This window comes from Alteromonas abrolhosensis, from assembly GCF_001953635.1.
Lineage (GTDB): Bacteria > Pseudomonadota > Gammaproteobacteria > Enterobacterales > Alteromonadaceae > Alteromonas > Alteromonas abrolhosensis.
Genome location: NZ_MEJH01000014.1, coordinates 57,672 through 115,342 on the forward strand (window position 1 = coordinate 57,672; position 57,671 = coordinate 115,342).

At 43.1% G+C, this 57,671-nt stretch carries 66 protein-coding genes (1 of these 66 only partly in view); 51 read left to right on the top strand and 15 right to left on the bottom strand.

Annotation, left to right across the window (positions count from 1 at the left end; genetic code table 11):
- The 6 genes from BGK61_RS16950 to dapA form a co-directional block, all read right to left on the bottom strand.
- A protein-coding gene (locus BGK61_RS16950) for a sensor domain-containing phosphodiesterase (protein ID WP_076012461.1) crosses the window boundary here: on the bottom strand, positions 1-945 show its start. 1,389 nt of this gene lie to the left of the window's left edge; only the first 945 of its 2,334 coding nucleotides appear in the window; its start codon is at positions 943-945; its stop codon lies off the left edge, out of view.
- On the bottom strand, positions 920-1,183 hold the full coding sequence (locus BGK61_RS19755) for a GGDEF domain-containing protein (RefSeq protein ID WP_324611850.1): 264 nt from the start codon (positions 1,181-1,183) through the stop codon (positions 920-922). Before BGK61_RS19755 ends, BGK61_RS16950 begins: the two co-directional genes overlap by 26 nt.
- Before the next feature lie 51 nt (positions 1,184-1,234).
- Positions 1,235-2,113, bottom strand: a complete 879-nt coding sequence (locus BGK61_RS16960; protein ID WP_014998511.1) for a DMT family transporter — start codon at positions 2,111-2,113, stop codon at positions 1,235-1,237.
- A gap of 187 nt (positions 2,114-2,300) precedes the next feature.
- A complete protein-coding gene (gene purC, locus BGK61_RS16965) occupies positions 2,301-3,014 on the bottom strand; it encodes a phosphoribosylaminoimidazolesuccinocarboxamide synthase (protein ID WP_076012462.1) in 714 nt (237 codons plus the stop codon).
- 12 nt (positions 3,015-3,026) lie between these two features.
- Positions 3,027-4,130, bottom strand: a complete 1,104-nt coding sequence (bamC, locus tag BGK61_RS16970) for an outer membrane protein assembly factor BamC (RefSeq protein ID WP_014998513.1) — start codon at positions 4,128-4,130, stop codon at positions 3,027-3,029.
- Positions 4,131-4,142: 12 nt separating this feature from the next.
- Positions 4,143-5,027, bottom strand: coding sequence for a 4-hydroxy-tetrahydrodipicolinate synthase (gene dapA / locus BGK61_RS16975; RefSeq protein WP_014998514.1), 885 nt, complete (start codon positions 5,025-5,027; stop codon positions 4,143-4,145).
- 178 nt (positions 5,028-5,205) lie between these two features.
- Here dapA and BGK61_RS16980 point away from each other — a divergent pair, with 178 nt between their 5' ends.
- Both BGK61_RS16980 and bcp read left to right on the top strand, forming a co-directional pair.
- The gene (locus BGK61_RS16980; protein WP_014998515.1) at positions 5,206-5,769 is read left to right on the top strand and encodes a glycine cleavage system transcriptional repressor; all 564 of its coding nucleotides are present in this window, start codon (positions 5,206-5,208) and stop codon (positions 5,767-5,769) included.
- A complete protein-coding gene (gene bcp, locus BGK61_RS16985; RefSeq protein ID WP_076012463.1) occupies positions 5,747-6,211 on the top strand; it encodes a thioredoxin-dependent thiol peroxidase in 465 nt (154 codons plus the stop codon). The genes BGK61_RS16980 and bcp overlap by 23 nt, the downstream gene beginning before the upstream one ends.
- A gap of 157 nt (positions 6,212-6,368) precedes the next feature.
- Here bcp and BGK61_RS16990 read toward each other — a convergent pair whose 3' ends face one another.
- Entirely contained in the window at positions 6,369-7,442 is a 1,074-nt protein-coding gene (locus tag BGK61_RS16990; protein ID WP_014998517.1) for an AI-2E family transporter, read from the bottom strand.
- Positions 7,443-7,787: 345 nt separating this feature from the next.
- On the opposite strand from BGK61_RS16990, the gene bepA reads away from it, so the two are divergent.
- Entirely contained in the window at positions 7,788-9,251 is a 1,464-nt protein-coding gene (gene bepA / locus BGK61_RS16995) for a beta-barrel assembly-enhancing protease (RefSeq protein WP_076026117.1), read from the top strand.
- A gap of 17 nt (positions 9,252-9,268) precedes the next feature.
- On the opposite strand, the gene BGK61_RS17000 is transcribed toward bepA, so the two are convergent.
- Positions 9,269-9,781, bottom strand: coding sequence for a TlpA family protein disulfide reductase (locus BGK61_RS17000; protein ID WP_083648694.1), 513 nt, complete (start codon positions 9,779-9,781; stop codon positions 9,269-9,271).
- Between the two features lie 214 nt (positions 9,782-9,995).
- Here BGK61_RS17000 and arsC point away from each other — a divergent pair, with 214 nt between their 5' ends.
- The 4 genes from arsC (at position 9,996) to BGK61_RS17020 (ending at position 13,461) form a co-directional block, all read left to right on the top strand.
- Positions 9,996-10,349, top strand: a complete 354-nt coding sequence (gene arsC / locus BGK61_RS17005; protein ID WP_076011957.1) for an arsenate reductase (glutaredoxin) — start codon at positions 9,996-9,998, stop codon at positions 10,347-10,349.
- Positions 10,349-10,951, top strand: a complete 603-nt coding sequence (wrbA, locus tag BGK61_RS17010; RefSeq protein ID WP_076011958.1) for an NAD(P)H:quinone oxidoreductase — start codon at positions 10,349-10,351, stop codon at positions 10,949-10,951. Before arsC ends, wrbA begins: the two co-directional genes overlap by 1 nt.
- A 76-nt stretch (positions 10,952-11,027) precedes the next feature.
- On the top strand, positions 11,028-11,447 hold the full coding sequence (locus tag BGK61_RS17015) for a DUF2069 domain-containing protein (RefSeq protein ID WP_014998522.1): 420 nt from the start codon (positions 11,028-11,030) through the stop codon (positions 11,445-11,447).
- Between the two features lie 46 nt (positions 11,448-11,493).
- On the top strand, positions 11,494-13,461 hold the full coding sequence (locus BGK61_RS17020) for a hypothetical protein (protein ID WP_076011959.1): 1,968 nt from the start codon (positions 11,494-11,496) through the stop codon (positions 13,459-13,461).
- A 52-nt stretch (positions 13,462-13,513) separates the two neighbouring features.
- Here the strand turns inward: BGK61_RS17020 and hda are convergent, their stop codons facing one another.
- A complete protein-coding gene (gene hda / locus BGK61_RS17025) occupies positions 13,514-14,251 on the bottom strand; it encodes a DnaA regulatory inactivator Hda (RefSeq protein ID WP_014998524.1) in 738 nt (245 codons plus the stop codon).
- Positions 14,252-14,257: 6 nt separating this feature from the next.
- Positions 14,258-15,661: a DUF2066 domain-containing protein gene (locus BGK61_RS17030; protein ID WP_076011960.1), complete on the bottom strand. Its 1,404-nt coding sequence runs from the start codon at positions 15,659-15,661 to the stop codon at positions 14,258-14,260.
- Positions 15,662-15,966: 305 nt separating this feature from the next.
- Here BGK61_RS17030 and purM point away from each other — a divergent pair, with 305 nt between their 5' ends.
- The 5 genes from purM (at position 15,967) to BGK61_RS17055 (ending at position 21,921) form a co-directional block, all read left to right on the top strand.
- Positions 15,967-17,007 carry a phosphoribosylformylglycinamidine cyclo-ligase gene (gene purM / locus BGK61_RS17035; RefSeq protein ID WP_014998526.1) on the top strand — a complete coding sequence of 347 codons (1,041 nt, stop codon included), beginning with the start codon at positions 15,967-15,969 and terminating at the stop codon, positions 17,005-17,007.
- Positions 17,004-17,654 (top strand): phosphoribosylglycinamide formyltransferase, encoded by a 651-nt coding sequence (gene purN, locus BGK61_RS17040; RefSeq protein ID WP_076011961.1) that lies wholly within the window; start codon positions 17,004-17,006, stop codon positions 17,652-17,654. Before purM ends, purN begins: the two co-directional genes overlap by 4 nt.
- Positions 17,614-18,375 (top strand): DUF3108 domain-containing protein, encoded by a 762-nt coding sequence (locus tag BGK61_RS17045; RefSeq protein ID WP_234349485.1) that lies wholly within the window; start codon positions 17,614-17,616, stop codon positions 18,373-18,375. Before purN ends, BGK61_RS17045 begins: the two co-directional genes overlap by 41 nt.
- Before the next feature lie 386 nt (positions 18,376-18,761).
- Positions 18,762-21,224 carry an acyl-CoA dehydrogenase FadE gene (fadE, locus tag BGK61_RS17050; RefSeq protein WP_014998529.1) on the top strand — a complete coding sequence of 821 codons (2,463 nt, stop codon included), beginning with the start codon at positions 18,762-18,764 and terminating at the stop codon, positions 21,222-21,224.
- Entirely contained in the window at positions 21,208-21,921 is a 714-nt protein-coding gene (locus BGK61_RS17055) for a CAP domain-containing protein (protein ID WP_076011963.1), read from the top strand. Before fadE ends, BGK61_RS17055 begins: the two co-directional genes overlap by 17 nt.
- Positions 21,922-21,957: 36 nt before the next feature.
- On the opposite strand, the gene BGK61_RS17060 is transcribed toward BGK61_RS17055, so the two are convergent.
- Positions 21,958-22,593 (bottom strand): response regulator transcription factor, encoded by a 636-nt coding sequence (locus tag BGK61_RS17060; RefSeq protein ID WP_014998531.1) that lies wholly within the window; start codon positions 22,591-22,593, stop codon positions 21,958-21,960.
- 173 nt (positions 22,594-22,766) lie between these two features.
- Here BGK61_RS17060 and cmoA point away from each other — a divergent pair, with 173 nt between their 5' ends.
- From cmoA to BGK61_RS17110, 10 genes are all read left to right on the top strand, one after another.
- The gene (gene cmoA, locus BGK61_RS17065) at positions 22,767-23,498 is read left to right on the top strand and encodes a carboxy-S-adenosyl-L-methionine synthase CmoA (protein WP_076011964.1); all 732 of its coding nucleotides are present in this window, start codon (positions 22,767-22,769) and stop codon (positions 23,496-23,498) included.
- A 52-nt stretch (positions 23,499-23,550) separates the two neighbouring features.
- Entirely contained in the window at positions 23,551-24,549 is a 999-nt protein-coding gene (cmoB, locus tag BGK61_RS17070; RefSeq protein WP_076011965.1) for a tRNA 5-methoxyuridine(34)/uridine 5-oxyacetic acid(34) synthase CmoB, read from the top strand.
- Between the two features lie 94 nt (positions 24,550-24,643).
- Positions 24,644-25,516, top strand: a complete 873-nt coding sequence (locus BGK61_RS17075; RefSeq protein WP_076011966.1) for a kinase — start codon at positions 24,644-24,646, stop codon at positions 25,514-25,516.
- Positions 25,513-26,322, top strand: a complete 810-nt coding sequence (locus BGK61_RS17080) for an HAD-IIB family hydrolase (RefSeq protein WP_076011967.1) — start codon at positions 25,513-25,515, stop codon at positions 26,320-26,322. The genes BGK61_RS17075 and BGK61_RS17080 overlap by 4 nt, the downstream gene beginning before the upstream one ends.
- A gap of 12 nt (positions 26,323-26,334) precedes the next feature.
- A complete protein-coding gene (locus tag BGK61_RS17085) occupies positions 26,335-27,558 on the top strand; it encodes a glycosyltransferase family protein (RefSeq protein ID WP_014998536.1) in 1,224 nt (407 codons plus the stop codon).
- A gap of 5 nt (positions 27,559-27,563) precedes the next feature.
- Positions 27,564-29,318 (top strand): sugar phosphorylase, encoded by a 1,755-nt coding sequence (locus BGK61_RS17090; protein WP_014998537.1) that lies wholly within the window; start codon positions 27,564-27,566, stop codon positions 29,316-29,318.
- 90 nt (positions 29,319-29,408) lie between these two features.
- Positions 29,409-30,080, top strand: a complete 672-nt coding sequence (locus BGK61_RS17095; protein ID WP_076011968.1) for a phosphoglycolate phosphatase — start codon at positions 29,409-29,411, stop codon at positions 30,078-30,080.
- Between the two features lie 227 nt (positions 30,081-30,307).
- Positions 30,308-30,814 (top strand): outer membrane beta-barrel protein, encoded by a 507-nt coding sequence (locus tag BGK61_RS17100; protein ID WP_076011969.1) that lies wholly within the window; start codon positions 30,308-30,310, stop codon positions 30,812-30,814.
- Positions 30,815-31,023: 209 nt separating this feature from the next.
- Positions 31,024-32,238, top strand: a complete 1,215-nt coding sequence (gene moeA / locus BGK61_RS17105; RefSeq protein WP_076011970.1) for a molybdopterin molybdotransferase MoeA — start codon at positions 31,024-31,026, stop codon at positions 32,236-32,238.
- A 25-nt stretch (positions 32,239-32,263) separates the two neighbouring features.
- A complete protein-coding gene (locus tag BGK61_RS17110; protein WP_076011971.1) occupies positions 32,264-33,637 on the top strand; it encodes an MATE family efflux transporter in 1,374 nt (457 codons plus the stop codon).
- Between the two features lie 31 nt (positions 33,638-33,668).
- Here BGK61_RS17110 and BGK61_RS17115 read toward each other — a convergent pair whose 3' ends face one another.
- The 3 genes from BGK61_RS17115 to BGK61_RS17125 are packed head-to-tail and all read right to left on the bottom strand — an operon-like array spanning position 33,669 to position 36,417.
- A complete protein-coding gene (locus BGK61_RS17115) occupies positions 33,669-34,358 on the bottom strand; it encodes a nucleotidyltransferase family protein (RefSeq protein ID WP_076011972.1) in 690 nt (229 codons plus the stop codon).
- A 41-nt stretch (positions 34,359-34,399) separates the two neighbouring features.
- A complete protein-coding gene (locus BGK61_RS17120) occupies positions 34,400-35,581 on the bottom strand; it encodes a vWA domain-containing protein (RefSeq protein WP_014998542.1) in 1,182 nt (393 codons plus the stop codon).
- The gene (locus tag BGK61_RS17125; RefSeq protein ID WP_012518654.1) at positions 35,581-36,417 is read right to left on the bottom strand and encodes an AAA family ATPase; all 837 of its coding nucleotides are present in this window, start codon (positions 36,415-36,417) and stop codon (positions 35,581-35,583) included. Before BGK61_RS17125 ends, BGK61_RS17120 begins: the two co-directional genes overlap by 1 nt.
- A gap of 271 nt (positions 36,418-36,688) precedes the next feature.
- Here BGK61_RS17125 and cysK point away from each other — a divergent pair, with 271 nt between their 5' ends.
- The 4 genes from cysK to BGK61_RS17170 all read left to right on the top strand — a co-directional run bounded on the left by cysK (position 36,689) and on the right by BGK61_RS17170 (position 41,690).
- Positions 36,689-37,654 carry a cysteine synthase A gene (gene cysK, locus BGK61_RS17130; RefSeq protein ID WP_014998543.1) on the top strand — a complete coding sequence of 322 codons (966 nt, stop codon included), beginning with the start codon at positions 36,689-36,691 and terminating at the stop codon, positions 37,652-37,654.
- Between the two features lie 244 nt (positions 37,655-37,898).
- A complete protein-coding gene (locus tag BGK61_RS17140) occupies positions 37,899-38,357 on the top strand; it encodes a nuclear transport factor 2 family protein (protein WP_014998544.1) in 459 nt (152 codons plus the stop codon).
- A 1,650-nt stretch (positions 38,358-40,007) separates the two neighbouring features.
- Positions 40,008-40,454, top strand: a complete 447-nt coding sequence (locus BGK61_RS17160; protein WP_076011975.1) for a hypothetical protein — start codon at positions 40,008-40,010, stop codon at positions 40,452-40,454.
- A 960-nt stretch (positions 40,455-41,414) separates the two neighbouring features.
- The gene (locus BGK61_RS17170; protein ID WP_083648700.1) at positions 41,415-41,690 is read left to right on the top strand and encodes a hypothetical protein; all 276 of its coding nucleotides are present in this window, start codon (positions 41,415-41,417) and stop codon (positions 41,688-41,690) included.
- 466 nt (positions 41,691-42,156) lie between these two features.
- On the opposite strand, the gene BGK61_RS17175 is transcribed toward BGK61_RS17170, so the two are convergent.
- Positions 42,157-43,206 carry an IS110 family RNA-guided transposase gene (locus BGK61_RS17175; RefSeq protein WP_076012160.1) on the bottom strand — a complete coding sequence of 350 codons (1,050 nt, stop codon included), beginning with the start codon at positions 43,204-43,206 and terminating at the stop codon, positions 42,157-42,159.
- A 200-nt stretch (positions 43,207-43,406) separates the two neighbouring features.
- Between BGK61_RS17175 and BGK61_RS17180 the strand changes: the two genes are divergently transcribed.
- From BGK61_RS17180 to BGK61_RS17315, 25 genes are all read left to right on the top strand, one after another.
- Entirely contained in the window at positions 43,407-43,685 is a 279-nt protein-coding gene (locus BGK61_RS17180; protein WP_076012161.1) for a hypothetical protein, read from the top strand.
- A gap of 128 nt (positions 43,686-43,813) precedes the next feature.
- Positions 43,814-44,098 (top strand): hypothetical protein, encoded by a 285-nt coding sequence (locus tag BGK61_RS17185; RefSeq protein WP_076012162.1) that lies wholly within the window; start codon positions 43,814-43,816, stop codon positions 44,096-44,098.
- 137 nt (positions 44,099-44,235) lie between these two features.
- Positions 44,236-44,610 (top strand): hypothetical protein, encoded by a 375-nt coding sequence (locus tag BGK61_RS17190; protein ID WP_076012163.1) that lies wholly within the window; start codon positions 44,236-44,238, stop codon positions 44,608-44,610.
- Positions 44,611-44,711: 101 nt separating this feature from the next.
- Complete coding sequence (locus BGK61_RS17195; RefSeq protein WP_199820728.1) at positions 44,712-45,086, top strand: hypothetical protein; 375 nt, start codon at positions 44,712-44,714, stop codon at positions 45,084-45,086.
- Between the two features lie 141 nt (positions 45,087-45,227).
- Positions 45,228-45,593: a DUF7674 family protein gene (locus BGK61_RS17200; RefSeq protein ID WP_076012164.1), complete on the top strand. Its 366-nt coding sequence runs from the start codon at positions 45,228-45,230 to the stop codon at positions 45,591-45,593.
- A 140-nt stretch (positions 45,594-45,733) separates the two neighbouring features.
- Positions 45,734-46,228: a hypothetical protein gene (locus tag BGK61_RS17205; RefSeq protein WP_076012165.1), complete on the top strand. Its 495-nt coding sequence runs from the start codon at positions 45,734-45,736 to the stop codon at positions 46,226-46,228.
- Positions 46,229-46,247: 19 nt separating this feature from the next.
- Positions 46,248-46,553: a hypothetical protein gene (locus tag BGK61_RS17210; RefSeq protein WP_076012166.1), complete on the top strand. Its 306-nt coding sequence runs from the start codon at positions 46,248-46,250 to the stop codon at positions 46,551-46,553.
- 122 nt (positions 46,554-46,675) lie between these two features.
- Complete coding sequence (locus BGK61_RS17215) at positions 46,676-47,269, top strand: hypothetical protein (protein ID WP_076012167.1); 594 nt, start codon at positions 46,676-46,678, stop codon at positions 47,267-47,269.
- Between the two features lie 107 nt (positions 47,270-47,376).
- Positions 47,377-47,673: a hypothetical protein gene (locus BGK61_RS17220; protein ID WP_076012168.1), complete on the top strand. Its 297-nt coding sequence runs from the start codon at positions 47,377-47,379 to the stop codon at positions 47,671-47,673.
- Positions 47,674-47,821: 148 nt separating this feature from the next.
- Positions 47,822-48,205, top strand: coding sequence for a hypothetical protein (locus tag BGK61_RS17225; protein ID WP_076012169.1), 384 nt, complete (start codon positions 47,822-47,824; stop codon positions 48,203-48,205).
- 153 nt (positions 48,206-48,358) lie between these two features.
- On the top strand, positions 48,359-48,880 hold the full coding sequence (gene lspA / locus BGK61_RS17230) for a signal peptidase II (RefSeq protein WP_076012170.1): 522 nt from the start codon (positions 48,359-48,361) through the stop codon (positions 48,878-48,880).
- Positions 48,881-48,957: 77 nt separating this feature from the next.
- The gene (locus tag BGK61_RS17235; protein ID WP_076012171.1) at positions 48,958-49,320 is read left to right on the top strand and encodes a hypothetical protein; all 363 of its coding nucleotides are present in this window, start codon (positions 48,958-48,960) and stop codon (positions 49,318-49,320) included.
- A gap of 125 nt (positions 49,321-49,445) precedes the next feature.
- Positions 49,446-49,901: a hypothetical protein gene (locus BGK61_RS17240; protein WP_076012172.1), complete on the top strand. Its 456-nt coding sequence runs from the start codon at positions 49,446-49,448 to the stop codon at positions 49,899-49,901.
- 125 nt (positions 49,902-50,026) lie between these two features.
- On the top strand, positions 50,027-50,476 hold the full coding sequence (locus tag BGK61_RS17245) for a DUF7832 domain-containing protein (protein ID WP_076012173.1): 450 nt from the start codon (positions 50,027-50,029) through the stop codon (positions 50,474-50,476).
- A gap of 124 nt (positions 50,477-50,600) precedes the next feature.
- On the top strand, positions 50,601-50,918 hold the full coding sequence (locus tag BGK61_RS17250; protein WP_234349500.1) for a ribonuclease E inhibitor RraB: 318 nt from the start codon (positions 50,601-50,603) through the stop codon (positions 50,916-50,918).
- A 324-nt stretch (positions 50,919-51,242) separates the two neighbouring features.
- Positions 51,243-52,037, top strand: coding sequence for a hypothetical protein (locus tag BGK61_RS17255; protein WP_234349501.1), 795 nt, complete (start codon positions 51,243-51,245; stop codon positions 52,035-52,037).
- Between the two features lie 628 nt (positions 52,038-52,665).
- The gene (locus tag BGK61_RS17265; RefSeq protein WP_076012176.1) at positions 52,666-52,854 is read left to right on the top strand and encodes a hypothetical protein; all 189 of its coding nucleotides are present in this window, start codon (positions 52,666-52,668) and stop codon (positions 52,852-52,854) included.
- A 126-nt stretch (positions 52,855-52,980) separates the two neighbouring features.
- Entirely contained in the window at positions 52,981-53,388 is a 408-nt protein-coding gene (locus tag BGK61_RS17270) for a hypothetical protein (RefSeq protein WP_076012177.1), read from the top strand.
- A gap of 64 nt (positions 53,389-53,452) precedes the next feature.
- Positions 53,453-53,761 (top strand): hypothetical protein, encoded by a 309-nt coding sequence (locus BGK61_RS19640; protein ID WP_076012178.1) that lies wholly within the window; start codon positions 53,453-53,455, stop codon positions 53,759-53,761.
- A gap of 574 nt (positions 53,762-54,335) precedes the next feature.
- Positions 54,336-54,779: a hypothetical protein gene (locus BGK61_RS17285; RefSeq protein ID WP_076012180.1), complete on the top strand. Its 444-nt coding sequence runs from the start codon at positions 54,336-54,338 to the stop codon at positions 54,777-54,779.
- Between the two features lie 132 nt (positions 54,780-54,911).
- Entirely contained in the window at positions 54,912-55,214 is a 303-nt protein-coding gene (locus BGK61_RS17290) for a hypothetical protein (RefSeq protein WP_076012181.1), read from the top strand.
- A 118-nt stretch (positions 55,215-55,332) separates the two neighbouring features.
- Positions 55,333-55,695: a hypothetical protein gene (locus tag BGK61_RS17295; protein WP_076012182.1), complete on the top strand. Its 363-nt coding sequence runs from the start codon at positions 55,333-55,335 to the stop codon at positions 55,693-55,695.
- A gap of 427 nt (positions 55,696-56,122) precedes the next feature.
- Positions 56,123-56,413, top strand: a complete 291-nt coding sequence (locus BGK61_RS17300; RefSeq protein ID WP_076012184.1) for a hypothetical protein — start codon at positions 56,123-56,125, stop codon at positions 56,411-56,413.
- Between the two features lie 439 nt (positions 56,414-56,852).
- Entirely contained in the window at positions 56,853-57,041 is a 189-nt protein-coding gene (locus BGK61_RS17310) for a hypothetical protein (protein WP_014998573.1), read from the top strand.
- Positions 57,042-57,265: 224 nt separating this feature from the next.
- Complete coding sequence (locus BGK61_RS17315; RefSeq protein WP_076012185.1) at positions 57,266-57,616, top strand: hypothetical protein; 351 nt, start codon at positions 57,266-57,268, stop codon at positions 57,614-57,616.
- Positions 57,617-57,671: the final 55 nt, after the last annotated feature.

A 57,671-nucleotide genomic window follows, 5' to 3' on the forward strand; every position in this document is an offset into this window, starting at 1 on the left:
TTCTCTGTGATAGATGGCGAAGGTACCAATGACCTCACCGTTTGACCCCTGAATCGGTTGCGACCAACACGAGCGTACACCCGCGCTCAAGGCTAAATCTTTCCACTCAACCCAATAAGGATGTGTACTGATATCTTCGACAATAGTCGGTAAATTCGTTGCGGCGGTATTACCGCAGGATCCCCTGCCCACACCATACTCAGCGCCATCAATTGCATCATTGTAGAAATCAGGCAACGAGGGAGCGGCCCCCTTCTTTAGTTTTCCGTCGTCTAACAACAAAATGCTGCATATTTGGTCTGTATATTCAGCTTCAATAGCATTTACAATGTCATGAAGCACGGTATGTAGTGATTCTGCGTTCACCACTTTTTCTAAAATTGCGCTCCTCACACGTGTAATTTTTTGTGTCTGGGCTAGTCGATATTGGTATTCTTCCAATTGAAGAGAAAGGTCATTGTATTCTTGCCTCTTAAGTTCAGATTCAGCAAGTTGCGCGAGGTTTTCTAACTGTTGTATTTGGGCGTCATTAAGCGTTTTTGCAGCATCGTCAAATACACACAGTGTACCGACTGGGAATCCTTCAACCATCAGTCTAACACCGGCATAAAAGCGAATATGAGGATGGCCAACTACGTAGGGATTGTTGTCAAACCGAGGATCGTTAAGCGTATCGGGCACAACTAAAGTTTTGTCTTGCGCAATAGTGTGAGCGCAAAAAGCCACATCCCGCTTTGTTTCGGCCATATCAAGATTAACGGCAGACTTAAACCATTGCCTGTTTTCGTCAATAAGCGTTATCGATGCGAAATTACAATTAAAGACGCTGCTGGCGAGTCGCGTTATACGGTCAAAACGCTCTTCCGGCGGAGTGTCTAGCACACCCAGTCGCTTGAGTGCAGCAACGCGTTCATGTTCATTAGAAATTATCGGTGGTGCGCGCACAATTCGCTCCTAAATCACACTCGGTCGAATTACGCTCGGACTTCCGCGCGATTTCAATAGCGTTATCAGGCCAGTTGAACATTATTCCTGCCGTTCTTTTGGCTTTGTATAATGCGTCGTCGGCTTCTGAAAGTGCTGACTCAACAGTGTCGTGATGCTCTTTCACACAAGATACACCTGCACTGACTGTGATATCAATAAACTTTCTATTAACATCTAATGGGTTCGTGCGCTTAATTTGGAGGCTGGCTTAAACTCGACATGTGGTCAATAAGCAATGGCAACCATGCTATGCCTTCTTTATCACTAGGTAAATTCCCCCTAGCGTCATTACCGAAGCAAGCATTATTTGCGCTGTAAACTGTTCGCCTAGCGCCAACCATCCCATCAGTGAAGCGAGTACAGGTACGCTTAGTTGCACAGTTGCGGCGGTGGTCGACTTGATAAGAGGAAGCGCACGATACCAAATTGCGTATCCACAGCCCGAGGCAAATATTCCTGATGCAAGCGCGTAATACATCCCTACTTTATCTAATACAAATTGGTCTGCTCCCACTAACAAGACAACACCTATTAGGGGAACACACAAAAAAGACGCGTAAATGAAATTTCCAGTGGTAGACATAAGGGCTGAGCTACTTTTTTTACCTAACAGCGAATAGACACCCCATGCCATACCAGCTAAAACCATGAGTGAACCGGCAAGTAACGAAGGCGCTGATGCACTGGGCAATAATAAAATTACCAGACCTATAAACGCCAGAACAAAACCCAGCCACTGCCGACTGTTAAATCGTTCCCCGTTTATTAAGCCTACCGTAATCATGGTAAGTTGAACTGCGCCAAATAGTAATAACGCTCCAGTCCCTGTCGACATAGATATATAGGCAAATGAGAAGCAGATAGCGTAAACAAACAAAGCGATTCCACCAAGCACACTTGCGTTGGCTTTGAGCCCTTTAAACACGCTTTGAGAAGACGCGCTTTTCACGCCACGACGCAGAGAGTAAGAAGATAACAGTAATAGCGCTAACGCCCCGCTGGTTAAGCGTAAAAGTGTGAAACTAGCTGGATCTATGTCGGTATTGGCAAGTGCCATTCGACAAAGTAGGGAATTTGCAGCGAAAGCGCCCATCGCTACAGCGACCAAAAGAAACGTTTTCAACAACCTGAAACTCCCTATGTATAAATGCAATATCCAGCAACAGCACTAACATATCCTGTTTTAGTCCGTAAGGAAAACTATCACACGGATAATGTAATGATTTAACAGGTGAAAAGTGAAGAAAGAATGTATAAACAAAAAAGAGGACCATCACGGTCCTCTTTTAACAAGTATCTAAGAGATGAGATTATTAAAGCGACAAGCCCAAACGCTCAGCAACTTCAATGTATGTCTCGACAACTGAGCCAAGACCTTGTCTGAAACGGTCTTTGTCCATTTTTTTACGGGTTTCTTTATCCCATAAACGACAGCCGTCTGGTGTAAATTCATCGCCCAACACAATGTTGCCATCTTTATCAACGCCAAACTCAAGTTTATAGTCGACAAGCAGCATGCCTGCTTCGTCAAACAGCGCTTTTAATACACTGTTAACTTTAAACGTCAGCGCTTTCATTTCAGCAATTTGAGCTTCAGTCGCCCAACCAAATGATAAAATATGGTAGTCATTTACCATTGGGTCATGAAGGGCGTCGTTTTTAAGGAAAAACTCGAAAATAGGTGGGTTTAGCTCTTGGCCTTCTTCCACACCCAGTCTGCGAACTAAAGAGCCAGCAGATAAGTTTCTCACCACACACTCAACAGGAATCATGTCGAGCTTCTTAACCAAAGACTCAGTATCAGAAACCAGTGCTTCAACTTGCGTTGCAATGCCAGCTTCTTCAAGCTTTGTCATAATAAAGTGATTAAACTTGTTGTTTACTTCACCTTTGCGATCAAGCTGCTCAATTTTTTCACCGTCGAACGCCGAAGTGTCGTTTCTAAAGTGAAGAATTAATTTATCGCTATCATCAGTGTAATAAACAGTTTTTGCTTTACCGCGGTAAAGCTCGTCGCGTTTTTCCATTCTCAGTCTCAGTTATATATCAAGGTTATCTTCTGACATGACCTCAGCAAATGCACTGTAAAGGTCGGAAACCTGATTTGCTTCAAACGGTACACTTTCATTGTTCATGAAGGTAACTGACGTGCGATCTGCACCCGCTCTTGCAACTTTCAAACGATAATCTCCCTTTTTAAGAAGTTCTTTATCGCTTGAGAATAAACCATCCCACCAACTACCTTGTTCACCGTTGTAAGTGATAAATAGTAGGCCGTTAGATTTATCTAAATCTTTAACATCAAAACCAAGCTTGCGCAGTACCAACAGCATTCTTGGCCATGCTACATCATATTTAGCGTCTACGATATATGCAGCATCACCATCGGCATTAAAGCCCATTTCAGTATTGATACCCTGACGGATACGGGCAATTCTTCGCGTTTCTGCTAGTTGAATCTGATATTCATAATGACCAATAACCTGGTTTAAGACTTCTACCTCTTCACGGCGCTCTTCCATCGAAGAGACCTCTGCAATCACATCATTGCCCAAGGTTTGCATGTAGTCTTTAAGTTCCACGGTCAACGCAGCGCTACGGCCATGAGGCTTAACGTCTAAGCTAAACTCAAAACGTCGTCCAATTTCACTTTCTTCTTCTGAAAAGCTATACCAAGGCCCGTCGATTTCTTTAGTCATAACCATCCAGTCAGTGACCAGCACTTTTTCTTCCGGACTAAAGCTATCAACACCAATCCCTTGCTCATCAAGGAAGCTCAAAAGCGAATTCCAAATTGCTCGACTTAATGGCTGGCTGTCATCAACTTGGTCAAACCAAATGGTTGCTGAGCTTTTACCCTCTTCAATGTGAGAGCCAGTTACTAATGGTAAAACAAGCGCAGGCGAACGAATCATCAAAGATTTGCCCACTAGCTTCGGGTCGGCCTCTTGGCCTAGCTCAGGTAATGTAAAATCACGAGAAAAAGCAGGTGCATCTAAGTCAGAGGGTACTTTAAGCGTTTCTTGTTCTTTAGTTTTTAAGTATTCGTAGCTGCCAGACGCGGTTTTTCTATCTATTTGGCTTGAACAACCTGCAAGTGCAACCATCGCTACTGAACTTGCTATAGCCAGCGTTCTTTTCATCTGTGTTCCTTATTAACCAGAAATCAATGCGTATTTTTTTAGTAGTTCTTCGATACGTTTTTGGCTTGATAGTTCCGGTAAAACCATAGGTAATCGCATCACTGCGCTTTCCATCATGCCCATTTTGTACAATGCCCACTTAGGCATTACTGGATTTGGCTCAATAAATAGCTCGCTATGAAGCAACTTAATGGTTTCATCAATCTCACGACATTTATCAAAATTCTTATCTAGTGCAGCTTCACACATCTGCGCGATCGCTTTTGGCACTATGTTAGCGGTAACAGAGATAACGCCGTGGCCGCCTTCACACATAAACTCGCAGCTTGAGCCGTCGTCGCCACTTAGTAGTACAAAGTCATCTGGAACCAATGGCTGAGTAGCCTTAAGGCGTGCGATATTACCGGTTGCGTCTTTAAGACCAACGATATTTTTGTGGGTTGCTAGTTTTGCTACCGTCTCAGGAAGCATATCGGCAACAGTACGGCCAGGTACATTGTAAAGAATAACCGGTAAGTCGCTGGCGTCTGCAATTGCATTGAAGTGTGCGACCATGCCAGCTTGTTGAGGCTTGTTGTAATAAGGTACAACACTTAAGAAACCGTCAATACCTGTAGAGCCTAACTGCTCCGTAAGAAAAATAGCCTCTGCCGTAGAGTTTGCGCCACTACCCGCAATTACCGGAATTGCTCCCGATGCCATTGCAACGGTTTCTTTAACCACATCAATGTGCTCATCGAAAGGTAGCGTTGCTGACTCACCAGTAGTTCCGACCGACACTATTCCGTGGGTGCCCTGCTCTACATGAAACTTCACAAGTTTCTCTAAAGACTTGTAATCAATATCGCCGTTTTCGAACATCGGCGTGACGAGTGCTACGTAACTACCAGTAAACATAATCTCTCCGAAAAATGTGAGCGCACATGGTAAATATGTCGGTGCTTAAACACAAGTAATAGCGCAAGTAAAATGGCAAGAATTTGACAATATCTTATTCAAAGGCAAGAAAAAGGCGCTGACTTATAAAAAAACTCTGTGCTAACATCCCGACATTATTAACATTGAAGTGAAGTAGATGTCGAAACACCAACTTATCGTCACTATTCTGGGGACAGACAAAAGTGGCATTTTAAGCGAAATTGCAACGACGGTATCAGAAGCTCAGTGCAATATTCTAGATAGCAGACAGGCCATCTATGGCAAAGAGTTCTCATTAACTATGATCATAGAGGGAACCCAAAGCGCTATCACAAAAGCAGAGTGCATTTTGCCTGCACTTTTTCAGCGTCTTGATTTGCTGTCAATGATGAAGCGCACCAGCCACCACGAGAAGCAAAATCTGGCTCACCTGTTTAACGTTGAATTTAGCGGTGAAGATGCAGCTGGCCTGATTAAAGCGGTAACTGGTTTTTTTGCAGAACGTCATGCAATGATTAGTGCTTTCAGACAGCGCACATTCAAAGATAAGGCTTCAGGGAAAGACAATATGCGCTGTAAATTTGTTGTTTCACTCCCCTCTAACGAAAATGTAGACGCATTAGAATCTGATCTAATGGCCCTGTTCGCTTCGTTAAATGTGACAGGCAAAGTAGTAGATAAACAAAAAAAGGATCCCAATGAAAACGTTACAAGCTGGTGATAAAGCCCCACAATTCTCATTGCAAAACGAGAACGATGAAACTGTTTCATTAACTGATTACGCGGGTAAAAAAGTACTCGTTTATTTTTACCCTAAAGCGATGACGCCAGGCTGCACTGTACAGGCGCAGGGTTTACGCGATGTAAACGAAGAACTAACGGCGAAAAATGTGGTTGTTCTTGGAATTAGCCCGGATGCGGTTAAGCGCTTGCCGAAATTCATCGAAAAGGAAAACCTAAACTTTACGTTGCTTTCAGATGAGGACCACGCCGTAGCCGACGCCTTTGGCGTTTGGGGCCCTAAAAAGTTTATGGGTAAAGAATATGACGGAATTCATCGTCAAACATTCCTTGTAGACGAGAATGGCGTTATCGAACACGTCTTCAATAAGTTTAAAACAAAAGAACATCACACTGTGGTTCTTGATTACCTAAACAGCTAATGCTGATGTAACTCAAAAAAAAGCCCCGAAAACCTTGTGTTTTCGGGGCTTTTTTGTGTTCTGTAACTGCCGCTCATATCGCGTAACTAGTTAGGTTGGGTATCTAATCCCAAATTGATATAAAACCTTTATAGTTGTTTCTTTTCACTGAAAACGACTATTTAGCCTCTTCCGGTATTACTACTGGATTGCTCGACCACGCAGTAATTACTGCTTTTACAAGGGTAGCAAGAGGAATGGCAAAAAATACGCCCCAAAACCCCCAAAGCCCACCAAATACTAATACAGCAACAATGATGTAAAGCGGGTGCAGGCTTACTGCTTCAGAAAACAGCAATGGAACCAGTAGATTTCCGTCTAATGCCTGAATAATCCCGTAGGCAATCATTAAATACCAAAACTCAGGTGTAATCCCCCACTGAAACATAGCAACAACGGCCACTGGAATAGTTACAACTGCCGCGCCAATGTAGGGAATAAGCACAGAGAAGCCCACCAAAACGCCAAGTAATATGGCATAACGCAAGTCCATTAAGACAAAGGTTACGCAGCTTACTGCGCCCACTATGATTATCTCGATAACTTTGCCGCGAATATAGTTAGCAATTTGAGAATTCATCTCGTGGCCAACTTGTGTAATTAAGCGTCGTTCCTTAGGCAATAAGCGAGAGATACTGTCTAAAAAGAACAGTTTATCCTTTAGCATGAAAAACACCATAAGAGGCACAAGGATCATATAAACAAGTAGCGCAGCTAAATTGGCAATATTACTAAACGAAGCAGAGATAAGGGTCTCACCCACTTCAACCAGCTTGTCATTTAAACCTTCCATCATTTGATGGATTTGATAAACCTGGACATAGTCAGGGTATTTGTCGGGAAGCGTTAATATCCACTCTTGCGCTTTTTGCCAGATAAGCGGCGTTTCCTGAATCAGGTTTACACTTTGTTTGGATATGATAGGGACAAGTCCAATTAGCGTTAAGATTGTTATGGTAATAAAACCAAGCATAACCACGCCACACGCCAGAGTTCTGCTTACCCCTATATTCACCAAGCGACATACCGGCCAGTCAAGTAAATAAGCAATGACTGCAGCAACCAGTACAGGCATGATTAGCCCGCCCCACAACAGCAAGACTGCTGTAGTTAAAAGAATTAAAATGAGCAGCATAGCTGCATCAGGATCGGAAAATTTGCGTCGGTACCATCGACCAAAAACGCTAATCATATAAACGCCTAGAAATTACTAAGAATAGGACACGCATCATAGTTGATAGCGCTAGCAATTAGCAATAAGTAGCGCTTAAGAATCTTTCAAAATCAAACTGGTATGATGTTTTTACAGTATAAGCATTAGTGTGTAGAGTGGGTGTTGCGATAGTCATTGAATAAACTGGATGATTTTATTCGTATGATTGATAAAAAATCGTATTATATGCAAGAAGCTCAAGGCACAATCGGTTTGCATGTTCGCAACTAATGCATATAAGAAAAAAATAAAATTTGAAACTGTTTAGCAACTTAGCGCTCTAAGGGTTAAGCAGTATTAACCGTATACAATGATTGTAGGTTCATGAGAAAAAAGTTTTCAGCATCTTTGGTTGCCCTTTCCTTCGTGCTCACTTCGAGCCTAACGGCTGTTGCACAAGATGCCAATTACAGCAATAAAAATGCGCTACCTGAAATAGGTGTAGTAGCGTCGGACGCCATCTCACTTGATAAGGAAATGATTGTAGGCGATGCCGTCATGCGTCAAATGCGCGGACAAAGCCCTGTAATTTCAGACCCAGTTCTAGATGAATACTTACAGGATATAGGCAACCGCTTGGTTGTTCATGCAGACAATGCCAAGTTTCCTTTTGAGTTTTTCTGGGTAAACAACGATGCCATCAATGCATTTGCGTTTTTTGGTGGCCACATTGGGGTTCATACAGGTTTAATGCGCCGTGCTGAAAATGAAAGTGAATTGGCTTCGGTACTTGCTCACGAAATTTCACACGTTACTCAGCGCCACATAGCAAGACGTATGCAGGCGCAGCAGCGCTCATCTCCCCTAGCCTTAGCATCACTCATTGGTGGTGTATTAATTGCAATGGCAAACCCCGAGGCAGGAATCGCAGCAATGCAGGCAGGTACCGCCGCCTCTGCGCAGCTTCAAATTGACTACACCCGTTCGAATGAACAAGAAGCCGATAGAATTGGTATTGCTATGCTTGCCCGGGCGGGGTTTGACCCAAATGCAGCTGCGTCTTTCTTCTCTACCATGGCAGAAGAATACCGCATGGTTTCTCGGCCACCCGCAAGGCTGCTTACTCACCCTTTAACCGAAACACGTATTGCCGATGCAAGAAGCCGGGCTGGTGACTATCCCCGCCGCTATCTGCCAATTAACAAGCAGTTTGAGTTGGCAAAAGCACGCATAAAAGCGCGCTACTCGTTCAAGACTGATTATGCCGTCGAGTACTTTCAAGCGGCGGTGGCTCAAGATGTTCAGCGCAGCAAAGAAGCGTCGCTTTATGGTTTGGCGCTAGCTTATATGCGCGCAGAAAAAATTGAAAAAGCAAAAGAAATTATGGATCAGTTAATAGCTGGCGATAGAGGGAATCTTTTTTACCTCGATGCTATGACCGATATCTACATCTCTCAAGGTGAGCCGCTAAAAGCAGTAGAAATGCTAAAGCCTCACGTTACGCATAACCCAAGAAACCAAGTGTTAGCGCTTAACCAAGCCAACGCTTATATCAGTGCACAAAAATACGAAGAAGCCATCTCACTATTGAAAGATTTTCTCTTGGTTCAAAAGGACTACCAGCTAGCGCATCAGTTAATGACCGAAGCATATCAAAAGTCGAAACGGTTTTCGCAAATGCACCAGAGTAAAGCTGAGGTGTACGCCCTCTATGGCGCGTATAATCGAGCGGTTGATGAACTTCAATATGCGTACAACTTCGCAGGTGACGACCATCTTGAGAAACAAAGAATAAGAGCCAGAATAAAACAATTCAGAGATCAAGAAGAACGTTTACAGCGACTTTAGTCCAACGTACTTAACAGCTATAAGTCAGCGCCTTTCAACTCAGTTAGGCGCTGACGCAAGTGTACCGCGGTCACCTCTCCCATAATCGTATCTTTAATTTTTCCGTCAGGCCCTACTATAAATGTAGCTGGTAGATACGGTGGTTTTGTCATTGGCAGTTTGGTGTCAGGTGAACTCACAATAACAGGCACGGCAATAGCAAACTTCTCTGTCATTGCTTTGAGTTCTGGCTTGGTTTTCGGGTCGTAATTAATAGCAAAAAGACGAGTATTGTCGGGCAAGGAGTGGTTAAATGCTGCCAACTCGGGCATTTCCCTTAAGCATGGCGCACACCAGGGAGCGAAATAATTCACCACTATCCACTGGCCGTTAAGATCTTGCCACCGGTAGGTCTCACCTTCTAAGGTTTCAAAATCATATTGAAGACCTTGGTAAGTAAATGCCCCCGCTAACGCAGCAATAATTAACAGCACGACAAGGAATAATGACTTCATTTTACCTTGCATACTTAGTGGCGGTGATAACGTCATGTAACCCTCTGACTTCTTCTTTTTTTTCATAGTGCCAGATTCTTTGTTTAGGCACTAACATAAATTCCAGCACTTCCCATTCCGTATTGAGACAAACGCGCTAAAGAAAAGAATATTGCAAATATATCGCTCGTTATCGGTAAACTGCTTGATATTCTAGGGCAAAAACGCAATAGTTCGCGCCAAAAGATATAATCATATAAACGGGGCTTTTATGACAGACACCACTATTATTCACAATCCACGTTGTTCTAAGAGCAGACAAACCCTAGCGCTACTTGAAGAACAAGGTGTAGCGCCTACTGTCGTTGAATATTTAAAACACCCTCTTAGCACCAATGAGTTAAAAGAGATATTTAAAAAACTTAATCTTGGATCGGTAAGAGAGATGATGCGTACTAAAGAGGCAGAGTACAAAGACGCCAATTTAGGCGACAGTGCAGTGTCTGACAACGCGCTTTTTGAAGCCATGGCACAAACCCCAAAATTAATTGAGCGTCCAATAGTGATCAAAGGCGAAAACGCGCGAATTGGTCGCCCACCAGAATCAGTCTTGGAAATTTTATAGTGCAACCCGTTCTTGTACTTTATTACAGCCGCCATGGCAGCACTAAGCGTTTAGCGGATGCCATCGCTCAAGGAGTATCGTCATTAGACGTTCCTGTGATAGTACGCACAGTAAAAAGTATCAGCGATACTCGAGGTGATACTGAAACTAAAGACGCATCTAGCGCCGTTCCCGAAGTTACGCTTCAGGAACTTGAGCAATGTAGCGCTTTAGCGTTAGGTAGTCCCACCCGTTTTGGAAATATGGCAGCGCCTGTTAAGCACTTTTTGGATTCCACCAGTAGCCAGTGGTTAAAAGGTGCGTTAATTGATAAACCGGCTTGCGTGTTTACATCTTCGTCTTCTATGCATGGCGGACAAGAATCCACGCTGCTTTCAATGATGGTGCCGCTTATTCACCATGGCATGGTTATTTGCGGTCTGCCGTACAGTGAGCCAGAACTTCACAACACAACAATGGGCGGAAGCCCTTACGGTGTAACGCACGTTGCGCATCACAGTCTGAATGCACCAGAGCAACTAAGCGCAGATGAAAAAGCCCTGTGTATTGCACAAGGCAAGCGGCTAGCAATGTTTGCCAAAAAGCTAACAGACCAGGCTTAGTACCCGTGATTCTAAGCATGGGTACATCGACCTTAAAAAGAACATTATAAAAAACTGATTTATTCGGAGAATTAACATGGCACCAGATACGCGTTTTTATCGCTATCTCGCACTTATCAGCCACACTGGGTTAATCGTATGGATAACACTTTGGCAATTTACATTTACTAAAGAACATACTTACTCACCATTGTTTATTGCCTTGTTTTATATTTTGCCCTTATTGTTACCTTATTGGGGCGTATTAAAAGGCAAACCATATACGCACGCATGGGCCAATTTTGTCGTTTTGTTTTACCTAATTCACGGATGTACTGTGGCGTACGCCGTACCCGATGAGCGTTGGTATGCAGTGGTAGAAATTATTTTATGTACTGGAATGTTTGTGGGCTGTAGCGCATTTGCTCGGAAACGAGGCCGCGAGTTGGGTTTGGGTCTCAAAAAATTAAAAGATGAAATGCAAGAAGAAAAGGCACGCTTCGAACAGGGCCAGTAGTAACTATGTAATACACAGCGAAAGCACATTGTGCTGAGGGGTTGATATGACACGCCAATTACCTGAATTTTCGTTAGTACTCGCTTCATTGGTATTACTCGTAGCGTGTGGAGGTTCAGGCTCTAGTGACAGCCCAGCCCCGAGCCACCCTTCTACGCCTCCCTCAATTACTATCTCAGGTTCAACTAGTGGTTTTGTTGGCGATGCTGTCGATTTTGTCGTTACCGCTCCTAATGGTAACCCTATTGCTGATATCGAATGGCAAGTCTCAGGTATCTCACAACAGCCTTTAAATGCTCACACGCAGGCTATTGGCTTTGACGTGCCTTCATCAGGCAGTTTTGAAATCACAGCAGAGGTAAGCCTAGAAAATGGTACGCGCCTGTCGGACACCGTAACCTTAGAAGTAAATGAGAGTGCGGAGCCGTTAGCGGCCTTAAGGCTTGGTCATGAAGCATCCGAAGGCGGTAGAGTTTCTCTTCGCGTAGACACCGTCAACGCCCAGGGGTTAACCATCAATGATATTACTTGGCGTCAAACATCCGGCCCTACCGTGAATAGTTTCACATTTGATGATGGCGAATATTCTCATTCAATTTACTTCCAGGCGCCAAGGGTTGATAGCGACGCAATTATAAAGATTGAAAGTACCGTTACGCTTTCAAACGGCGAGGTATTATCCGACAGCGCGCAAGTTTTAGTGAAAAATATCGACATTAACACTAACGGCTTTTTTGTAGATGACCAGACAAGTATTCCCGAAACAGTAAGCGCGCACATGCAGCCGTATAGAGCAGATAGTCCTTATGCAGATGCGCTTACTGATTGTGTCTACAATAATCAAGTCTCAAGCAGCTGTACTTTTTCAAGACTTCCGCTCATTGGCCAAGTCACCGAAAGCCCTACTATTGACGACATCCTAGATAGAACTTACGTTTCTCACCCTTGGATGGGTGATACGTTTAAGGCTTTTTTGGAAACTTCCGCAACCCGTGATGACATGCTAAATCTGCTACGCGCAACTAACGCGATTGTCATTTCCTACGATATCCGACCTTCATTCTACTGGGTTGCTACGGGTGCTATTTACTTAGATGCCAACAACTTTTGGCGTACACCACAAGAGCGAGATACCTTAAATACTCGCCCAGACTATAGAAGTGGTTTTGGCAGCGAGCTTGATTTCACAACATCATGGCGCTATGTGAAAAATGGCGCCTATTTCTTTCCTATCATTAGCACATCGAACGTAGCAGATAGACAACCCCGTGATGTTGACGATGTCGAGGCCGCACTGAGCTATTTGCTGTATCACGAGCTGGCCCACGCCAATGACTTTTTCGATTACACCGAATGGCAACAATTGAGTAACAGCGCGAGCCCATTGTCATCCTATGATGATAGCTCTCCTATTTCTACGGGTCTTACGACGTCGCTCCCCCTTACGTCTTCTCAGCTACATGCTTTAGCTGATGTTAGGTACGGCGGTGAAACCGCTTCAAGTGCTCAGCGCAGCTATACCGCGTTGCAGGTAGCTAATTGGTTTGAAGATGACGGAGCAGTAGCTTTTTATTCGTACTTTACTGAACGAGAAGATCTCGCCATGTTATTTGAACGCTTTATGATGCTATACAGGCTTAAAGCCGAAGCCGATGTTGGCGTATTTACGAGGGCAACGTTGGAGGACGGAAGTTTTATTCCAACATGGGCTCAGCGTAACCGCGTAAGTGATGACAAGGTGACTATGCGGGTAGATTACGTGGTAAGTCGAATTTTACCCGAGCTCGATGTACCAGCAATCCAAGCGTCGCTTCCAAGCCCTTACCTGCTTCCAAACGACATCACATGGCGGGATTCTGCATCAAGTACGAACCCGAACGAGCAAGTTGGAACTGATACATTCACAGTACAAAGCAGTGAAACAAATGCGATATCTGTGAGTGAAAACTTGTTGACGCTAATGGAAGAATTTGAAGCCGCCACGAAAGCTCACGGCAAAAGGGAAAACCATTAGGTGTTTAGCCAAACGCCCGCTTTAGCTAGTTTTGGTTGAGCTCTCGCTTTAGCTAATTTAGGTTAAGCTCTCGCTTAACCATGCCCACCGATAATCGTTTTTGCTCTTGGAGAGAGCGTGTGTCTAGTCGGGCTAAAAGGGACATGAGGCTTTTTAAGTCTCGTTCACTGTGGTGCAAAAGGAATTGTAATGCTTGGTTTGATAGCTTTAATCCACGCTCTGCTGCACGCAAGCGCACAGCTTCTTCACGACCATTATCATCCAGTTGATTAACGTGATAAATAACCCCCCACGCCAAGCGAGAACGCAAGTCAGGTAAAACGAAAGCCGGGTTAGATGGGCCTAGGTGACTAGAACACAGCACCATGGTTTGTTTAGTCTCAATCACTCGGTTTAACAAATCGAATAACGCTTCTTCCCAACGTAAATCGCCGGCTATTGCGTGAATGTTGTCTAATGCAATTAACGAAAGATTCTCAAGGCCTTCGAAAATATCGAGCGACCACGCTTCGTAATTATTAAGATTTAAATAAAGATGACTAACCGATTTTTCGGCTAGTTGATGACAAGTGGCAAACAATAAGTGGCTTTTGCCGATAGCTGTACTGCCCAATAAGGTTAGCAAAGGAAGCTGTAGCGAAGCTAAAGGCCCCAACTCCGGGGCCTCACGCCAATGTGGCAGTGCATCCGCAATCTGCTCAAGAACAGAAACTACTTCTTCGTTACCCGTACCAACGAAACTATCAAAATTTTCGTCAACAGGTAGCGTGACAGGCAAAGGCAGCTGCATGCTAGATTAATTGCTCCAATAGAAACTGTGTCCCTTCACGGTTTGTCCGTACGCATCGGTTACGGGGCGTAATTTGCTTTCTAGTTTAATACTGTTGAGTAGGTCATCTACAGTACCAATTAGTGTTAAGGAGTAAGTTGCCACTGTACCAGATTGCTCCACTAAAGTTGCGTTCTCGATCACACTCAAACTATTTAAATACTCGGTAGCGCTGGCATAACTCTTCACAGAGCCGATATTCGCTATCGAAACCTTTATGACTTCACGCTCTGACGCCTCTATACCCACAATGGCGTATAGCGACGATAAATAATTAGAGTACGCATCCACCAATTGGTTGCCAAGGGCTTCAGGGGAATCGCCATAAATACTGCCGTAGCTAACTTTTCCACCTCCAATGAACACCCAATCTAATGCATAGTCGCCCTCATCTGCACGTTTGGCATAGTTGGCAAACTCATTCATGGTAAAAGGTAATGTTGTGCTTTCTGCTTCTACCTGTCCCATCGCTGACGAACCAGCATTGTCACCTAACTGCACTTGAGCATCGCTATCATTTAAATCTGTTATAGCGCCCTCTGTATGTTGTGGCTGGGCATCTGGATTTTGGTCACCGAAACTTTGGGCGTCTGGTTGAGCTCTAAACTGAGCCTCTTCATTTAGCACGCTATCTAGCGATTCAACTGTACCAGACGGCACAACCTTCTCTGGTAAATCGGGGATCGCACTTGGATCATTGCGGTAAACACGCGCGCCAATGATATTGTCGACACTATAACGCACAGATGCTTTGCGTAAGGGTTCAACAAACCGACCCCATACGTCATAGGTGGAAATATTTACATTATCCGTTAAGTCCATTAAAGGCAGACTAAGCGGGACGCCTCGCTCCTTGGCTGTCTGCTTAAGAGCATGTTGTAAGTCGGTATCAAGAGATTCTTCTAAGATAACGCGTGTTTCGTTTTCATCTTCCTGAGCAAGCCACACAATAGTTTCAGGTCTTCTGTCTCCCCACAGTGGAAGCATCTCTCGCTGAAGTAATTCATTTAGCTTGGCTTGATCGAATTCGGCAACGTAATACGTTCTGCCTTTATCAAATGAAAAGCGGTAGGACCGCAGAAGCGATTGTGGAGATGTTAATGCTGCTTTTACACCAGCATTTTCAAGTACGCTTGTACTCCCTGACATTTTTACAAAAACCTGTCGAAGGGCTTTTTTTAAGGCCGCTTGCTGAGTTCGCTGAGTCTGATCTTCAACCTGAATTTGCGCTTCGTTCACAACAACGCGCTGTGCGGCGTGCGTAAACGCCGTGTAATTTAGCAATGCAATAAAAGAGGCACCCAGTACGCATTTTAAACGGGCTCTCTTTCTACTTGTCTCATTGGTGTTACGCTTTACTGCCGTCAACATTGACACTCCATAATCTCTTAAAATCAATTCCTTACCTACCGAATCGTCCGTTAAACACTATTTAAAATAAAAACCCAGAAAGAGTGTTTAACATGCGCTACCCGCTCTACTTTTTGTAGCCAGACATTTTATCAAGCAAGATGTTCACCAAAAGATAGCCTTCTATTCTCTTTTATATTGGGTTTAATTTCACCCTTAAAATAAAAAAGATCAAAAAGCGCATAAAATAGCCGTCACAAATTGGACTTGTGCCGACTTGCTGGTAGAATCCGCGGTTTTCTACCTCTTAGTTTCAGGGCCCAACCGTGAGCGAAAATAAAACCTCTTTAAGTTACAAAGATGCAGGCGTAGATATCGATGCAGGTAATCAACTTGTTGAACGCATTAAATCTGTTACCAAAAAAACCCACAGACCAGAAGTAAAAGGTAACTTGGGTGGTTTTGGGGCACTTTGCGAATTGCCTACCAAATACAAAAAGCCGCTACTTGTTTCAGGTACTGACGGCGTGGGTACAAAACTAAGAGTTGCTATGGATGCGAACCGCCATGACGGTGTTGGTATCGACTTAGTAGCAATGTGCGTAAATGACCTTATCGTACAAGGTGCAGAGCCCCTTTTCTTCTTAGACTACTACGCAACAGGCAAGCTCGATGTAGACGTAGCAGCGTCAGTTGTAACTGGTATCGGTGCAGGTTGTGAACAAGCGGGTTGTGCGCTTATTGGTGGTGAGACTGCCGAAATGCCAGGAATGTACCACGATGGCGATTACGATATTGCTGGCTTCTGCGTAGGTGTTGTTGAAGCGGATAAAGTAATTGACGGTACAAACGTAAAGCCTGGTCAAAAACTGATTGCACTTGGTTCGTCGGGCCCTCACTCAAACGGTTACTCATTAGTTAGAAAAATTATTGAAGTTAGTGGCGCGGATGTAAACGCAGACCTTAACGGGAAACCCATTATCGACCAACTTCTTGAGCCTACTCGCATTTATGTTAAGTCGGTGTTGGCATTGCTAGAAGACGTACAAGTCAGTGCTATATCGCACATTACTGGCGGTGGTTTTTGGGAAAATATTCCTCGTGTACTGCCTGACGACGCGAAAGTGGTTATTGATGAAAGCACATGGGAATGGCCGGCAATTTTCTCATGGCTACAAGAAAACGGTAACGTTACTCGCCATGAAATGTATCGCACGTTCAACTGCGGTGTAGGCTTAGTTATCGTTGTAGATGAAAAAGACACTGACGAGGCGCTAAATATTCTTAAGCAGCACGGCGAAAACGCGTGGGTTATCGGTGATATCGCGGCAAAAGACGGCGAAGAGCAAGTAGAGATTAACGCGTGAGTAGTAGTGTAACCAAACTATGTGTACTTATTTCAGGTAACGGCAGTAATTTACAGGCCATTATCGATGAAATAAAAGCAGGTCGCCTTAACGCACAAATTAGTGGTGTAATTAGCAACCGCCCTAATGCTTATGGCCTTGAACGTGCCAAAGAAGCTGGAATTGAAGCCGTTTGCTTGGACCATACAAGCTTTGATACACGAGAGTCTTATGATGAAGCGCTTAAAGCACAAATTGAGGCTTTTGGCGCAGACTGCGTAGTTCTCGCGGGCTTTATGCGAATCTTAACACCAGAATTTGTTGACAGTTTTGCTGGAAAATTAGTGAACATTCACCCATCTTTGTTGCCAAAGTATAAAGGTTTGAATACGCACCAGCGCGCAATCGACAACGGAGACGAAGAGCATGGTGTTAGCGTGCACTTTGTTACACCGGAACTCGACGGCGGTCCAGTTATCATTCAAAGCCGCGTACCAGTGTTTGAAGAAGACACCGCGAGCGACTTGGCTGAGCGTGTTCAAGAACAAGAACGTCGTATCTATCCGCTTGTACTATCTTGGTTTAGTGCTGGCCGATTATCGATGCGAAACAATAAGGCAGTTTTAGATGAGCAAGAATTACCAGAATCTGGTTATGCAAGCGATTAAGCCTCTTGCTTTAGGCACACTAATGGCGGCTTCGCTTTCAGTGATCGCCCAAGCAAACCCAAGCGCAAAGAATACAGAAAGCGCAGAGTTACCGCTTCAACCCTACAAGGCAACGTACACCGCATATAAGTGGGGTGATGATGTAGGTGAAGCGAACATTGAGCTTTCTAAATTAGGCGACCAACAGTACTCCCTAATTTACACATCAAAGGTGTCGAAGTTTTTCTTGTCTGACAAGCGCAGTGAGCACTCTATTTTCACTGTGGATGACAACACTGTAGTACCGTCTGAATATTACTATAATCGTTCAGGCACAGGGCCAGATAAAGAGCTTAAAGTCACCTTTAGTCACCAAGGACAAGGTAAAATTTCGGTCGAAAATGGAGAAACCTTCGACTGGAACGGTGAGTTTGATAATCAGATTTATCGCATCGATTTGGCGAAGCAACTGGCGCAAGGTAAAACATCGTTAGACTATAACTTTGTTAATTACCGCGGCGAACTCCGTCACTATGGCGTGCAAGTTGTTGATGAAGAGGTGTTATCTTTGCCTTTCGGGAAAATTGAAACCGTAAAAGTGAAGCTAATTCGCGACTCGAACAAGCGTGAGACATTTGCCTGGTTTGCGCCATCGTTGAACTATACGTTAGTGAGATTGCAGCAATTCAAAGAAGGCGATGAACAGGGCGACATTAAGCTCAAATCCTTTGAAATGCAGTAGCGTGTTGTAACAAACACACATCGCTCGGTTTAACTGCGTATTCACTAGTACTATCAGAGCACGTCATAATGCAAAATATGGCGTGCTTTTTTATACCCAACCAATGTTCCCTTTTCGCAATGTCACCACGCAAAATTTCAGCAAGAATTCACATTGTAAATCCGTATTTATAAGCAGCGACTATACTTATAGGGTGTATTGTGCACTGCCCTATTATTTATGTCGTTGTTAATAGAATATTCATGTAAAAATCTTGATCTTTGCCCTATTAAATAATAGGTTTACAGCATGCTGGTCTGACCTCGATTTGTGTTTGCTTTTTAAAAGTAATCTACTTGATTGGGAATAAGATAAGCGTAACGTTTAACGCCTTTCAGGAGTGAAGTATGGCAGATTTTATATGGTTTTTACTGGTCGTTCTGACACTAGCGGTAGCTAGTTATCAGCGTACCAGCTTGGTAACAGCGGTTGCCATGGGCGCAGGTGTTATGATTTTGGGCACCCTTTTCGGTGACATTGGCCTGCTTGGTTGGGTAGTGTTCCTTGCTTTAACACTGCCGTTCACACTTGCGAATATCAGACAACAGCACATCTCTAAGAAGCTGCTAGCCTTCTACCGCAAAGTTATGCCTGAAATGTCGAGTACCGAGCAAGAAGCTATCGATGCGGGTACTGTATGGTGGGACGGCGATATTTTCAGCGGTAAGCCAGACTGGGATAAATTGCACCGCATCCCGAAAGGTAGACTGACTGCTGAAGAGCAAGCATTCTTGGATGGACCTTGTGACAAGGTTTGTTCAATGGTCGACGAATGGCAAATTAACCATAAAGACGCTGACCTGCCTCCTGAGATTTGGCAGTTCTTAAAAGAGCACAAATTCTTCGCCATGATTATCAAGAAAGAATATGGCGGTTTGGAGTTCTCTGCATACGCACAGTCTCGCGTTTTGCAAAAACTAGCTGGGGTAAGTGCGGTATTATCAAGCACCGTAGGTGTACCGAACTCTTTAGGTCCGGGCGAGTTGCTTCAGCACTATGGTACAAAAGAACAGCAAGACCACTATTTGCCTCGCCTAGCCAAAGGTGAAGAGATTCCTTGTTTTGCGTTAACTGGCCCAGAAGCAGGTTCAGACGCTGGTGCAATTCCTGATGTAGGTATTGTATGCAAAGGCGAATGGAACGGCGAAGAAGTGCTGGGTATGCGCTTAACATTCAACAAGCGCTACATTACTCTTGCGCCTGTTGCTACAGTTATTGGCCTTGCTTTTAAACTTCAAGACCCTGAAGGTCTTTTAGGTGATAACAAAGAGCCTGGTATTACTTGTGCCCTTATTCCTCGCGACACGAAAGGCCTAGAAATTGGTCGTCGTCACTTCCCACTTAATACCCCGTTCCAAAATGGTCCTATTAAGGGTGAAGATATCTTTGTGCCTATCGACTATATCATTGGTGGCCCGAAGATGGCGGGACGCGGCTGGCGTATGCTGGTTGAATGTTTGTCGGTAGGTCGCTGTATTACTCTTCCTTCATCTGCCGCTGGTGGCGCAAAATCAGTATCACTTGCTACAGGTGCATACGCACGTATCCGTCGCCAGTTCCGTATGCCGGTAGGTCATATGGAAGGGGTTGAAGAAATGCTGGCGCGCATTGGTGGTAACGCTTATTTGATGGATGGCGTAACGCGCTTTTCAACGGTAGGTGTGGACCTAGGTGAGAAACCTTCAGTTATCTCTGCTATTTGTAAGTACCACTTAACCGAAAAAATGCGTCAGGTCATCAACGACTCGATGGATGTTCACGGTGGTAAAGGCGTTATGCTTGGGCCAAATAACTACCTGGGTCGCGGTTACCAAGGCGTTCCTGTATCAATTACGGTTGAAGGCGCAAATATCCTTACCCGTAACATGATGATATTTGGTCAGGGTGCAATGCGTTGTCACCCGTATGTACTTAAAGAAATTGAAGCTGCGTCTATCGAAGACAAGAAAGAAGCACTGAAAGCTTTCGATAAAGCGGTATTTGGTCATATTGGTTTTGCCATTGCCAACACCGTTCGCAGTATTTGGTTCTCGCTAACTAATGGCGCATTTAGCAGCGCCCCATTCACTGACGAAACAGCGCGCTACTACAAGTTGCTTCAAGGTTACAGTGCAAACTTAGCACTACTAACCGATGTGTCTATGGGTGTACTAGGTGGCGATCTTAAGCGTCGTGAGCGTTTATCAGCACGTTTAGGTGACATTTTAAGTGGCCTTTATATGGGTAGTACTACCCTTAAGCGCTTCGACGAAGAAGGTCGTTTGAAAGAAGACCTCCCACTTCTACATTGGGCGATGCAGACCACATTGCACGATATTGAAACGGCAATTGATGACTTCTTGGCAAACTTCCCTAACCGCGCCATTGCAGCAGCACTGCGCGTTATGGTAATTCCGTTTGGCCGTCGTGTTGGTAAACCTTCTGACAAAACGGAACACGAGATTGCGCAAATGCTTCAAACGCCTTCAACTGCACGTAGCCGTCTAGGTTACGGTCAGTACCTTACCCGCGAAGAAGGTAGCTTGTTTGGCGACCTAGAGCAAACTCTTGATGATGTACTAGCAAGTGAGCCTATCTTCGAACGTATTTGTAAGCACAAAAAAGCTAAACTACCGTTTACCCGTTTAGATGTGCTTGCTGACGAAGCGCTAGCAGAAGGAGTTATTAACGAAGAAGAAGCGAATCTACTTCGTAAGACTGAAGCTGGAAGACTTCGCACTATCAACGTCGATGATTTCGATCACGAAGAATTAGTAGCGAAGGTTAATTCCAACACCACTGCAAAGAAACGAGGTGGCAAAGCTGCTTAATTTCATACCCAAACAAAAGGGCCGCTCTCGCGGCCTTTTTCGTCAAAGACTTATTCTTTTTACGTCATTTACCTTCGCATTTTCTAGCGTCAGTTTGGCTAATCAAACAGCATGCGGGAATACCGAACAAGCAAAAGCGCTATCACTCTTGATTGCAAACGACAATGGTCAAAAGCGCAAAGTGTTAACGTGTAACCCCATACTGGTTAAATTAGCGGAAGAAAAGACCAAAGACATGGCTGAAAGAGGCCTAGTTTCGCACTTCTTAGGCGGCAGCCCGAATACCCGCATTCGCGATGCTGGGTTAACCCTCCCCGATTACTACGGTGACGCAATGAGTAACCAGGTTGAGGCTTTGGCTGGCGGTTACACTACAGCGGAAGACGTATGGTACGCGTTGAAAGGGTCTACGACTCATCGACAGCACTTATTAGCTGAACTACCCTTCTATGAAGAGCAAGACCAGATTGGTATCGCGTTCTACAAAGACTACTCCACACCCCATGTTGAATACTGGGCGATTTACCTAACCAAATTAGCAGATTCCTCTTTACCCGATTCTGATGCACAGCCTCAATCTTCGACTACGCTACTCTTAAAGGGTAAAAAGAAGTTTGAACATGTACCTGACAAAGGCTTAGGAATAGTTACCAAAAGTGGTGAGGTTACGCTGAAAACAAAAAAACCGGATAAATAATCCGGTTTTTTTATATATTGATAACGTTTTAGCTTATTAGCTTAACTGGAGCTTATCCATAAGCAATACAGCTTGAGTACGCGTGTTAATCTCTAACTTGCGTAGGATGGCACTAATGTGTGCTTTAATGGTTGCTTCCGTAACGTTCATCTCGTGAGCAATTTGCTTATTCATTAAGCCTGCGCGCAAGTAAGAAAGCACTTGAATTTGCTTAGGTGTAAGTTCACGGAATCGCTGAAGCAGCACTTTAAGCTCATCGTCAACTTTATCTAGTTCTTCTTCCATGCCTTCTGGAAGCCACTTTTTGCCACCAATGATATCTACAATAGCCTGAGCAATTTCTCGCGTTTGCGACACTTTAGGAATAAAGCCCTGAGCACCTAAACTCATTACTTGAGCCACTACTTCAACAGTATCGCTGCCCGAAACAACGCCAATAGGGATATTCGGATATTGTTCACGGAGCGTGATAAGCCCGTTAAAATATTCACCGCCAGGCATGTTAAGGTCAAGAAGCACCAACTCAACGCCGTCGAATTCGTTTAACTTCGCCAATGCATCATCCAAGCTTCCGGCTTGAATTATCTGTGCATTTTCGAAGTAAGGTTCCAACGCGCCGCTCAAAGCTTCACGAAACAATGGGTGATCGTCTGCTACTAGAATTCTCGTCATTAGCGTTACTGCTTCCTTATTGTATTATGAGTATAGATTAATACTTTAGATCATTAACGAAAAGCCCTAATCCAGAAAAATCACGCAAAATATAACAAATTTGGTGTTTTCCATTGGCATTTACGTATCAAACGGTAAAATTGCGCCCCAAATTAGTTAAATGAAGACCCACAGTGAAGAAACACGACAATATTTACGCAAAGGCACTCAATAAAGTAGATGACTTTAAATTTGACGAGTCTGTTGTTGATGTGTTTCCCGATATGATTCAGCGCTCTGTGCCTGGATACGAAACCATTGTTCACACCATAGGCGAGTTGGCCAAAACTGCCGTTACGCCTAATTCAGTTGTTTATGACCTTGGCTGTAGCTTAGGTGCGGCAAGCTTATCTGTGGCACGAGCAGTACCAAATGAAACATGTAAGATCATTGGTGTAGACGCTTCAGAGGCAATGGTTGAGCGATGCAAACGTGTAGTGCAGACATTCACGCTTCCAAACCCTATTGTTATTCAGCATGGGTTCGCACAAAGTGTAGAAATTAAAAATGCCTCTATGGTGGTGATGAACTTCACCTTGCAATTTATCCCACCGGCTGACCGTGAAGCGCTACTAAAAAGCATTTACGATGGGCTAAATCCAGGTGGCATGTTGGTGCTGTCAGAGAAAATACGCCACCCTACCCTTACTGGCAATGAGCTGCTTGTAGATTTACATCACCAATTTAAGCGCGATAACGGTTACAGCGAACTTGAAGTAAGCCAAAAACGCGCCGCCTTGGAAAAAGTCATGTTAACCGATACGTTCAACGAGCATGAAACCCGCCTTAAAAATGTTGGGTTTGCCGATGTTGTAATGTGGTACAAGTGCTATAACTTCACATCTATGGTTGCGATAAAAGGCTAATCAATCTCACTACGTCCGCTTTTCCGCGACGCCAACACACTTAAAGAGCACTATGAGCAAATTAGAACAAACTTGGTTTACCGATTGCTATAAATCGTTAATAGACAGCCCGCTATCACACTGGCTTCAAACTCTGCCTGCCCAGATGGACGTGTGGCAACGTACCGCCAAACATGGTGAGTTTGATAAGTGGTGCCGTTTACTTGGCAAATTGCCGACGACATCTCCAAGTAATGTTGATTTAACATCAAGCGTTTCAGTTGGCAGCGCAAGCGACACTGATGAATATACTCAAAAACAAATTGAAGGCTTGTTAAAACAGTTTATGCCTTGGAGAAAAGGTCCATTCAAGGTACACGGTATTCACATAGATACAGAGTGGCGTTCAGACTGGAAGTGGGACCGTGTTGCCCCTCACATTAGCTCGCTCAAAAACCGAAACGTATTAGATGTGGGCTGCGGTAGCGGTTATCACATGTGGCGTATGCTGGGTGAAGGTGCAAATAACGTTATAGGTATCGACCCGACTCAATTGTTCCTAATTCAATTTCACGCCATCAAGCAATTTATCAGTAAGACCAGTGCGCCTTCGGACAACATTCATTTTCTGCCAATGGGTATTGAAGACATGCAGCCGCTTAATGCGTTCGACACCGTCTTTTCCATGGGCGTACTTTATCATCGTAAAGATCCAATGGCGTTTTTGCAGCAGCTTAAAGACCAGTTAAGAAAAGGCGGCGAACTGGTACTTGAAACCCTCGTGGTAGACGGTGACGAAAATACAGTATTAATGGCAGGCGAACGTTATGCACAAATGCGTAATGTGTGGTTCTTACCAAGCACTGCAGCCCTTACTGTTTGGTTAGGCCGCTTAGGTTTTGAAAATATTCGCGTTGTAGATATCAACCATACTACCTTGGATGAGCAGCGCTCAACGCCTTGGATGGAGTCCCAGTCTTTGAAAGATTTTCTCGATCCGGAAGATATTACTCGCACCATCGAAGGTTACCCTGCACCACAACGGGCCGTTATCGTTGCCAATAAGAAGTAGCTAATAGCACAAGGCCACAAATACCCTATTGGCACAAATGTTGTTACCTTAATCAAGAAGAACGTGCGAATTCTGCATTGATTAAGGTGACAACATGGATATACATGGCTTTCTAACGACGCATCAATTGCCAAGTACCTATGCAGAAACTGCACAAAAATGGTTCACCCCATTATGTGAGACACTGCTAAAGCACCAAGAAGGTGCAACCAAACCATTTATCGTTGCCATAAACGGTAGTCAAGGTTCAGGTAAATCTACTCTGACCAGTTTTATCGAGTCCTTCCTAAGTTCGGTCCACAATAAACAAGTGGTATCACTTTCAATTGACGACTTTTACTATGACAAATCACAACGTAATGCCCTAGCGATAAAGGTTCACCCGCTCCTAGCAACCCGCGGCGTGCCGGGCACTCATGACATTTCGCTGGCGTTGAATACCTTTCGCAGCTTGGAAAAAGGCGCACGTACATCGCTGCCACGTTTTAACAAAGCCACTGATAACCCGTTCCCCATAGAACAATGGCCTGTAATTGAATCATCACCTGACTTCATCATACTTGAAGGTTGGTGTGTGGGCGCTTCTGCACAAGCGTCTAACGAGCTTAAACGGCCGGTAAATCACCTTGAAGAAGTCGAAGATCCGTTAGGCATTTGGCGCTCTTTCGTCAACACGGAATTGGCAGGTGACTATCAAACGCTGTTCAACAAAATCGACTACCGCATTATGCTGAAGGCCCCAAGCTTTGACTGCGTTTACCAATGGCGCTTAGAGCAAGAACACAAACTTGCCCAAAAAGCACTGCAAGAAAGCGATGGCGTAATGTCTGATGAAGAAGTGGCAAACTTTGTGCAACACTACCAACGCATCACTGAACACGCATTACGTCACTTGCCTGAAAAGTGCGACACCGTGTTTTATCTTGATGAAACAAGAACGATAACTAAACAGGACGTAAAACGATGACGAAAACGCTTGTTTTCACCGATATGGACGGCACGCTGTTAGACCACCATACCTACTCTTTCGAGGCGGCGAAACCGGCTTTAACGGCATTAGAAAACAGAGATATTCCCGTTATTCCTACTACCAGTAAAACCTTTGCGGAGTTACAACCGCTACGCGAGAGTATTGGTCTAGACGGGCCATTTATTATTGAGAATGGCGCCGCTATTTTTATTTCTCATGGCTTTTTCAAGCAGAAGCCGAGCGGTACGGTTTGGATAGACGGCTACTGGTGTAAAGCATTTATCTCTAACAAAAATTACTGGATCAAGCTGTTAGAAAAAATTGGCAGCGAATTTGACGGTAAATATAAACAATTCTCGAAAATGTCGATTGAAGAGATCCAAGATGCAACTGGGCTTGATGAACGGTCAGCGTCTCTTGCAGCCAAACGTCAGTTTGGTGAACCTATTTTGTGGCTTGGTACTGACGACGAAAAACAGCGTTTCCTGAAGGTTGTGAAAGATCGCGGTGCCTTTCCTCTGGAAGGTGGCCGTTTTATACATATTTCAGGAAACTGTGACAAAGGCCAAGCCCTCAAATGGTTGGCTAATGAATATCAAAAACAACATTCCACTAAAGTTAACACTATTGCCCTTGGCGATGGTAAAAACGACGTTGCAATGCTTGAAGCAGCGCACGTCCCCATTCGCATTTTATCACCGGTAAATCCTCCACCTGCTGTAAAAAAAGAAGAGGTCTATACCAGCACCCTAACCGGCCCCGAGGGCTGGAACGAAATGCTTACTCAATTGCTATCCCTATGATCAGGAGGACACATGGCTGATTTTTATCAAAATGGTGTGGTTACTACGTTACATAACTTGGCTCGTCGTCCTACCGAGGAGCTAGAAGCAGAGCTTCTGCAGTTTTCACAAAAGCGCCCTATGGCTCTTATTCTTCCATCGCTCTTTTCAGAACTAGAGGGCGATGCACTTCCGCATATCGTTAACGAGTTGACAGATGTGCCCTACTTGTCTGAAATTGTCATCGGGTTGGACCGAGCCAATGAAGACCAGTATAAACACGCGCTGAAGTTCTTTGGCAAACTCCCTCAGCACCACAGAGTGCTGTGGAACGACGGTCCGCGTCTTAAAGCACTGGATGAAGAGCTTCAGGCTCAAGGCTTGGCCCCTAAGGAGTTAGGTAAAGGCCGAAACGTGTGGTACTGCATGGGCTACGTACTAGCGTCGAATCGCGCAGAGTCAGTTGCGTTACACGATTGCGATATTGTTACCTACAACAAAGATTTACTCGCCAAGCTTATTTACCCTGTTGCCAACCCAATGTTTAATTATGAGTTTTGTAAGGGGTATTATGCGCGTGTAGCCAACGGTAAAATTAATGGCCGCGTTTCACGCCTGCTTGTTACGCCTTTGCTTCGTGCGTTAAAACGCATCATGGGTGACAACGAGTATTTGGAATTTATGGACAGCTTTCGCTACCCATTAGCGGGTGAATTTTCATTTAGACGCGATGTGCTAAACGATATACGCATTCCAAGTGATTGGGGCTTAGAAATTGGCGTGCTGTCAGAGATGCACCGCAACTATTCACATAATCGTCTGTGCCAAGCTGACATCTGCGATATTTACGATCACAAACACCAAGACTTATCGCTTAATAATGACCAAGGTGGTTTGTCTAAAATGTCTATCGACATCACGAAAGCCATTTTCAGGAAGCTAGCTACCCAAGGCTATACGTTTAGTAACGAAATGTTCCGTTCAATTAAAGCCACCTATTTCCGTATTGCGCTAGACTTTATAGAAACCTATCACAATGACGCAGTAATGAATGGCTTAAACTTAGATATACACAGTGAAGAAAAAGCGGTAGAAATGTTTGCTAGCAATATCATGAAAGCCGGTCAAAACTTCCTTGAAAATCCAATGGAAACGCCGTTTATTCCTAGTTGGAACCGCGTGACTAGCGCCGTACCTGATATTTTAGAGCGACTATTAGAAGCGGTTGAAGCCGATACTGCAGAATATATGGAGTAAGTAATATGGCATGGGACCTTCTCCATGACAAAGTAAAGCACCATTTAGAAAGCATTTACGCTGATGTAACGCTAGACGTTTCGTATGAGACGCTAGCGACTGAGTTAATGAACACCATAGGCATTCAACAGCAAACGGATATTGCTTCACCTCAGTCTCATCACAATTATTGGGATGAAGACGACATTATCATGATTACTTACGGTGATAGTGTGATTGATGAGGGAGAGCGCCCCTTAGTTACATTAAATAAATTTTTGCATCGCTACTGCAAGAATACCGTTAACAATGTGCATATTTTGCCCTTCTTTCCATACAGTTCGGATGACGGTTTTTCCGTCATAGACTACTCTACAGTAAATGAAGCGCTGGGCTCTTGGGATGACATCGAAGTTATTGCCAAAGATTATGGGCTAATGACCGATTTGGTTATTAATCACTGTTCGGCGAGAAGTGTTTGGTTTGACAACTTTGTTAAAGGCGAAGGCCCCGGGTCAGACTTTTTCTTTACAGCAGATCCGTCTGACGACCTTTCTATGGTAACGCGGCCTCGCGTATCGCCCTTACTCCGCGAAACAGAAACAGCAAATGGCACAAAGTACGTATGGTGTACCTTCAGTCACGATCAGGTAGATTTTGACTTTAGAAACCCCAAAGTACTGTTAGCGTTTATCGATATCATCAAGCTATATATTGATAAAGGCGCCAAAATCTTTCGCTTAGACGCAGTGGCATTTCTTTGGAAAATTGTCGGAACAAACTGCATTAACTTGTTCCAAACCCATGAAGTCATTCGTTTGATCAGAACGCTGATTGAACATGTGGATCCATCAATCATAATCATTACCGAAACCAATATTCCTAACCGGGAGAACCTGACCTATTTTGGTAATGCCAATGAAGCCCATGCTATCTACAACTTTTCACTACCTCCATTGCTTGTAAATACCTTAGTAACAGGTGACTGTACGTATTTAAAAAGCTGGATGATGAGCATGCCACCAGCGCAAAACGGCACAGCTTACTTCAACTTTATCGCCTCGCATGACGGTATTGGTCTACGCCCTGCGGAAGGTTTGCTGTCGGACGAGGAAATTTCAGAACTGGTGCACACAATGCAGCATTTTGGCGGCAAAGTGTCGTGGCGGGCTTCTGATCACGGGCAGCAAAAGCCTTATGAAATAAATATTACCCTATTCGACGCGCTGCAAGGCACTACAAAAGGCCCGGATAAATACCAAGTTGACCGTTTTATTTGTGCTCACGCTATTATGTTAGGCATGGAAGGTATCCCAGGAATATACATTCACAGCTTGCTGGGCACTTCAAATGATTACGAGAAAGTCGCAAATACAGGGCAAAATCGTTCGATAAATAGAAAGCGTTGGGACTTTAATGAGCTCGAAGCGTTGTTGGACTCCCCCTTCTCACAACATCACAAAGTACTTACGCGCATTTCTCAGTTAATTCGAATTCGTAAAGCGCAGCCTGCATTCCATCCGAATGCGACACAATTTACGCTGCACTTGGGAAATCAGTTATTTGGTTATTGGCGACAAAGTTTAGATCGTAAACAAGGCATATTTTGTATCAGTAATATTTCAGATGAAGAGCAAACGGTACTGCTGTCAGACATAAACTTAATAGGTACGGACAATTGGATAGATCTTATCTCTAGAGAGAGCATATCCTTGTCTAGCCCTTTCATACAGATGAAACCATACCAAGTTCTGTGGATCAGCAACCAAGATTTTGAATAAATCTAATTGGTCGGAACATTTTACCGCGGTAAGGATGCTGCGGTGTTACCCTTCTAACTTAATTTAACTCATTAATTCACCAAGCTTTCAATGCAGAATATAAACACCTTTTTTTTCGACTTAGACGGTACGCTAGTAGATTCTGTACCCGATTTGGCAAAAGCCTTGAACCTAACATTAATCGACTATCAACGTCCCACCTATGACGAGAATACGGTCAGGCACTGGGTTGGAAATGGGGCTCGTGTACTTGTGGAAAGAGGGTTGAGTGGCAATACGGATGCTAAACCAGATTTTACGCCCAATGAAATTGATGCAGCATTAGAAAAGTTTCTGTTTTACTACCGAACGTTAGACACCAAAGATACCGTGCTTTACGACGGCGTCTCTGCCACGTTAAACTCATTAAAAAATAGAGGTTATAAACTGGCGCTTATCACCAACAAGCCTTCAGAGTTTATTGAGCCAATCCTCTCATCATTTTCGTTATCACACTTGTTTTCACTGACAATTGGTGGCGATAGTCTACCGGAGAAAAAGCCCTCTGCTCGCCCCCTCTTGTATGCCTGCGAAACACTCGATGTTTTACCTTCACAGTGCGTAATGGTGGGCGACTCTAAGAACGATATCCAGGCTGCTAAAGCGGCGAACATTAAAAGCATTGGGCTCACCTATGGATATAATTACGGTGAGAGCATTGCTGCCTACCAGCCCGACTGGGTGTTCAATAGCTTTAGTGAAATATTGTCGCTCTCCAGCTAACTTGTTTATTTAATTAAACTAATTGCTTTTTAATAAAAGAGTGGTAATACTCATTTAGCTATCGAGAAAGGGACCTTCATAGACAGCTAGGTCAATAGCAATAGTGTTTGTTATGAACATACCTGCGATCTACTACCACCGTTTATTAGCTTCTTTTCTTACAGCCTCAATGCTTTAGCATTTAGAAAATTATCAAAATAATAACAATTATTTGCAAAGGAAAAATTATGTTTAAAAAGGCACTTTTAGCTGCAGCATTAGTTTCTGTATCAATGTCTGCATCAGCAAACTGGGTTTTGGGAGTGGGTTATAGCAATTTATCAGACAGTGAAGATGATATTGATATTAGCCTGGGCGCAATTGTAGCGTCAGCCGGATACAAGTACGCTATTAATGAAGCATTTACGCTGGTTCCAGAACTGAGATACGGCATTGGCGTTAGCGACGACGAAGTGTTTGGCGTTGATATTGAGCTAGATTCTTTTTATGCATTCACACTTAGAGGTGAATTTGACGTTAGCGAAAACGTATACGCCTATGTAGCCCCTTCATACGGCAAGCTCGAAATGACAGCGAGCGCTGGAGGTTTTTCTGAATCTGATTCAACGGATTGGGAATTTGGGTTTGGCGGCGGCTTAGGCTATAAATTTAATCCAACAACATCAGTTGAAGTGTCTTACGAGTCTTTTGACGGTGCAGACGTACTAAGCTTAGGTGCAAAATTCGCATTCTAATCTAGTATTTGTTGAGTGAAGGAGCTAATACGCGTTCCTTCACTCACATCTAACGCCAATTTTCGGTTTTCAGCTATATCTTTTCTACGCCCCCTTCTCTCTTAGCAATTCTTTTACGCCTACTTTCTTTTATTTCATGCTTTAACCTTTGGTATAAATCGGCTTTTTCTGTAATATCCGCGTGTTAATTCATTTTAGGAGTTGTTGGTATGTCATCTAAATGGCTTTCACTCGAAGAAGCCCTCACCAAAGCGTTAAACGCCGCACAAGCGATAACCGAAATCGAACAAGTGAGTATTTTTGACGCCAACAATCGAATTCTGGCGGACGATATTATTGCCCACCTTAATGTTCCACCGTGGGACAACTCTGCAATGGATGGCTATGCCGTTAATGTTGACGACCTTAACCACAGTAACGAACTTGAGGTTCAAGGCGTGATCACTGCAGGTATGAGTGCTGATGAGCCTCTTCAAAATGGCAAAGCCTTTAAAATCATGACTGGCGCGCCAATGCCTGTAAATGCAAATGCCGTTGTGATGGTGGAGAACACAGATAGTCGCGACAACATCGTGACTATTAATAAGCATCCTTTAGTGCAAGAAAACATTCGCAAAAAAGCCAATGATATCGCTTGTGGCGATACGCTAATACAAAAAGGTACTCGTCTTTATGCCGAACATTTGATGCTGCTTTCTTCTCAAGGCAACAGCACTGTACCGGTTTTCAGAAAGCTTCGCGTAGGGGTAGTAGCTACGGGCTCAGAGCTAGCAGCTCCGGGGGAGACAAGAAAGTCGACACAAATATTCGAGTCAAATCGCGTAGGTGTTAGCAGCATCTTGCAAAATGAAAACGTAGAACTTGTTGATTTTGGCATTGTAGAAGATGACGAAACGTCTTTGCGAAAGCTGTTTATTGATGCAAGTGAGCGTGTAGACGTGATGGTAAGTAGCGGTGGTGTATCTGTAGGTGACGCAGACTATGTTAAAGATATCATTGCCGAACTCGGCGCCATCGATTTTTGGAAAGTAGCAGTAAAACCAGGTAAGCCATTTGCGTTAGGAAAAATTAATAACACCCTGTTTTGCGGGCTACCGGGCAACCCTGTGTCGTCATTCGTTACGGCGAAGCTGCTGGTTGTGCCTGTTATCAAAAAGATGCAAGGACAAGCTCACCCTCACGATACTTTCTTTGTAAATGCCACTATTACTACTACTTTGAAACGACGCGCTGGTCGACGAGACTTCCAGCGCGCTGTCATGGTTAAAAATAGCCAAGGGGAATGGGAAGTCACCCCCTTTAAATCACAAAGCTCTGGGGTGATGACCTCTATCACTTCAGCCAATTGCTTGATGGTAGTGCATGAGGACATTAGTGAGTTACAAGCTGGCGATACGGTTCCCGTTATGCCACTTCACTTTTAAGAAACACAGTTAGAGACACATTACCGTGAACAAGAAACGCTTTCTTTTAGAAGGTAGAGACATTTTAAAGCTAGCGTGGCCTTTGTTGGTTGCGCAAATTACCCAAATGCTAATGGGCGTTAGCGATACAATTATGGCCGGGCGTTACAGTGCCACCGACATGGCAGCCGTGGCGCTTGGGTTTAGTATCACCGTCCCCCTACTTTGTTTTATACAAGGTATTGCGCTAGCACTCCCTCCTATTATTTCGCGGCTACAAGGCAACAGAAATTTAAGTGGCATTGCTGATGCAAGTCAGCAAGCGGGCTATCTGGTGTTCTTTGTAGGACTGGTAGTCGCAGGCTTAATTCCTTTTACTGAAAGCATAGTCTCGCTGTTCCCTATGGCACCCGAGCTATTCAGCATCACCGTTGATTACGTACTATATGTACTGTTCGCGATGCCCGGCTTTGCACTTTATCAATGGCTGAGAAACTATTGCGAAGGTTTAGGTAAAACCAAGCCCACTATGATCATCACCGTTATTGGTTTAATGGCGAACATTGTAGGAAATTATCTGTTTATTTACGGAGTGGGCCCAATACCTGCTATGGGCGGCGCGGGTTGTGGCATAGCGACTGCCATTGTGATTTACACCATGCTTATTGCAACCGTCATCTACGTACGTTTTGCCCCTGCTCTGCAAAAGTACAATTTATTTGGCCAGCTGTACAAACCTAACATGGTAACTATAAATCGCACCTTCAAAATGGGCCTGCCCATCGCTATGACCATACTGTTTGAAGTAACGTTGTTTTCACTAGTTGCTTTACTATTAGCCCCTTTTGGTGCCACTACGGTAGCGGCTCACCAGGTCGCACTGAACTTCTCGGCACTTATGTTCATGTTCCCCATGAGCATTGGTATGGCTGCAGCAATACGCATTGGCTATCGCATTGGGCAAAACAACCAGCGACAGGCCAAAATAGCCGCGCGTACTGCCATTCTCATCGGGTTCGTTACCGCTGCTTGTACCGCTAGTTTCACTTTGCTCGCAAAGGGGTTCATCATTGGGTTATATACCAGCGACGAGGCGGTTTACACCTTAGCTAATGCGTTGCTAATTTATGCGGCGCTGTTTCAATTATCTGACGCTGTTCAGGTTATTTCAGCCAACGCATTACGCGGTTACAAAGATACTACGGCGATGTTTATCATTACCTTTATTTCGTACTGGTTAATTGGATTACCTACCGGTGTTATTTTAGGAAGAACCAACTGGATAACCACCGAACCAATGGCAGCAGCCGGGTTCTGGATTGGATTTATCGTAGGTTTAAGTGCTGCGGCAGTAATGCTGGGCGCACGTCTTCTTTATATTCAAAGACCGAGTGCTGCACACCGTATAGCGAATGCGTAAGTGCGTTAAACAATTTAAAAGCCGGTTTTAACTACGGTTTTAAATTTTTCCAATCTTGGGGCGTGTCTATATCATATTGTGCATTTGGTATAGACACGGTTGTTACTGCATCTAACTTCAAATACTTTTTAATAACTGGTTTAGCGCCTACGTCGCCCTTAAATGCTAATAGTTCGCGAAACACGGTTTCAGGAAAAATTGCGGGCACCGTTAAGCGTGACTGCGTTTCACCATCTGCGCGCCATTCACTGCACACAATATTACTTGGCTTAGCTTTAGAGGCGTTAATAAGACGGGTAAGATCGTCTGCATTGAGGCTAGGCAAATCGCCCAATGTAAATAATACGTGAGTCGCCGTCGGAATTTCAGAGGCCTCGGTCACCGATGAAGACGTATTTAAAACATGTTTGAGGCCAGTACGAATACTGGATGCAATGCCCTCTTCCCATGAAGCGTTGTAAATTATACTAACGGGAAATTGAGGAGCATGAAGAGACAGGTGTTTTTTTACGCTGTCGTGCCATTTTCCTGTAACCACAGTAATTGGCGGTTCGCCGAATAACGCTATTTCATCGCGTGCGCTAATTACCTCGCCAAGGCAGTGCTGAATAAGAGGACGCTTTGAATTTGGGTGTACTGATAAAAGCTTGTTGCCGCAATAGCGTGAGCTTTGCCCACCTGCCAGCATGACAAACGCTACCTGATAGTCTTTCGAATTCAATTTAACATCCGTTTATTTTTAGGCAGCTAAACGCAAAAGGCTTAGCGGCTTCTGCTAAGCCCTTTAATTGCAGCGGTTAACCCTTCAAGAGTTAGCCCATACATTCTGTCTTCCATAATTTCGCGAATAATTTTGATAGATGAATAATAAGGCCAATAATTTTCAGGCTGAGGGTTAAGCCATACCGCATTGTTGAAATGGTTCAATAAGCGCTGCATCCATACACTTCCAGGCTCTTCGTTCCAGTGCTCTACACTGCCGCCTGGATACGTGATTTCATACGGCCCCATTGTAGCGTCACCAACAAAAATAACTTTATAGTCTTTTCCGTAGCGATGAATGATATCCCAAATGGGAATGCGCTCTTTATTGCGGCGAAGGTTATCTTTCCACACTTCCTCATACACGCAATTGTGGAAGTAAAAGTACTCTAAATACTTAAACTCAGTTTGGACCGCAGAAAAAAGCTCTTGGGTACTTTTCACGTGAGGGTCCATAGAGCCGCCCACATCAAAAAACATCAACACTTTCACCGCATTATGGCGCTCGGGCGCCATGTGGATATCGAGTAAACCGCCTTTTTTAGCTGTTTCACCTATGGTTGTTGGCACATCTAGCTGCTCACTTGCGCCGGTTCGAGCAAACTTGCGTAGCTTTCTAAGGGCCACTTTTATGTTACGCGTACCCAGTTCCACATCAGAGCTTAGGTTTTTAAACTCGCGTTTGTCCCACACTTTTACTGCTGAGAACTTTCTATTGCCTTTTTGCCCTATTCTCACGCCTTCCGGGTTGTCGCCATAAGCGCCAAAGGGCGATGTTCCACCGGTGCCCACCCATTTATTTCCACCTTGGTGACGCTTCTCTTGTTCTTCTAAGCGTTTTTTCAACGTTTCCATCAGTTCTTCAAGGCCACCGGCTTTACGCAGTGCCTCACGCTCTTCAGGGCTTAAATTTTTCTCAATTTCCTTACGCAGCCATTCCTCAGGAATATCTTTGCCAAACAAATCGACAGATTCAACACCTTCAAAATACTCCGCAAACGCCCTGTCGAACTTATCGTACTGGGTTTCGTCTTTCACCATTATGGTTCGTGACAAACTATAGAAGGCTTCGATATCGGCATACACCACGTGCTTTTCAAGCGCACTAAGTAAATCCAGCAACTCGCGCAGCGTGGTTTTAACCTGATATTTTCGCAGTGTATAAAAAAACTGAATAAGCATTAGCGGCGCGCCATAAAGACCAGTTTTTCAAACAAATGAATGTCTTGCTCGTTTTTAAGTAATGCACCGTAAAGTGGTGGAATAGCAGCTTTTCCGTCTTTAGAATGAAGCGCTTCTGGTGGAATATCTTCAGCAACCAAAAGCTTAAGCCAGTCGATAAGTTCAGAGGTTGAAGGCTTTTTCTTGAGTCCTGGCACATCGCGAATTTCAAAGAAGGCTTTTAACGCTTCATCAAGCAGCTTTTTCTTTAAATCTGGGAAATGCACATTTACGATTTCTTGCATTTCATCTGGGTTCGGGAATTGAATGTAATGGAAGAAACAGCGGCGCAGGAATGCATCTGGCAGCTCTTTTTCGTTGTTCGAAGTAATGATTACAATAGGACGCTGTTTCGCGACTACACGCTCTTGTGTTTCATAAACGAAGAATTCCATCTTATCGAGTTCTAAAAGCAAGTCGTTAGGAAACTCAATGTCAGCTTTATCAATTTCGTCAATCAAAAGTACCGGGCGCTTTTCTGCGCTAAACGCCTCCCACAACTTGCCTTTTACAATGTAATTGCTGATATCGTGTACGCGATCATCGCCAAGTTGAGAGTCGCGAAGACGCGATACTGCATCATATTCGTACAAACCTTGCTGCGCTTTGGTGGTTGATTTAATGTGCCATTGAATTAACTCGGTACCTAAACTCTCGGCCAACTCTTCGGCAAGCATGGTTTTACCCGTGCCCGGCTCACCCTTGATCAAAAGCGGACGCTCTAGCGTAATGGCAGCATTAACCGCCAGCTGTAAGTCTTTGGTTGCGATATAATTAGACGTGCCACTAAAAGCCATTATTGTTGTACTCCGTATAATTTTTCGTCTTTGCAATTTTAACTATAATATCAAGGCCTTCTCATGATTGCCCATAGATATAACATATAGCTAAAAAGCACTTTGCATTTTACTGATTGGGACCAATGATATAGGGGTATGACGAAATCCCCTAATTCAGGCTGTGAATTATTAACTATCACACGCGTTGAATTATTAACTACTATAAAGGTCGTACAGATCACGACAGACGGGGTTTCCTGTAAAATAAGGAACGAGGTAAGGATTTATAATGAACGTATTTGACGACAATTCCCTATCTATTGGCCGCACGCCACTAGTTAAGCTAAATCGCGTAACATCAGGTAATGTATACGCAAAAATTGAATCGCGTAACCCAAGCTTCAGCGTTAAGTGCCGAATTGGTGCTAACATGATTTGGGATGCAGAAAAGCGCGGTGTCCTTACCGAAGGTAAAGAAATTGTAGAACCGACCAGTGGTAACACGGGTATTGCTTTAGCGTTTGTTGCAGCCTCTCGCGGTTACAAGCTAACGTTAACTATGCCAAGCAGCATGAGTTTAGAGCGTCGTAAGCTTCTAAAAGCACTAGGCGCAAACCTTGTTCTTACTGAAGCACCAAAGGGCATGAAAGGTGCCGTTGCCGCTGCACAAGAAATTGTGGCGTCAGATCCAGACAAATACGTGTTGCTTCAACAGTTCGACAACCCTGCAAACCCAGCTATTCACGAAAAAACCACCGGCCCTGAAATTTGGGAAGATACCGACGGTAAAGTAGATGCATTCGTAGCTGGTGTAGGCACGGGCGGTACAATCACAGGTGTTAGCCGCTACCTTAAAAATACGAAGGGTAAAGCAATCACTTCAATTGCTGTTGAGCCAACTGACTCACCAGTAATTACCCAAGCGCTTGCGGGCGAAGAACTAACCCCTGGCCCACACAAAATTCAGGGTATTGGCGCAGGCTTCATCCCTGGTAACCTAGATTTGGACTTAATTGACGAAGTTGAGCAAGTTACCAACGAAGAATGTATGGAAATGGCGCGCAAGTTAATGACCGACGAAGGTATTCTTGCGGGTATTTCTTCTGGTGCTGCCGTTGTTGCTGCGAAGCGATATGCTGAACGCCCAGAAAATAAAGACAAAGTGGTTGTAGTACTTCTAGCAAGTGGTACTGAGCGTTACTTAAGTAGCCCACTGTTTGCTGGTGCGTTTGACGAGCAAGAAGAAGTTCAATAACGCTTTACTAGCTTTAGCTATACAAAAAACGAGGTCTAGTACCTCGTTTTTTTATGCCTTTACTGCACCCTATCACATTATTTTTACCCACCTACTTACGTATACTTTGTGCCCTACTGCTTTGCTTTTATGCGCAATATTGTGAATAATCAAATTGAAGATAATCGAAGCACTTAAAGCATTCGCTTCGATTCAATATAAACTATGAATAAGAAACGGACCTCCTTATATGAAGGTAACGCAAATGAAAACGCGTATGTGGTACGCCCTTATCGGGCTTTTTACAGTTTTGATATTATCCGCTTGTGGTAAAAAGGAAGAAGGCATTGGGCGGTATGGCATGCTTGATGAAAGTACGCCTGAGTACACCACAGTTATGTTTCTTAAAAGTGTTTACGAAGACGACAACCTTGATACGGCAATTCGCCTCTCAAGCGAAAAACTGTCACGTATATTAACCAGGTACCACACCAATAGTAATGTTCAGCGCCACTTACTGAATTTAAAGTATGACACCGTTACTATCACGCCTCAAAGCGCTGGACGCGTTGGCCGAAATGAATTCGCCGAAAAATCGACAATAACCGTATTTCTTAGCGGAACCTACAACAACGACAAAATTGAAGACCTACGAAGCCTAGACTTGATTAAAGAAGGCGGAGAATGGAAGGTCAACAAAATTCACCCTGATGCCTATTTATAAAACGCAGACAACACTGTTTTTATAGCCAGTACTACATTTTTTGATGATAGGCGAAAATAAAAAAGATGTTTTCCGGCTTTCATGCTCAAAAGCGTTTATTTCTTCTTTAGTGGATTGTTTTAAGGTGATAATTTAAAGCGACCAAAAAGTGATATACGGAAATTTTCCAGCTTGCATACAGGATTTTTTCCGTACATTAAATTGTTATATGCTAATTGGTACTTAACTCATGGAAGAATATTTCGCTGGTCTAAGAAAAATCAAGCTTCGTTCTGACAACCTACATTCTGCTCGCTGGCCATGCTTTTATTTAGTATCAATAGGTATCTTTCTTGGCTTATTATTTCCGCTACTAGGATTCATTGCCCCACTATTCATCTACCTTTTGCTCTTTTTATTGCTTCGACTGTCATTATCAACCTGCCCACGTTGTGGTAAACGCTTTTATTCCTTGTTAAATATCATATTCAACGGTAGTTTGAATTCAAAATCAGGTATGTGGGCTGTCTCATGCAATTCATGTGGCTTAAAGTTAAGCGAACTTCCAGAGGTCGACGAAGTTACAATCAAGTCTCACAAAGACGAGTGGTTTAAATGAGCAACGCATATAACAAACAAATTATGTGACTCGCTGCCGCTCGCTGGGACGCATACACGTGCGCGGCTTCGCCATTATTGCACACGTGTTTGCGCCCCATATTTGGAAGTTAGGAGACAAGGAATGTCAGCAGGTGTCGCTCAAGCTAACAGGTTTTATGAAGAAGTCGCAGAAACCAAAGTTGTCTGGTTTGGAGCATATCCAAATGAGGTGCTCCTAGAGTTTGACGTGAGCGACGATAAGGTATCTTTGCCTGTATGGTCTTCCAAATCGAGAATCGAAAGGCTTAAAAAACTAAATCCAAATTTACTCGGTAATGTGGAAGCTAGAGGTGTTAGTTGGGAGCAGTTTAAAGAGTACTTCTTACCTATCTTGCCAGAAGATNGTGGAAGCTAGAGGTGTTAGTTGGGAGCAGTTTAAAGAGTACTTCTTACCTATCTTGCCAGAAGATAAAAAAGTAGTGGGAGTAAATCTTTCTGGGAAAAATCTTACAGGCATTGACATACCCGCATCACTTTTAGTTAAGCAAGTAGAGGCATTCTGGTAATGTCTCCTAACAAAAAAATTATGTCGCCCGCAGGCGGGCTGGGACACAAACAGCCAGGCGGCTTCGCCATTATAGCCTGCCTGTTTGTGCCCCATATTTAGAAGTTATGTGCTTTAATAGAATATTCCAGTAATTTTCACTTTATTAGCTATCAGGAATGAATTTGAATGGATTCTTATGTCCTCGCCGATATTATAATCAAATGTATCGTTATTCTGGTTGGTGTATACCTTATCTTCCGAGGCAAGAATGCTAAAAATAGTTTAGGTTCTCAAAGAGAGCTGTTGCCTCCAAATACTATGATTATCATAGGAGCTTTAATCTGCGTCACCAACGCTTACTTAATATTTGAGGCTATTTTGTGAACGCACCTAACAAACCACTTAAGGCTCTCGCTTCGCTCGTTGAGACAGTAACACGTAGGCTCTGTCGCTGCGCTCCAAATTTTAGCCTACGTGTTACTGCCCCTTAGTGGGGTGTTATGTGCCAAGGAAAGTACTGTGTAATGAATATTAGCTTCGACGATTATATGGATTCAATTAAGGCAAATAGGAAGTCTATGCCTCCAGAGCTATTTTCTTTTGCATCAAACGAAGACCACTACGAATTGAATCACCCTCAATCACTTCACGATTCATGGGTATCTTCGCTGTGTACAGAAGAACTTAGAAACAATACACAGCCATTTGAATGCTCGTTAAGAGTGACATTAAAGCTACTTGGTCAACAACATGATAGAACATTAGTGTTAATCTATTCAGATGTTGTCGCCTATGAGTTTTTAGGTTCAGAAAATAGTTTTAACTCAAATGACACTTTCCATGGAGATATATTGGATCATCGCATTAGTATTGCTGGCGACGCTTACAACCATATAATTGAAATGCGTTCAGGCTCTATCTTCAAGGTTGTTTTTAAGGGGTTCTCTTTTGAAGAACAAAGTAGCACATAACAAAAAAATTAAGTCACTCACTTCGTTCGTTGGGACGCATACATGCGGGGCGGCTTCGCCATTATGCCCCACATGCTTGCGCCCCTTATTTAAAAGTTATGCGCCGTAGTTTATTTTTTCAAATGTTTGGTGAGGCGGTAGCTTGTCAGGGCAAGGCTGTTTCGCTTGGTAGTATTGGTGTCTGCCGGCGTCAGTTTTCAAAGCTACATTATCAACGTTTAAATTCCCAACTCAGTAACGCCAGCATTCGTGCTAAGCGGCTTTCTTGGCTAGTTCATTTCTCAGGCGTCCACTTAACATCTGGCATTTCGCACAGGGTTGTTTTAGTGTTGTCTTTAACTATTTAAGCAGTACGTTTTGTTGACAGGCGTTGGCGGCAAAGCCGCGTAGGGCGCGCAGCTCGCAACGCATAACAAGCGCATTAACACTCGCTGCGCTCGCTGGGGACAAAAACACGTGGGCTCCTTGGCGCTTCGCTTGAAATTGTAGCCCACGTGTTTTTGCCCGTTATGCGGGTGTTATAAGGCGTCAGCCTAAATTTCGTTTGGCTGAATACAAATCCCAGTGCAACTGCGCTCTCCTGGTTTCATTAGCATCGCTCTGGCTTGTGGTAGGTTTAAATCCGCCGTTCATAACTCAAAGGTGGTGTAATAGGCGCTTTATCACTAAGTTCTTATTTTGAGTCAGCAAGCGCCATTACACTCGATAGCTCAGATAGCGGCTAGCTTCTGCCAAATCCAAAACCTTTATTGCACCGTCGTTTTGCTTGTTTGTGTTAACAATCAATCGTATGCTGGCTTCATTAGTTTTTAAAAAGACCAAAGGATCAGGCTCTGCTTATAACAAGGCGCTTAAGACCACTCCCTTCGGTCGCTCGGACGCATTTACGCGGGGCGGCTTCGCCATTATGCCCCACGCAAATGCGCCGCTTAGCTTAATGTTATGTGTAAGGAGGTAACTTTGGACTTCAAAGATGATTACGGTGTTTTCGTCTGTCCTCACGTATTCGATAAATCTTCACCTATATTGTTTTCAGTTAGAGATTTTGATGGTTCTTGGCAATTCTTATGTGGTGATAATGATTGCGTGGAAAGCAGCAAGCCTAGGCTCGTTCATGTGGGGGAGCTGGCTAAATCAGATCCGACAATTCATGAATTAACCACAATGGAAATTGGTACTTATGCAGAACGTTTTTCTTCTATCGCAGATTGGACATTTGGCGAATTGGAGGATTAAATTGGCTCTTACACATAACACATATGAGCCTCCGGGCTGTCAATGAAAAAAGATAGTCCTTTGACCACTATTTCAAGATCAATACCGTTGCCTTTTTAGAACTCGTTTACTTCGTTTGTCATGGCTGATGTTAGGCAAATCGCCTACGTCAAACACATATAGAGGCTCTTGTTGTTGCTCTTTTCAATTCCTTTTGACTGGCAACGGCACTAGACATTCATCGGTTAACCTTCCGCTGTCCTATTCAAAGCTAAGTGGCTGCGTTGACCAGTTAGTATCAGGTTCAGTGAAGGTGTAAGCAAATTCATAAAAAGGTAGTGATGCGCAACAGTGACATGTCTAATCAAACCAACAGGTTTTGGTATGCAGGTATATTTATCGATGCTGCTTTTGCAGAGTACTGCGCGATAAAAAAGATACTCACCATTAAACCAGTTAGACGTTTAAGCTCATGCCACCGTGCGACTTACCCGTTTAAAAAGCGTTCTTCATCGAATACCTGCTGATTCTTCAACATAAAATAAGTACACCGCCCGATTTTGTGAGCGAGTGCAGATAAAGCCTTCGCCTTGCTCATTCTCTTTTGAAGCTTTGCTAAATACCGTTTGGCGTTGTCATTACCTTTAAGGTACAACACCGCTGCTTCACTAAATGCCCATTTCAAATGTGCATTGCCAATCTTATTCCCCTGCGTACCGTGTGTTTTACCGGCCGACTCAGCTTTGCATTTGACTAACCGCGAATACGAGGCAAACTTTTGAACTGATGAAAACCGCTTAATATCACCAACTTCATACAAAATGGTGAGGGCTAGAATTTTCCCAATACCTGGAAACGACTTGAGAATATGTAAATCTGTAGCGCAGTGTGTCTGTGCCTGAGTTTTTACATAATGTTCAATCTTGTAGAGCTCACTCACCATGGTTTCGATTATGTTTAGGTTTAAATCCATGCTCTTCTGTACTGCTTCGTCTGGAAAAAAGTGGCGCATCTTTTCCCTATCAGGTGAGTTTCTTAAATCTAACCGTGTTTCTAAAGCGGGTAAGTTGTATTGACTGACTGTGCTAGCAACGTGCGCTTTCAGCTGGACACTCATTCTCATTATGTGTGTGCGCCGACGCAGCGCATCACGAATTGAGCGATGCTCCTTTGAATAAGCATGCGCGAGAGGGAAATTCCCTCCCCGCATTAGCTTCGCTATCTTTAGCGCGTCTATTTTATCGTTTTTCGTTTTACCGGCATGTATCGCTTTCATGTAAAGCGCGTGGCCAAGAATAAAATCAATATTGTGCTCTTCACAAAAGTCAGACACCCAATACCAACAGTGCATACATTCCACACCAACAACGATATTGCCTAGATATGGTTTTAGTAGCGCTAACAGTTTATCGGGTGAATCATCGATTTTTTCGTGAACGAGAATGTTGTTTTCATTATCAATGATGCAGACATAGAGCAGTCTTGTGTGAAGATCGATTCCACAATAGTACGGATGTGTATTAGTATAAAAGTTCATTGAGTTTTCTCCCTTGGTTTGGTCGCCTATTAGGATAAACTCTGTTTATGCTGATAGGGAGGAGGCTCAATGATTATCAAAACGCTCAAGTCGCAACCCGCTGCGCGGGCTGCTGGGACAAAAACACAATGCGGCTCCGCCATTTTCGCATTGTGCTTTTGCCCCTTAGCTTAGTGTTATACACAAGGAGGGAACCCTAAGTGTCAGAAGAAAATATCAAAAAAATTGTAAAGCGATACAAACTTCTTTCATCTTTTTGGCTGTTTGTTTTTTTAATTATCGCAATGTTTGCCAACTGGGCACTAATAGAGTCAAATATTCGTAACCACTCGGAGCTTGGCCTTGCATACTATTCAAGTGATACAGGCTTTATTTGGGGCGCTATCATTTTTGGCTTAAATGTAGTTCTGCAGTTACTTTTCTACTCTCTAGAAAAAATCCTGCTCTTTTTGCAGCAAGAAAGCAGCTCTTCGAATTAAGTTGTGTATAACAAAAAAATTAAGTTCGCCCGCTGCGCGGGCTGGGACGCAAACATGTGGGCTGCTCACTTCGTTCGGATTTTAGCCCACATGCCTGCGCCGCTTAGCTTAATGTTAGGTTTTCATTCATGCCTATTAAAATATCTGATCATTTAAACAAAGATGATAATGGTAAAAGCACAGTTATCGCGTGGCTTTTACCAGACAACTGGCGTCTTCCAGATCAAATGAAAGCGTTTGAGAGTTGGTTGCAAGAAAATAGAAGTTTAGCCCCAAGTGAGTATTCAGCAGATATTGGCTTCTCCCCAAGGGAAGACGCATTGGGTGGTGGATGTAAAGTGTCTATAGAATCCATGAAAATCATGCTTCGTTTAGGACTGGAGCTCTATTTATCAGAATATCCAGAGGACTAGGATGTTTAACCACAAACCTAACAACTCAATAAACCCGCTGACTTCGTTCACTGGGACGCATACACGCAGGGCGGCTTCGCCATTATGCCCTACGTGCCTGCGCCCGTTATTGAAAAGTTAGGTATCAAGGAGGAACCATGCCAGATAATCGTATTACTAGTTTATTAACTTACACTGTCTTTCATATTGGCGTATACATTTCACTTGTATCTGGATTTATTGCAGCGAGTGCATTTGGTGATCTAAGCGGAATCATTATGAAATGGGGCGTTGGTTGTTTTTTTCTGGCCGGCGTTTGTGGTGCGGTAATCGGTAGTAATATTCCAGACCACACTAGTTACGATGAATATTTGAAAAAGCACATTGGTTTTTGGAATATTGAAATTTTAAAAGCAAAGTATTGGATTACCTTGGAACATATATTCTTTTGGTTGGGAATTACGCCCGTTGTGCTCGCGTTTATTATTTGTGGTGTATCTGCTTTCGGGGTAAATCCTAATAATCCGCTCTAGTCGGTCGCAAGCTCCCTGGGACAATAACACGTGGGCTCAGTCGCTTCGCTCCAAATTTTAGCCCACGTGTTATTGCCCCTAAGCGGGGTGTTAGGTGCCAAGTGAAATTACTGTTGATTATTCTTGCGGTATTACCGTTTTATGTAAAAGGAGCAGATGACGTGCAGTGGCCTTCTCTAAAGGAAATTCCATTCGTATCTGGCAGAGTCGCGACAGAAGAAGACATTAATCGCGGTGCAGCCGTTTTCCTACTCAAATCGGAAGGTGTAAATATAGGCACTCCGATAGATATTGAACTTCCGCAGTACGCTATTCACTATGACGAAGAATCAGGTGTAAAAACCAATGTTGTATTGATTCAAGCGGAAAAAGCGGACAATTATGAGTATTACGGTGCCTATACTTTTGAGGATGGCGGTTATTTCATAGGTTATTCCGACGAATTTACTTTGCTTGGCACTGTTATTTCAAACTAAGTCAGAAGCACCTAACAATCGCATAAACTCGCTCGCAAGCTCGCTGGGACAAAAACACGTAGGCTCCCTTCGCTTCGCTCTGTATTATAGCCTACGTATTTTTGTCCGTTATGCGGGCCGTTAGGTGCTTCTGGGAAATCAATGGCTAAATCAGAAATAAGACGATTCTTAAAAGAGATCCGCACTAAGTTTCCTGACGTTGTTCCTCTTATGGAAAAACATGAGAGTTGGGCGCTTACATTTCTAATGGAAGAGTTCGCAAATTTGACAACTATTTTGTTAAATCAAGGCGACTTAGAAGAAGCACTAGAACATTTGCAGTACATGAGCGAGAAACTAGATACTGCAACCAAGGCGGAATTCGAGTACATAGATGCATATTATACAGAGCACTTATTCTGGAAAGGTACCAAAGAAGGTATTGAACGTGGCTGGCCTCTCGTACCAGATAATCTCAGAAAATTGTACTTGGACTTTCATGGCAAACCACCTAGGGTAGTGGTTTAAAAATGCACGCACCTAACAAAAAATCAAGTTCGCCCGCTGCGCGGGCTGGGACGCAAACATGTGGGCTGCTTACTTCGTTCGGATTTTAGCCCACATGCCTGCGCCCCTTATTTAAAAGTTAGCTGTACAAAGGAAATGTGGTGTTAAATTCAAAAATTTCTCTCTTATCAAAAATACTATTCGTTTCTCTATTATTTTTGATGCAGTGGTTTACTACTGAGGAAAAATGGTGGTCTGGTGCTCTAGTGTTTTTCATCTTGGCTTTTTATCTTGCTCCCAAATCGGTGGCAAAGTTCGCTACCCAGTTTCTTAATGCAGCAGAAGTAAACAAGAAATCTATGGCGATTAAAGCAACTTTAAAAATGTGGTTTACAGCGCAAGGCTACTTTTTAGGTATAGCTTTTATCTACTACTTTTTAATGGCCATTGTTGTTGCTATCGGAAAAATGTCACTGCACATTGATGGGTTTGGTGTGGCTGGTGTATTTTGGGTTACAAAAGTTGTTGGTTTAATACTAGCTAATGTCCTTTTACTTCCCATAGTTATACTACTTTCAACATATATTTTTAAACGCTGTTTAGGTACAGCTGACAATCAAATTCATCCGACGCCAAACAGCAGCGCGGCTGATTAGGGCGTTAGGTGCTACTGGTATGAGTAAAGTTTTCATCTATGGTTTTACTGGCACTTTCACTGAAGCACCTGAGTACGATTACGCTCACCCAGATATTCGCGCTACTCATAAATGCATGCTTTTTCTTCGCCAAGAGTCAGAAACAACAGAGTTTTTGAATGCGGAGACAGAAGCTAAAAAATTTGGCTTCTCAAGTATCACTAATTTAGCAGGCAATCAGCTTCAAGTTGACATATTGAATACTGATGCTTACAAGGGATTTACCGGTTATTACGACGAAGCGTTAAAAGAAGGGAGTTCTCTTGTTTATTACCCACGCACCTAACAACTCAATAAACTCACTCACTTCGTTCGTTGGGACGCATACACGCAGGGCGGCTTCGCCATTACGCCCTACGTGCCTGCGCCCGTCATTGAAAAGTTAGGCACTTTTAAAAGGATATTAATATGAAAGCTCTTTTTTACTCGTTTTTTGCCTTAGTCATATTTGGCTGTGCGTCTACGAGCGACACTACTATTAACCTCGGGAACACTCCTGAAAACGAAATCGTTTTAATTACAGACAAGTGCGACAGCAAGTGCACGGAAAAAGTTAATTCAACTTTTGTTTTTGAAAGTTCAGGCTCACTATTTAAAAAAGATGCCCCAACAAGCTATGTCATTTTGTCTGAAATTGACGACCAGAGAGGAACTAATACCTACTACGATCCTTCAGGTTCATTCAACAGCACTTGGGACGGTGGATACCAAATAAAAACTTCGCCCAAAAAGAAAACAATAAAAATGTATCCAACCGCTGTTCATATGTCGCCCTCAGAAGAAACGGAAATAGTATTTACAGCACAACCTGGCCAGGAGTATTTTGTCGGTAGCATCTTTCGTCGTGAAAATGTGGGAAACGTTCAAATCAACTATTGGTCTCCTATAGTGATGAATACCAACAGCTTAGAAATTTTAATTCCTTCAAAAGGTATCGAATGGAGAAAATATTGCATCGCCGCTAGAGAATTTTCCGCTTCCGTTGCATGTCCGAAGGAATAGCAAACACGTGCCTAACAAACGCATTAACACTCGCTTCGCTTTGCTCAGTATTATAGCCTACGTATTTTTGCCCGTTATGCGGGCCGTTATATTTACAAGGAGGTTCAGTGTTACATTTTAAGCTGTATGAAGACAAAAGATTAAAGAATTTCAAGCATAGTAAGAAAGTTGAGATTGTGAATAATGCTGTAAAGCTATATCGAAAAGACGCACCGTTGAATGTGAAAAGTCGAATAGTAACAATGTTAACTTGGTGCGGTATTCCCGCTTTAATTCTATTTTGGGTATTCAACTATGGTTTTGCTATTGGTTGGTTTGCTCTATCTATCTTCATTCTGGAGGTTAAATCAGCTAATGATGAAAGCGGAAATATAGAACCGTACTTAAGCCAAGTGTTAGAGTAATGTAAATATAACAAGCGCATTAACTCAGTCGCTGGCGCTCCTTGGGACAAAAACACGTAGGCTCCCTCGCTTCGCTCGTTATTATAGCCTACGTATTTTTGCCCGTTATTCGGGTGTTAGGCTTCTCACATAGACAACTGGTTTTATAATGGAAAAGGAAATTTCTAGGTTCATTCAAGAGTTTTTATCCTTCACACCACAAGGGTCTTTATATTCTGTGGCGCGGTTACTAAATCAAGAAGAACACGAGAAGTATAAATGCATTATGATTCGATGGAGCTCTTGGCATTTTTGGTATTTCAACGCACCAAAGTCAAAAACTATAAAGAAAATTGCAAAAGATTTTCGTAAAAAGATTGGCATGTATGGAATTGAAGGTGCCAACTCACTTGTCACAGGTGTTATAGCTAGAGAATCCGGCGGTTGTGTTTTTGTGACAACATACTCTATAGGTAATAAAAAAATGGAACCATTGTGTTTCGTTATGGAAAACCAAGATAAAGATTGGGCGCTAATGCAACATGATGGTTAAATAAGCGAAAGTGGTAAAGCCTAACAAGCCAATCAACACACTCACTTCGTTCGTTGGGACGCATAAACGTGGGGCGGCTGCGCCATTATGCCCCACATGTCTGCGCCCGTTATTGAAAAGTTAGGTTGCTCTATTGAATAAAAAGGATTTTTTGTGAAGAAACGCGTATTGATTCTGCTTCTATTACTTTTGCCGTTGGTTGGTTGTGACCAATTTTCAAAGGTACAAGCTGTTAATTACCTAATGGGCTCACGACCGATTTCGTACCTTAATGGCTTTTTAGTTCTTACTTATCATGAAAACCCCGGAGCTTTCTTAAGCTTGGGCGCTTCACTACCGCATGAAACTCGAACTATCATTTTTAGTGCGTTTGTCACTTTATTCTTGTTAGCAGTATTTGCCTATCTTAGCCTTAAGCCCTTACCCAATGCCAGTTTTATTGTCGGCTCACTAATCCTAGCTGGCGGCATTGGCAACGTTTACGATAGGCTAACAAACACTGGGCGCGTAATAGATTTTGTTTTACTTCAGCTGGGACCACTGCATACTGGGGTTTTTAACTTAGCAGATATTTTTATAATGCTGGGTGTATTCTTGGCTGCCTTCTTTTCTACAAAATGGGGTAAAAACCTAACAAACAAATTAAGCCATTCCCGTTGGGCACTGGGACGCTAACACGCAGGGCCGCTTCGCTATAATGCCCTACGCGTTATCGCCCCTTATTTAAAAGTTAGGTGCTAAAAGAAAAAATTATGAAATCATGGAATGAATTAACTAATCTACAACGCGCAGTTATCGGTATCGCAATGGTTGTTGCGGCGGCAGTTTTGCCAGAGATAGCCTTCTTAATTCAATTAGGTGGTATGGAAGTCGCATTTGCTCTCGTTTTCGCTAGCCTAGCCCCCATCATTTCTTGGTTCTCAACAAAATACCAAGCAATTAAAGAATGTTTACAAACCTCAATAGTGGCTTTGAGACATAGTGCATCTGCTAAACCTTCCGTTTTCTTCGTACAAGCTTCTTTTTGTGCAGCCGCACTTCTATTTACAAGTTCGGGCTTATTGGCTTTTTACTTTTTTATGCCTAGTATGCTGCTAAATGGGGTCTTGGCGTGAGCGCACCTAACAAGCCAATAAACGCACTCACTGCGTTCGCTGGGGCGCATACACGCAGGGCGGCTTCGCCATTATGCCCTACGTGCCTGCGCCCGTTATTGGAAAGTTAGAAGCCAAGGAGAATCATGGCTCGTCGTTCAGAGTTCAAGGGAATTGTAAGAAACTTTGCTCATATGCTAAATAATCGCAATAACGATCATCTTGGTTACTGGGCTATAGGGCAACTATGTTTAATTGCAGAGCAAGGAAACATCTCTTCTATCTCAGTCAATCTGTTAGAAGTAGAACATAGCGGCGTTAAAAATAGCCTTGAACCATTTGCTAAAAGCATGCGCGAATTGCTTATTAAAATGCTGAATTCTCATAAAATTCCCTCATCATGGGTTAAGTCAGCCAATGTTACTTTTAGTTTTAATGAGCAATATCAAAAGCATTATCACTATTGGCGTTCAGCCCTGGGTTCACCTTACCTAGTAACGTTGGAAATCACTTCAGATTTAGGCAAGGTGTATAAACAAACATTTGGTGGTAATGTAAATCCACATGATCCTCGTAGGGAACAACGGCGTGCAGGCTTCTAACAAAAAAATTATGTCGCCCGCAGGCGGGCTGGGACACAAACATGGCGGCTGTGTCACTTCGTTCCGATTATAGCCGCCATGTTTGTGTCCCTTATTTGGGTGTTATAGGTCAAGGAAGATGAGATTTGGCTTTAGACAGAATTGATTGGCATAGTGGAGCCGAAAATTTCCCTGCAGAGTTACCGAATGAGGCCGGCGGGGTTCATATTGGAATGTTCTTAGCGTGGATCATAAACAATGATTTAATCAGCGATGAACACATCAATGAATCCTCAGAATCACTTGCCCTAGTTAAACAACGTAAAATGACAGGTACAGAGTTTCTCATCGAAGAGTGCGATGAAAAATTTTGGGAAACTGATCTGAATAATGAAGGTTTGGCTTTTGCACAAGCCTACTATGAAACAGATGATTATTTTGAGGATTACGAAGCGGCGCTCTCATCGAGTGAACCAACGCTTTATCATGTGAAAGATTCTTGGAGTAATTACCAAAAGCTCGCGCCACTAATCACAAGTGCCTTTAAAAATTGGAAAAAGCCAGAAAGACCCAAATGGTGGAAGTTTTGGGAATGACCCATGACAACTCAAGAAACGCACTCACTTCGTTCGCTGGGACGCATACATGCGGGGCGGCTGCGCCATTATGCCCCACATGTCTGCGCCCGTTTTTGGAAAGTTATGTGCCAAGGAGGCGAAATTGAACTTTCCAGATGATGCAGATGGTGACGTGTTAAAAAGACTCGATGAATCTGGATTCGATTTTTCTAAACCAACTACGATAGATTTCAATGTTGACTTTGACTCTTGGCCTCCTCATCCGGATGCAATTGCAAAGCTAAGAGAATTCGCTGGTTCAATTCAGGTTTACGAACCTGACGGGGAATATAACGGTTACATCTTATTCAATATTCATCAAGTTCTCTCTTATGAACTGGTAACAGAGATTCAGGAAAAGTTTACCGCTCTCTTGGCTGACTATGGCGGTGTTTGCGAATCCTGGGGTATTTTGCACTAGTGGCACATAATAAAAAAATCATATCGCCCACAGGCTCACTGGGACGCATACACGCAGGGCGGCTTCGCCATTATGCCCCACATTCCAGCGCACCTTATTTAAAAGTTATGCCGCTCAAAGGATGTTATGAAACCGAGTATTAAAAGCAAAATCCCACTAGCGTTTTTAACCCTTATATCGATTTGGTGGGGGTATTATTACGCATCATCAAACGCTCTCAACGAATACGGAAACGCGAAACATGAGTGGCTGTTTTTGCTTGACGCTCTCTTGGTGCTTCCAATCTTGTGCTTCCTTTGCGAATCAGATAAACAAAAAGCGTTATTGAAAGCGGCCATTTTATGTTGCACCTCTGTATACATTGGAAGCTTTATCATTCCCGAACAAAACAAAGTTATTTTCCATTTTCTCGAAAGTGGTCGTTATTTTGTGTTGGCCATTATTCTTGTTTTAGAGCTTTCAGCACTGGTTACAGTATGTTTAGCCGTTCGCGCTTCGCTTGCGAAAAAAGAAGATCCAGATTTAGCGGTCGCTAATCCTATCGAAAAAGTTTTTGGCTCCTCTTTGTTCAGCTCAATCCTTTCACTCGAAGGACGCGTTTGGAGCTTTGCACTTTTTGCTTCCCAAATACAAAGTAGCGCTTATCGCGGCAATCAGCATTTTTACTACGATAAAAAGGATGGCGCTCACAGCAACCTTTTAGGTTTTATTCTACTTATCGTTATCGAAATTCCTCTAGTTCATCTGCTCCTTCACTTTTTATGGTCAAGTACTGCAGCAAACATTGCAACGGGACTTACTTTGTTTGGGTTGGTATTTTTCTTTGCAGAATACAAAGCCGTCGGCAAGCGACCTGTTTCAATTCATGGGAATAATTTAATCATTCGTTACGGGGTGTATGCGCCCTTTACAATTCAACTGAGCAATGTTTCAGAAATATGCCCAAACAATGCGTTTGTGAAACGCTCAAGCAACGTCAAACGATTCAACTATTCTGGTGTTCCAAATGTTGCAATAAAACTCTGTTCGCCTATAAACGGAAAAACGGACGTGTATTTAGGTGTAAACGCACCGGACAACTTTATCAACAGTGTAAAACATGCAAAAAACGCGGCATAACAAGGCGCTTAACTCGCTCCCTTTGGTCACTGGGACACAAACACGCGGCGGCTTCGCCGTTATGCCCCACATGCCTGCGCCCCTTATTTAAAAGTTATACGTCAAGGAGAGAGTCTTGGCCACGATATTAATCGTTATTTTCTTACTTATTTTCGTAGCTGCTGAATTGATTTTTAGACTGCGAATGAGAATGGGAGCAGCGCCTGTTTCTTGTATAGTATTGGTTGTAGTAATTCTGCTTGGTGTATATGGGTATTTCTTCGAAAGTTCTGCGTATGGAATAGTGCGGCCCCCAATGAAGTATGCCTTGAGCAACATTATTATGTTTGGGAGTCCGATTATATTAATACTCGTTGCAACCAGCTTGTTTAAGAAACCCTCATCACTTTTTATTCATTGGTTTGCAGGTGTTTTCTCAGCTCTATATACGGCGTTATTCCCTTTAATTGGAATATACACGGTATGTGCCTTAGGAATTGATTGCCTTTGAAGATGACGTATAGCGCATAAAGTGATTGGGACTGCTAACGCTTGGCTCGGTTCCGCTTCACTTCACAAGTGTGGCCAAGCATTATCAGCCCCTTATGCGGTGTTAGCTGTACCCGGAAAATTCACAACAGGAGGTTGTATGAAAAAACAAAATTCTAAACCGCAGCTGAAGGAATCCTCTTCCATCTCAGACCTTTTTAGAATGCAAACCGAAGTTGGTTTACTTGAATCAATGTCAAGATCAAAAGCACTTACCATTATGGTAATAGCTGGCATTCTATTATTTTCTGGATTCTTTTATTTCTTGTTCAAAATGGCAGGAGGCTAATTTTGGCAACTTGTACAGCTAACAAAACGCTGTTGCCACTCACATCGTTCGCTGGGACGCAAACACGGGGCCGCTTCGCGATTATAGCCCCGTGCCTGCGCCCCTTATTTAAAAGTTAGGTACTTTGTGATTAATAAGATACTCGCTGCTCTTTTTTCTGGAATCGTAATATTTGTATTGTGGGTATCCGTTTCTTCTTTTCAGTCTTTCGTCCTTGAAATATGCGATGTTAAGTTTGGCTGTAAAGGCACAGTTCAATTTTCAATGCTAATAAGTGTAATAGCGGGAATGACAACCTCAATTTCATTTCTTGCAGCGTCGGTAATCAATGATACTGGTGAGATTGGAATCAAGAAGAATCATCTATTCCTCACTGGCGTAATCGGCGGTGCGATTTTGTCAGTGCTTTTGTTAACGGTGCCCAATTGGGGCGTAGAAATTGTCGGCATGGTATTAGGCTGGCTTTTGCTCAGTTTCATATTGTTCACAGGGATTTTTGCGTTGCTTAAAAGGTTTTTTTATGCACGTACCTAACAAAGCGCTAAACACGTTCACTTCGTTCACTTTTAGTGGGTAAGACCAACGTCAGGCAGACAGCATGCGCTTTACTATTATAATGCTTCTGGTCATTCCATTTTTCGCAAATGCTAGTGACGAGATTACAATTCATATAAATGAAACAGGTTACTTTATAAACGAGTCAAATAAAGTTCTAACCAAATCTGGTTTAGAAATTGAATTAACGAAGTTAGACTTTTCTTCAGTTACTTTAGATATCGATTATTGTGCGGAGCCGCTACTAATTTCAGAGGCGTACTTAGCAATTGCTAACAGCAAACCATCAGTATCCAACATCCGGCTGAGAACAAGTGGTAGCTCTGAAGAAAGTAAGTGTAATAGCGTATAACAAAAAAACTAAGTCGCTCGCTGGGACACAAACACATAGGTTCCCTGCGCTTCGCTTTGAATTGTAGCCTATGTAATACTACCTCTTATGTGGGCATAATGTGCCAGGGAAAGTATTCAAATTGGATGGCCTTAATTAGCTGAAATACATGGAGAGGGGGTGAAAATATGGAAGTCTATGAGTACGATTTGGTTGCCCTATTAATTCTTATTTTTGGTCTTTACGTTCTAACCAAAAATGAACTCGAATTCACTTTATCCGTCGGCCCTACAAAACCCAGTGGATTTGTGGACGATAACAGTAGATACACAAAGATCAAAAAAGGTAATCTGGGGAAGATTCAAACTAAAATTTTTGGTTGTACGTTAGTTGCTGCTAGTTATCTTATGTATTCGACTATCAAAGGTGAACTTGTTTTTGTGCTGTAAACCAAAGGTTTTATAAGGGGATGCCACATAGCAAACCACACAAGGCACTCGCGCTGTTCGCTGGGGCGCGCACATGCGAGGCGGCTTCGCCCTCATGCCCTACTCGTCTGCTCCCATTATTTAAAAGTTAGGGGTTTGGATAAATCATGGATGACTTTTCGAAAAAGATAGAAAGCCGCTTTAAGGAAGAGTTCCCCGAATGGGCTAAATATTGCTCAACTGTCTCTCCCAACGGAGAACCTTTTTTGGAAATCAAAATTCCAAGGCCCAATGATATTGGAAAGCCTGACCTGGAATTACAAACCTGCGATGATGAAGTAACCGTCTTTTTTGGTTCATATCACATTCACTGTGACGACTTTGGAAATAATGATGCATACGATGATGCTATAGGTTTTGTAAAGCAGATCATTTCAGAGCATAGTGTTATCGTAAGTTACTGGCACAAGGACTCGTGGTGTGGTTCAGACCTTGTCAAAGTTATTGATATACCGCAGGACAACTCAGAGTATCCTTACGCAGACAGAATCAAAATTTATTCATGGTCAGGGAAACAAGATGCTCAAATCGACTGTTATCCAAAGGCATAAGTCTGCCCCTAACAAGACGCTTAAGTTGCAGTCCGCTGGGGCGGCCTACTGGAACACAAACACATGGGGCAGTTGCTATTTCCCCCAAGCATTTGTGCGCCTTAGCTAGGTGTTTTAAGCCAGGAGATTTTAATGAATTTTAATGACCTACCACTACACGATGGATTAGTAAAAACAATTTCAATAAATTGGCCTGGTAAATCAGCTGAAATTTTCTTAGATTGTTTCTTAATGACAACCCCAAATGCACAGCCATGTATATTAACATTTTCAGGTATTTCCTCAGTTAACGTACCAATGACTGCACCATGGGGCGAATCTAACTCTATCAATACTGCAAGGGTTCAAAAGAATACTTATCAAATTGAATTACAAAGTGGCGACACATTGCAGCTTGAAGCAACAACTTTTGGCTTTGATACAATTGGATCATAACACCCCAATTAACTCGCTCACAGCGTTCGCTGAGACGCGTACACGCTGGGCGGCTTCGCCCTCATGTCTCACTCGTCTGCACCCATTATTTAAAAGTTAGGTGTTAAAAGGAAAAACTATGAAATCATGGAATGAATTAACTAATTTACAGCGCGCAGTTATCGGCATTGTAATGGTTGTTGCGGCGGCATTTTTGCCAGAGATAGCCTTCTTAGTTCAATTAGGCGGTATGGAAGTCGCATTTGCTCTCGTTTTTGCTAGCCTAGCCCCAATTTTTTCTTGGCTCTCAACTAAATACCAAGCGATCAAAGAATGTTTAAAAACCTCAGTAATAGCTTTTAGGCATAGTGCGTCTGCTAAACCTTCCGTCTTTTTTGTTCAAGCTTCTTTTTGTGCTGTTGCACTTCTATTTACAAGTTCAGGTTTTTTGGCTTTTTACTTTTTTATGCCTAGCATGCTGCTAAATGGGGTATTAGCGTGAGCGCACCTAACAACCCATTAGCACATTATCTGCGTTTACTGGGACGCATACGCGGAGCCGCTTCGCCATTATGCCCTGCGTGCCTGCGCCCCTTATTTAAAAGTTATGTTCTCGAATGAAAATGGAAAATTGATATGGATGTAAATAATTCTAAAAGCTTCAAATTCGTAATATTTATTCTGTCGGTCTTACTTTCTGGTTTTATCCTAAAATTTGCAGGGTTAGACGCTTCGCAAGCCAATATAGTTAAGCTTTCCAACTTCTCCTTCCCCATTTTCATAGTCTTCGGCATTTGCGTTAGCTGGACTTACAATTCAATTCATTTTTTAACAGAGCGCTTTTATCAAAAACGAATATAACAACACACTCGCTATGTTCGCTGAGACGCATACATACCCCGTTATAGAAGAGTTATAGGGCACGTTTGATGAAGTACTTTTACTATCATTGGAATGAATCAAGAGGTGATCAATTTGACCATTGGGGCACTTCTGATTGGTATTTTGAAATAGGTCAAGATGGGTACGTTTCTCGCTCGATACAGATTTACGCTTCTAGCAATGCACTTTTCTACAGTGAGCAACACATAGAAGATGTTTATGGTGTATTGCCAGAAGGTAAATTTGAACTTATTGGTGAAGAAAAAGAGATATCAAAATCGGAATTTGAATGTGTTATCGATTCAACTAAATTCACTAACGTGGGAAGCACCATATAAGAAAAACACATAGGCTCCCTACTCTTCTCTTGGTATTGTAGCCTAGATACACTTGCTTGAATGCGAGTGTTATGCCACCGAAAAATTTTAAAATGGATGATATATCAATAATTTTAATCGTATCTTGCCTTCTGAATTTAACTGTCAGCATCTTCTTAATTCTAAGGGAAGATATGGAAACAGCTCAAAGAGTTGTGCAAATCTTAATTGTTTGGTTAATTCCTTTTTTAGGTGCTCTTGGCCTATATCTTTTCCATACAAGCCAAGACGACTATGTCAGCATACCTTTCAAGGGTAAGTTTGGTGGCGGAGACAATGGAAGCAGTCACACTAGCACCGGGGATTAGGCAATAATTAGAAACACTTATTTACAAGATTGTTCAGAATTACGTTAAAACTATACTATATTGAAAAGGCGGTCTTAAACTAAGGAAAGGTTATGAAAAATCATTCTCGTGTTCTGTTAATTATCACATTTCTAATCGCTGCCATTGTGACCTATAGTCTCGGCATGATGAACGGTACGTTTGGATTAATTTTATTAGCTTTCGTATTTGAAGGTCTTTTTTGGTTCAATTCTTATAAAGCTGAATCAGAAAACAAAAAAGCAAATTATCATCAGTCGTAAGTTTCCAAGTCTCAAGGTTTATTTCGATAATACTTGTAATGGAGGCTGGTCTAAATCTCTTGTAAGTCAAAGGCTCTTTTTTAGCTAGGGGCTGTATAGCTGCTAACAGCCGAATTAACACTCCTCCGTTGGTATGGCGTATACACAAGGGGCAGCTTCGCTATTATTGCAAATGTACTTGCGCCCCATATTTGGAAGTTAGGTGTATGAAGGGAGCTACACTTATGAAAAAAATAATTATAATCTTTTCTGTTGTACTTATTCTGGCAACGACTGGAACGTCAGGATTTGGATTAAGTTTTTTCCAAATTTACATTGCTTCACCACTGTTATTGTCTATTTTACTGGTTTTAATCAAGACCAAAAATTCAAAGCTAAATTTAGTTGTGGCATGGGCTGGTTTATTTTCAGGTATTCTGGCTTTGGCGACCTATTACTCATCGTATACCTATACTGGCAACGATGGACAAGCGGGCCTCATTTATGCTGTTATGCCGTTTTATCAACTTGCGTTTATGTTGATAGTAGCGGCTATCGCTTGGAATTTCACACACAAAAATAGCGCTCAAACATGACAAATATGTTGGGCGGCATAGTGATAATAGCGCTATATGTTAGCCGCTTAGCAGA

Excerpts from the sequence above, each read along its gene's own strand:
- BGK61_RS17125 (WP_012518654.1), bottom strand. The coding sequence starts at position 36,417 with ATGGCTTTTAGTGGCACGTCTAATTATATCGCAACCAAAGACTTACAG.
- hda (WP_014998524.1), bottom strand. The coding sequence starts at position 14,251 with ATGCAGCTGCCTTTGCCTGTCACGCTACCTGTTGACGAAAATTTTGAT.
- BGK61_RS17075 (WP_076011966.1), top strand. The coding sequence starts at position 24,644 with ATGGATATACATGGCTTTCTAACGACGCATCAATTGCCAAGTACCTAT.
- BGK61_RS17265 (WP_076012176.1), top strand. The coding sequence starts at position 52,666 with ATGAAAAAACAAAATTCTAAACCGCAGCTGAAGGAATCCTCTTCCATC.
- BGK61_RS17285 (WP_076012180.1), top strand. The coding sequence starts at position 54,336 with ATGGATGACTTTTCGAAAAAGATAGAAAGCCGCTTTAAGGAAGAGTTC.
- bepA (WP_076026117.1), top strand. The coding sequence starts at position 7,788 with ATGAGAAAAAAGTTTTCAGCATCTTTGGTTGCCCTTTCCTTCGTGCTC.
- BGK61_RS17045 (WP_234349485.1), top strand. The coding sequence starts at position 17,614 with ATGAGCAAGAATTACCAGAATCTGGTTATGCAAGCGATTAAGCCTCTT.
- BGK61_RS17095 (WP_076011968.1), top strand. The coding sequence starts at position 29,409 with ATGCAGAATATAAACACCTTTTTTTTCGACTTAGACGGTACGCTAGTA.
- BGK61_RS17030 (WP_076011960.1), bottom strand. The coding sequence starts at position 15,661 with ATGTTGACGGCAGTAAAGCGTAACACCAATGAGACAAGTAGAAAGAGA.
- cysK (WP_014998543.1), top strand. The coding sequence starts at position 36,689 with ATGAACGTATTTGACGACAATTCCCTATCTATTGGCCGCACGCCACTA.
- arsC (WP_076011957.1), top strand. The coding sequence starts at position 9,996 with ATGACAGACACCACTATTATTCACAATCCACGTTGTTCTAAGAGCAGA.
- BGK61_RS17080 (WP_076011967.1), top strand. The coding sequence starts at position 25,513 with ATGACGAAAACGCTTGTTTTCACCGATATGGACGGCACGCTGTTAGAC.
- BGK61_RS19640 (WP_076012178.1), top strand. The coding sequence starts at position 53,453 with ATGCGCTTTACTATTATAATGCTTCTGGTCATTCCATTTTTCGCAAAT.
- bamC (WP_014998513.1), bottom strand. The coding sequence starts at position 4,130 with ATGAAAAGAACGCTGGCTATAGCAAGTTCAGTAGCGATGGTTGCACTT.
- BGK61_RS16990 (WP_014998517.1), bottom strand. The coding sequence starts at position 7,442 with ATGATTAGCGTTTTTGGTCGATGGTACCGACGCAAATTTTCCGATCCT.
- BGK61_RS17240 (WP_076012172.1), top strand. The coding sequence starts at position 49,446 with ATGGCTCGTCGTTCAGAGTTCAAGGGAATTGTAAGAAACTTTGCTCAT.
- BGK61_RS17120 (WP_014998542.1), bottom strand. The coding sequence starts at position 35,581 with ATGCTTATTCAGTTTTTTTATACACTGCGAAAATATCAGGTTAAAACC.
- cmoB (WP_076011965.1), top strand. The coding sequence starts at position 23,551 with ATGAGCAAATTAGAACAAACTTGGTTTACCGATTGCTATAAATCGTTA.
- BGK61_RS17235 (WP_076012171.1), top strand. The coding sequence starts at position 48,958 with ATGAAATCATGGAATGAATTAACTAATCTACAACGCGCAGTTATCGGT.
- BGK61_RS17085 (WP_014998536.1), top strand. The coding sequence starts at position 26,335 with ATGGCTGATTTTTATCAAAATGGTGTGGTTACTACGTTACATAACTTG.
- BGK61_RS17160 (WP_076011975.1), top strand. The coding sequence starts at position 40,008 with ATGAATATTAGCTTCGACGATTATATGGATTCAATTAAGGCAAATAGG.
- BGK61_RS16980 (WP_014998515.1), top strand. The coding sequence starts at position 5,206 with ATGTCGAAACACCAACTTATCGTCACTATTCTGGGGACAGACAAAAGT.
- BGK61_RS17185 (WP_076012162.1), top strand. The coding sequence starts at position 43,814 with ATGCCTATTAAAATATCTGATCATTTAAACAAAGATGATAATGGTAAA.
- fadE (WP_014998529.1), top strand. The coding sequence starts at position 18,762 with ATGGCAGATTTTATATGGTTTTTACTGGTCGTTCTGACACTAGCGGTA.
- BGK61_RS17000 (WP_083648694.1), bottom strand. The coding sequence starts at position 9,781 with ATGACGTTATCACCGCCACTAAGTATGCAAGGTAAAATGAAGTCATTA.
- BGK61_RS17200 (WP_076012164.1), top strand. The coding sequence starts at position 45,228 with ATGGCTAAATCAGAAATAAGACGATTCTTAAAAGAGATCCGCACTAAG.
- BGK61_RS17315 (WP_076012185.1), top strand. The coding sequence starts at position 57,266 with ATGAAAAAAATAATTATAATCTTTTCTGTTGTACTTATTCTGGCAACG.
- BGK61_RS17210 (WP_076012166.1), top strand. The coding sequence starts at position 46,248 with ATGAGTAAAGTTTTCATCTATGGTTTTACTGGCACTTTCACTGAAGCA.
- BGK61_RS17020 (WP_076011959.1), top strand. The coding sequence starts at position 11,494 with ATGACACGCCAATTACCTGAATTTTCGTTAGTACTCGCTTCATTGGTA.
- BGK61_RS17015 (WP_014998522.1), top strand. The coding sequence starts at position 11,028 with ATGGCACCAGATACGCGTTTTTATCGCTATCTCGCACTTATCAGCCAC.
- BGK61_RS17290 (WP_076012181.1), top strand. The coding sequence starts at position 54,912 with ATGAATTTTAATGACCTACCACTACACGATGGATTAGTAAAAACAATT.
- BGK61_RS17175 (WP_076012160.1), bottom strand. The coding sequence starts at position 43,206 with ATGAACTTTTATACTAATACACATCCGTACTATTGTGGAATCGATCTT.
- BGK61_RS17060 (WP_014998531.1), bottom strand. The coding sequence starts at position 22,593 with ATGACGAGAATTCTAGTAGCAGACGATCACCCATTGTTTCGTGAAGCT.
- BGK61_RS17190 (WP_076012163.1), top strand. The coding sequence starts at position 44,236 with ATGCCAGATAATCGTATTACTAGTTTATTAACTTACACTGTCTTTCAT.
- BGK61_RS17300 (WP_076012184.1), top strand. The coding sequence starts at position 56,123 with ATGAAGTACTTTTACTATCATTGGAATGAATCAAGAGGTGATCAATTT.
- BGK61_RS17225 (WP_076012169.1), top strand. The coding sequence starts at position 47,822 with ATGGAAAAGGAAATTTCTAGGTTCATTCAAGAGTTTTTATCCTTCACA.
- BGK61_RS17090 (WP_014998537.1), top strand. The coding sequence starts at position 27,564 with ATGGCATGGGACCTTCTCCATGACAAAGTAAAGCACCATTTAGAAAGC.
- BGK61_RS17310 (WP_014998573.1), top strand. The coding sequence starts at position 56,853 with ATGAAAAATCATTCTCGTGTTCTGTTAATTATCACATTTCTAATCGCT.
- purC (WP_076012462.1), bottom strand. The coding sequence starts at position 3,014 with ATGGAAAAACGCGACGAGCTTTACCGCGGTAAAGCAAAAACTGTTTAT.
- BGK61_RS17295 (WP_076012182.1), top strand. The coding sequence starts at position 55,333 with ATGAAATCATGGAATGAATTAACTAATTTACAGCGCGCAGTTATCGGC.
- BGK61_RS17140 (WP_014998544.1), top strand. The coding sequence starts at position 37,899 with ATGAAAACGCGTATGTGGTACGCCCTTATCGGGCTTTTTACAGTTTTG.
- BGK61_RS17215 (WP_076012167.1), top strand. The coding sequence starts at position 46,676 with ATGAAAGCTCTTTTTTACTCGTTTTTTGCCTTAGTCATATTTGGCTGT.
- bcp (WP_076012463.1), top strand. The coding sequence starts at position 5,747 with ATGAAAACGTTACAAGCTGGTGATAAAGCCCCACAATTCTCATTGCAA.
- dapA (WP_014998514.1), bottom strand. The coding sequence starts at position 5,027 with ATGTTTACTGGTAGTTACGTAGCACTCGTCACGCCGATGTTCGAAAAC.
- BGK61_RS17100 (WP_076011969.1), top strand. The coding sequence starts at position 30,308 with ATGTTTAAAAAGGCACTTTTAGCTGCAGCATTAGTTTCTGTATCAATG.
- moeA (WP_076011970.1), top strand. The coding sequence starts at position 31,024 with ATGTCATCTAAATGGCTTTCACTCGAAGAAGCCCTCACCAAAGCGTTA.